Consider the following 46623-nt stretch of genomic DNA (forward strand, 5'->3'; position numbering starts at 1 on the left):
AACCGAGTTATTCAGGACCGACTAATTACTCTGAATGCAGTGTGAAAATGGTATTGTGGAAACCGTACCAAAGTACGGAGTCAACAGGCATGATGCAGAAACGTACATTGACCATCGGCGGGCTGGCCCAGTCTGCTGGCGTGAACGTTGAAACAATTCGCTACTACCAACGCGTTGGCATGCTGGCACAACCTGTCAAACCCCTGCAGGGTGCCCGCAAATATGGCGCCGGGGACATCAAGCAGATCCGTTTCATCAAACGCGCCCAGTTATTGGGTTTTACTTTGGCAGAGGTGTCTGAACTGCTGGTTTTGAGCAACGCTAGTTCCTGCCGCGAAACCCAAGATCTGGCCGAAAGCAAGCTGAAATCTGTTAGCGAGAGAATCCGCGACCTGACTATAATGCAAGATACATTGTTGCAGCTTGTGGCTCGGTGCAATGCAACAGACGACTCGACCAGTTGCCCCATTATTGATGCATTGGTGGGTGATGATTAATCCCATCATGCAGCCCTAAAGGGTTACCTATACTGCGTCGATTTGTGTAAAGTTTGCCGCAAATCTATAGTCCTGGTGGATCAGGTGACAGTGACGATGGCATTAACCAACACAAGCTGGATTGATGATAATGACAATCTTGATTGGTAAGACAAGGTTGATATTAAATTGTTTCCAGCTTTGTACGCAGAGGCCGACAGTGGTCGATTGTTGTTCTCACGTGGCGTTGAGCCTAGTAAAAAGCGACTACTGCGTTTACCTGCACTTCTTTAATTGAACGTTCGATACCTAAATTATTAACGATGTTTTTATGATTTCGCATTGCGCTATTGTGTTATGACCCAAGCATTTGGCACGTAATCGTTGTAATTCACTTTTCAGGGCTTGAAGTTGACTGAGCCTTTTATCGATTTCGGTCAATTTATTGTCGATGGCATCGTTGATTGGCTCGCATGACTCGCTGGGTGAATGTTTGAGTTTCAGTAAGGAGCGTATTTCATCTAGCGATATGTCAATGTTGCGACAAAACACAACGAACGCTAAATCTTCGAGATGATGCTCGCCGTATATCCGGTAGTTGGAGGCGGTTCGGTCTGGTGCACAAAGCAGGCCTTCCTTCTCGTAATAGCGTATTGCCTCTACCGTTATACCCAACTTCTCGCTTAACTCACCGATTTTCATCAATTTATCCTAGGGGTTGACTCTAAAGCTACTTTAGGGTTTTTAATGAATGTATTGCAATTTCACCAGGAGTTCAAGATGCCAGGTTGTTCAACATGTCACGACCATCAGCCGGCCCAATCAGTTTCACCAACCTACAAAAAAGTGTTGTGGGTTGCTCTGGTTGTCAATTTGGGTATGTTCATCGTTGAGGTGGCTTCAGGTTTGAAAGCGGGCTCTGTCTCCCTGTTGGCGGATTCACTTGATTTTTTTGGTGATGCAGCGAACTACGCTGTTTCCCTTTTTGTGTTGGGCATGGCACTGTCGATTCGTGCAAAGGCAGCCCTGGTTAAAGGTGCCACACTCGGAATTTTCGGGGTAGGCGTTTTGGCCTACACGGCGTATCGCCTTTGGACAGGGCAAGTTCCTGAACCTTTGACCATGGGCGTGGTAGCGGTGTTGGCACTCGTTGCCAATGTGGCTGTAGCTTTGATGCTTTACAAATGGCGTGAAGGCGACTCGAACATGCAATCAGTGTGGCTTTGCAGCCGCAACGACGCCATTGGAAATGTGGCCGTGGTTGCAGCCGCCAGCTTGGTTGCCTGGACCGGCAGTGCATGGCCTGATTTGGCAGTAGCGGTGTTGATGGCCACTTTGGGTATTACCGCAGCTAGAACCATCATCGCTCAAGCATGGCGCGAATTGAACCAACCTAGTGTGTGATACTCTTACGCCCATGAAAAAGTTTTTCCTTGTCCTTCTTATGTTGGTACTACCGCTTCAAGCAGCGCTTGCAGCGGTAGAAACCTATCATGGACACGGGGCAGAGCATGAATCTGCGATTGAGGCAGTGCTTCATACCCACGATGGGCATGATCACCACGCCGCACATCAGGCCCCTCAGGATCAACAGCAGGACAACAAACAGCAAGACCAAACCTGCGATGGTGATCACCACCATTGCCATGCCCACAGTGTGAGCGTGCTGCCCAGTTTGTTGACTTTTGCCACACTCCCCAAAGCCTTGGACCAAGCACTTGAAGAGTTCAACGGCTTTCAATCTTTCTCGTCAAACCGCATAGAACGCCCGAAGTGGGTCTGAACAAAACCTGAATTAGCCACCCTTGGATACCTGCTTGTGCAGACCGAAAAGGGCAGTTCATTGTTTTGTTTGGAGATATACCCCATGAATTCACCACACCGTGTGGTGTCCACCTGCCTGGCCCTGTTGTTTTTAAGCGCTGCTCAGCCTGCGTTTACTCAGCAAGCCATGCCTGTGGAAACCCCAGTGACAGTTCAAGATGCCTTTGAATCGGCCTTGAGCATTGATCCAGAAGTGCAATCGGCACTGAAGCGCATTGAAGCATTCAAAGCGAGAAGGAGTGCAGCCAGCGCCTTGACTGCCCAACCACTTTCACTGGAAGGGTCGTATCGATCGGACCGGAACTACAACAACCAAGGCTTGCGAGAAATCGAGCTCGGTGTGTCTGCACCCATCTGGAACTGGAATGAGCGGGCGCGTACCCAATCCTTGCGAGACACCGAAATTGAGTTGGTGCAGTTGCAACTTGAACAGAAAAAACTTGAGCTCGCTGGTCTTGTTCGTCAAACGCTGTGGAATACCCTGGCGGCGAACCTTGATGCAGAAATCGCACAGGCGCGACTTAAATCAGCGAAAGAATTGATGGTGGATGTTGAAAAGCGGGTAAAAGCCGGTGACTTGGCCCAAACCGATTTTTATCAGGCTTCTGCACTGTATGAACAGACCCGAGCAGAATTTGCGCGAACTCAAAGCGCTTTAAGTGATGTGAGTGCGGATTATGCGGCCACCATCGGTTTGCCTGTTTCAGTGCTTTCACAGATTCAAACCGAGAGCACCGACATTCCCAATGGGCTGAAACCGCTGGATCACCCCGCGATCAAACTGGCGCAGCTTCAGGTGTTGGCCCAGCAACAACAAAGCGATTTGGTGCAAACCCAGTCGCGCGCGAATCCTGAGGTGGGTTTGGCCATCATCAGCGATCGTGGTGCGTTCACCTCGGCCAGCGAGAAATCTTTGGTGGTGTCCACGCGAATTCCTTTGGGCAACTCGTCGGAATATCAAAGCCGGGTGTTGCAGGCAGAAAGTGAAAGCATTGCCGCCGAAGCGGCACTGACAAAAACCCAGCGGCAAATCGTTGTTCTTGGCCGTGCTGCCGAGAGCAACTTGGACCTGTTCGCGCAAATCAGGGTGTCAGCCCAAGAGCAGGCCAAGCTGGCCGCAAAAACCTTCGAGTTGTACAAAAAGTCATTCGATTTGGGTGAAACCGATTTGCCCACCTTGCTGATTGCCGAGCAAAAGGCCTTTGAGGCCAACAAACTGGCCAGGAAATCTGCCATTGAATATGCCGCAAAAGTTTCAGCCTACAAACAGGCCTTGGGACTTCTACCATGAATAATATTGAGATCAACGTCATGAAACAGAACAAATTTTTAACCAACGTATTGTCAGCCGCAGTGCTTGCCGGCTCGCTCCTCTTCTCCACGACAGCTTATGCGGGCCCGGGTCACGACCACGGTGATGAAGTACCGGTTGCAGTTGGTGAAGCGTCGCCTCGCGTCGTGATGGAATCGGAATTGTTCGAGGCAGTTGGCATTTTGAAAGGTCGCATGCTTGAAATTTACATTGACCATGCCCCCACCAATGCGCCCGTGCAAAACGCCAAGTTGGAACTTGAACTGAACGGCCAGCAAGTGCCCGTTGAATTGCACAGCGAAGGCGAATTTGATGCGCAGTTGCCCGAAGGAATCGAGGAAGGCACTGTGGCTGTCAGCATGACTGTATCCGCAGGCGAAGACATTGAACTTTTGGCGGGTGACCTGATTGTGGGTAACCACGATGAGCTCGATCCTGTTGAAGAAGTGCAGTCACGTCTCTCGGCAATAGTCTTGTACGGGATTGGTGGATTGTTGATTCTCGCGGTGTTCGTGGTCGGATATGTTCGTCTTAAATCAAAGGGAGACAAATAATCATGTTGAAAAAACAGTTTGTTCTCTCTGTATTGGCATTCAGCTTGTCAGCACCGCTTTCTGTGTACGCGGGCCCTGGGCACGATCATGGTGACGAAGCACCAGTTGCAAGCACTGGGGACGGCCCTAAGCGACTTGCCACAGGCGAGGTGTTCCTGCCAAAACCTGCACAGCGGCAGTTGGACTTGCGAACACAAGTTGTTCAAGTAAAACCGCAGGCCAAGGTAATTGAAATGAATGGTCAAGTGGCGCTGGATCCTCAATCGGGCGGTGTAGTGCAAACCAGCCTGGGAGGTTTTTTTGTGCCTTCCAGCAAAGGTGTTCCGAAACTTGGGGATCCAGTAACGAAAGGACAAATTTTGGGGTTTATCCAGACCCCCCAAGCCCCGCTTGAAAAGTCTGCCCAACTGGCGCAATTGTCACAATTGAAATCTGAATTGGCGTTGGCCAAACAACGCTTGGATCGGTTAACCCTACTGGCCGACACCGTACCCAAGAAAGAAATTCAAGCCACCCAAGCGCAGGTACAAAGCCTTGGTGAGCAAGTGTCTGCGTTATCTGGCGGTATTGGTTCGCGCGAAGAGCTTCGCTCTTTGTCAAACGGTGTTGTTGCTTCGGCAGCAGCTATTGCTGGCAAGGTTTTTTCCGAAGGCGATGTGCTGTTTGAAATCGTGAATCCCAAAGTGGTCCGAGTTGAAACCACTTGGTTTGAACCAAATACCGTACCAGAATTTTTGTCTGCCCAGGTTCGCGCAGGTGAGAAGACTTTGAAACTCAACTATGTGGGTGCAGCCAGTAGCGTTAAAAATCAGTCGCTGTCTTTGGTCTTTGAAGCCCGCAACGTTGACGGCCTACGCTTTCCAACAGGCCAGCTCTTGACAGTTTACGGTGAATTGGCCGAGAAGCTTGACGGTATCGCTATTCCCAGTGCGGCCGTGGTTAAAAATGCGGCCAATCAAACCATTGTCTGGGTCAAGAAAGAGCCTGAATTATTCGAGCCCAAAGTGGTATTGACTGAACCGCTGAACGGCGTCGAAGTGTTGGTACGAAGTGGCCTGACCGGTAATGAACGCGTGGTTGTTCAAGGCTCGACCTTGATCAACCAGGTTCGATAAGGGAGCGTCGCTATGTTTCAAATGCTATTGGATAGCAGCCTGAAAAACCGGCTGCTGGTACTGCTCGGTGCGCTCATTTTGACCGTGTATGGGGCTTATACGCTGACCCAAACACCGGTTGATGTATTTCCCGATCTGAACAAACCAACGGTCACCGTGATTACCGAAGCTGGTGGAATGGCATCGGAAGAAGTCGAACAGTTGATTACGTTTCCTTTGGAAACTGCCTTGAATGGCCTTCCGGGTGTCGAGGTCATTCGCTCGGTGTCCAGTGCCGGACTCTCCTTCATTTACGTGACTTTCAATTGGGATACTGAGATTTATCGGGCACGTCAAATGGTCTCTGAGCGGCTTTCCAGCCTGGAGGAATCGATTCCTGCTGGCGTGGCGCCAGTGATGGGGCCGGTTAGTTCGATCATGGGCGAAATCATGCAAATCGCCATACCCATTGACCCGAGCAAGACCACACCCATGCAAGTGCGCGAGTATGCCGATTGGGTGCTTCGTCCACGGCTGTTATCGATACAAGGCGTGGCACAGGTGATCCCAATTGGTGGTGAAGTACGCCAGTTTCAGGTTCAACCAGATTTGCAGCGGATGGTTAATTTGGGCATTACGATTGAGGACCTGCAGCAGGCCTTAAGCGGTTTCGCATCCAATACATCGGGTGGATTTTTGGCACTCAATGGGCGTGAGTACCTGATTCGTAATCTTGGAAGAACATCGTCTTTGGAAGACCTCAGCAAGGTGGCTGTGGGTTCAAAAGACGGTGTGCCAGTGTTGCTCAAGCAAGTCGCCAAGGTTGATTTTGCGGCTGCAGTTAAACGGGGCGACGCCGGGTTTGAAGGCAAACCCGCTGTAATTCTGGGCGTACAAAAGCAGCCAAGCGCCGACACCATTGCCTTGACCAAAAGGATTGAAGAAGCCCTGGTTTCCATGGGCAGCAGCTTGCCAGAAGGAATGGAAACACCGCGTGTGACTTTCAGGCAGGCCAGTTTCATTGAAGCCTCAATTTCCACTTTGCAAGGAAAGCTGATTGGCGCTTCGATATTTGTTGCTGCAGTGTTGTTTTTCTTTTTGGGTACGATTCGCCCGACCGTGATCGCACTGGTTGCCATCCCCGTGTCAATTTTCATCACAGCTTTGGTGTTTGAGTATTTTGGGCTGTCAATCAACACCATGACGCTTGGCGGTTTGGCCATTGCCATTGGTGGTTTGGTCGATGATGCCGTTGTAGACGTAGAAAACATTCTTCGCCGCCTGAAGGAACAAAGGGCCAAACACCCTGGTGTTGCTTTCGACCTGGTGGGCCTTGTGCGCAAAGCATCGCTGGAAGTACGAACCGGCATTGTGTACGCCACGGTCATTATTGTTCTGGTGTTCATTCCCTTGTTTGCATTGCCTGGCATCGAAGGCAAGTTGTTTGTGCCCTTAGGCATTGCGTTTATCGTGTCTACCCTCGCATCGCTGGTGGTTTCGGTCACAGTAACGCCTGTGCTGTCTTATTACCTGTTGCCAGGCATCAAGGATCTTGATCATGGCGATACTCGCGTGTTGGCTTGGTTAAAGTCCAAATACCAGGTTGGCTTGTCTGGAGTGCTGAATAACCCGAGAGCGGCGATTTGGGCGGGTGTGATTGCGGTAATTGTTGCAGGCGCATCTGTACCCTTTTTCGCAAAAACTTTTCTTCCACCCTTCAATGAGGGCACCTTGCTGATTGGTATGAGATTAAATCCTGGTGTCACCTTGGAAGAGTCCTCGAAATTGGCCTCTCAGGCTGAAGTGTTGCTCAAAGACATTCCCGAAATTACGCACATTGGACGGCGAAGTGGTCGTGCGGAGCTGGATGAGCATGCTGAAGGTGTGCATGTGTCTGAACTGGATTTGGGTTTGATTCCCGCCGGTGACATGACACGACCCATGGCGGAGTTACAAGCTGAAATACGCGAACGACTCCAGAACTTGCCGGCAGCCATTGCTGTGGGGCAGCCAATCTCCCATCGAATTGACCACATGCTCTCAGGTGTACGTTCGCAAATTGCGATCAAGGTGTTCGGGGAAGACTTGGATACCTTGCGGGGTACGGCGGAGACGCTGCGTGCGGAGCTATCAACAATTGATGGACTGGTTGACCTTGAAGTCGAGAAGCAGGTACTCGCACCAGAGATCAAGGTGCGGATCAACTACGATGCCGCATCCCGTTATGGAGTGTCTTCATCGGAAGTGTTGCATTCTCTGCAAGCTTTGATTGAGGGCGAGAAAATTACTCAGGTGGTTGAAGGCAATCGTCGTTTTGCCCTGGTTTTGAAACTGGCAGAGAAAGACCGTAGCTTGGAGCAACTCAAGACCCTGCTGATACCGACCCCCTTGGGAGCAGTTCCGCTGTCTGTTTTGGCGGACATTGAAGACAGTGATGGTCCCAACCAGATCAGCCGGGACGACGGGAAACGGCGAATTGTGATTTCTGCCAACGCCCAAGGTAGAGCGCTTTCTGAAGTGGTTGAAGACATTCGTACCACAGTTGCAAATACTGATTTGCCAGAAGGCTATTTCATTACTCTGGGCGGGCAGTTTGAGGCTCAGGAAGAAGCCACACGTTTGGTCGGTTTCTTGTCCATTATTTCCCTGGTCCTGATGTTTGCGGTGCTTTACAGCCGTTATCAGTCGGTGCGCCTGTCGGCCATCATCATGGGCAATATTCCTTTGGCCATGGTGGGGGCGGTTCTTGGTTTGTGGTTATCCGGACAGCCTTTATCGGTGGCGGCGTTGATTGGTTTCATCACGCTTGCGGGTATTTCAGTTCGCAACGGTATTTTGAAGGTGAGCCACTACATCAACCTGATGCGATTCGAACACGAGCAGTTTACGCAGTTCATGATTGTGCGCGGATCGATGGAACGGTTAAGCCCCGTGTTGATGACGGCACTGGTTACTGCATTTGCCCTTGCACCTTTGCTGTTTGAAGCAGAGCGCCCAGGGACCGAGATTTTGCACCCGGTTGCAGTTGTAATTTTTGCTGGCCTTATCAGTTCAACCTTGCTGGATACCTTTTTAACGCCAGCATTGTTTTGGGTTTTTGGGCGCAAGGATGCCGAGAGGTTAATGGAGCAATCCGATGCTCAAGCGCTGTAATTTTTTTTAACAGAAAGGAGATGAAAATGAAATCAATCAAATTGCTGACAACAACTTTCGGTCTTGTTTTGGCCTTGAGTTCAGGTTTTGCTGTGGCACAGGAAAAAGATGAACACAAACTTGAACCCAAACATGGCGGTGTAGTTGTTGAATCCAATCACATCGAGTATGAATTGGTGGTGAAGCCGGAAAATATTCAATTGCATGCAGTTGATCACGGCAAGGTGATGGACTTGAGCAAAGCCAAGGCCAAAGTGGTGTTTCTGGTGGCCGATCAAAAAATGGAAAGAACACTGGCTGGCCAGGGGGTGCTTTTGTCGGGTGAGGGTGTGGATTTGAAGGGATCTGGCTACACCGCAGTGGCCACAGTGGAATTCGCCAACAAGAAGAAAGCCACAGTTCGATTTAAAACAAACTGAGTTTGGGAAATGGAGCTGATCAAATTTTCTGCATTGTTTGCAGTGACGGCCGTTTCTGAAATTTTGGGCTGCTATTTGCCTTGGCTGATTCTGAAACAGGACAAGTCCCCATGGTTGTGGCTCCCGGCCATCGGGTTTCTTGTTTTGTTTGCCTGGTTGCTTACTTTGCACCCTTCGGCTGCGGGGCGTACCTACGCAGCCTATGGCGGAATGTATATCACGGTGGCGCTGCTGTGGCTTTATTGGATTGACGGCATCAGTTTGACCCGCTGGGACATTGCTGGCGCAGGCCTGGCTTTGGCGGGCATGGCGGTTATCATGTTGCAACCAAGCCCATAGAGCGAATCACTGTCGCAGTTAACTCGAGTGCATCCCTTACCTAATTTCTTGGTTATTTTTTGGAAAGAGCATGTGGCACACAATTATTACTACGCAAAACCGTTGGATCATCGGTGTTTCAGTTTTTCTTATGCTGGTAGCCAATGGCAGCTTTGCAAGCCGGTTGCTGTCGGCCTATCCGCTTAGCGACGGTAACTTGTTGTTCGTCAGTTCGGTACTTTTGTTGTTTACCCTGGTCACAACTTTCATGCTGCTTTGGTTTTGCCATGGACGAGCAGCCAAATGGGTTTTGGCCTTTTATTTGCTCGCCTCAAGCATGGCGGCATATTTCATGTCGGCTTATGGCACAGTGATTGATCAAACCATGCTTGAAAACACCTTGCAAACCAACGCGGCTGAAGCAGGCGACCTGTTCTCGATTTCCATGTTGCTATACCTGCTGGGTATGGGTGTGCTGCCTGCCTGGTATGTGTTGCGCCGCATGCCCAAGACTGCAGGCTTCGTAACAGAACTACGTGCGAAAACACTATTCAGTTTGTGTTTGCTCATTGGCATGGTACTGCTGATCGTGCCATTTACTTCTCAATACGCTTCGTTTTTTCGTGAACACAAAAGCCTGCGCTTTTACGCCAACCCAACTTACCTCACTTACTCGGCCATTCGCCTGGCAAGCAGCAAAATCAAAGGCAGTGCTGGCCCGATTGTGGTTCAAGCGGTTGCATCAGATGCTGTGTTGAACGAAGAGCACCCGCAGCACCCCAGAGAACTGATTATTATGGTCGTGGGGGAAACTGCTCGTGCTGACCGGTTTGCACTGAATGGCTACACCAAGCCCACCAACCCGGCGCTGGGCAAAGAAGACGTGGTTTCTCTGAGCAATGTTAATTCATGTGGCACGTCGACCGCCGTGTCGGTGCCCTGCATGTTTTCTCTGGCTGGGCGCGAGGGTTTTGACGGTGAAACGGTCCATGAGTTTGAGAATGTGCTGGATGTACTAAAACGCCAAGGTGTTGAAATTTTGTGGCGCGACAACAATTCAGATTCCAAGGGTGTTGCCGTTCGCCTGCCTTACGAGAATTTTCGAGACCCTGTTGTCAATCCGGTGTGCGATTCCGAATGTCGGGACACCGGTATGCTGGTTGGGCTGGAGGAACACATACGCAAACACCCCGGCAAAGATCTGCTGATTGTGCTGCACCAAATGGGCAATCATGGTCCTGCCTATTACAAGCGCTATCCGCCAGAGTTTGAACGGTTTAAGCCTGTGTGCAAAACCAATGAATTGTCAAAATGTACCGACGAGGAAATCAACAACGCCTATGACAACGCAATCTTGTACACCGATTATTTTTTGGCGCAAACCATTGCATTGCTGAAAAAGTTTGATGCAAGCCATGAGACCGCCATGCTGTATGTGAGCGACCACGGTGAGTCCTTGGGTGAAAAGGGCATGTATTTGCATGGTGCGCCTTATGTTTTTTCACCCAAGGAGCAAACCCATGTGGCGTCACTATTGTGGTTCGGAAAAAACTTTGACTACCGCACGGAAGACTTGAGTCTGGTCAAAGATTATCCTTTCACGCACGACGATTTGTTTTGTTCGCTCATGTTGACTTTCGAGGTGGAAAGTGCCGTGTGCGCGCAGCGCACCGATGCCTTGAAAGCGTATTTCGAACGTCAACGGCGAGCAAGCTAACCCCCCAGCAAAGCCACGCGGTGGCAAGCACATGACTTGTGAAGTGGGCTCCTTTGGCAATTTGCACGCCGCTGGCCAGCCCGCCCATGAACAGCACCACCATGGCTACTGTCGCTTGATGCCGCTTTAGCCACGGCATTGGGCTGTACAGCAATACAATCCACATGAATGCGGTGGATGCATGCCCGCTGGGAAAACATTTTCCAGGCCCCGGGTTTGCAACAGCATGGGTGTTTTGAAACAGCCGAAAATAATCGGCTGTTCCACCATACAGATTTAAATCCCAGGGGCAACTGTGTGAAGACTGGGATTTCAGCACGCTCACCACCAGCGCGGCCAGCAAGCTAACCAACAGGATAAAAAGAATTTCTTTCCAATAGACCTGCCTGACAGACTTTAAGCAAAGTAGCAAAACAAAAACCAGCCAGATGCCCGCGGCAAGCCAGCGCAACCCGTCGTGCAACAGCAAACTAAGCCACTGGTTTTGCTTCAGTGGAAAACTGGCTGCCTGCGGGTCAAAAAATACATTGGAAATGGCTTGATCCCAGCCGGTGTAGCAGTTCAAAAAAACGATGAACACACCGAGCAGCGTCCAAGCTGCCCAGTGGTGCGTGGGACGTGAGTTTTCAGAAAACAAATTGATCTCCAAGCCCTGTGAGGGTTGCCACACCCAGCAAGGCGAACAAGATAGCGGCGCTGATGTGTACCCATCGCACTGGAATTTTTTGGGTTAGCTTGTCGCCAAGCAACACAGCCGGTGCATTGGCGATCAGCATGCCCAGCGTGGTGCCAACCACTACCCAAAACACACTGGCATAGTGAGCCGCCATGGCCACAGTCGCAACCTGTGTTTTGTCGCCCATTTCAGCCAGAAAAAACGCAATGAATGTGGTGCCAAAAACGCCAAGCCGACGGGTGAAAGACAAACCAGAATCGTCAATCTTGTCAGGAATCAACACCCACACAGCCATCGCCAGGAACGACGCACCCAAAATCCATTTCAAAGTTTGCGCACCAACATTCGCCGTGACCCAGCCTCCCACTACTCCAGCCAAGCCGTGGTTCAGCAGGGTGGCCAACAAAATGCCAAGAATGATGGGAATGGGTTTTTTGAAACGCGCAGCCAGAAGCAAGGCCAGCAATTGGGTTTTGTCACCGATTTCAGCCAGTGCAACAACACCGGTGGACACGAGAAAAGCTTCCATTACAAAATTCCACGGCCTTGAGAACCAAATGACCACATTCCACCCAGGCCGAAGCGGTGGAAATGCAGTCAAAGGTCTTGCCAAGTGTGGAAACCGCTTGCACCATGGCTTTTGGGCCAAGTATGTTGATGCAAGCCCTTTTCGAGAAAAGGAGGCTACTCCCCAATGAGTGATGGGATGTTAACCGGAATCGTAAAAACTTCCAAATTCCGTGAATTTCAGGCGAATTGAAATAAGCGAACAGTCCACCATCATTTAATCGATTGGAGAACACCGGCATGCAAAACCACGACTTGAAGGAAACCGCCAGAGCGGCTTTGAGCAAAGTACCTGAAGTGACTTTGCTGTTCTGGGTAATCAAGATTGCAGCCACCACACTGGGTGAAACAGGGGGCGATGCTGTGTCGATGTCCATGAATTTGGGCTACTTGATGGGCACAGTAATTTTCGCGGTAGTTTTCTTCATCGCGGTCGCTGCACAAATCAAGGCGGATCGATTTCACCCATTTCTGTATTGGACCACCATTATTGCCACCACCACGGTGGGCACCACACTTGCGGATTTTGCGGACAGGTCCTTGGGGGTAGGTTATGCGGGTGGAACCGCAATTTTGTCCACCTTACTGATCGTGTCCCTGTTTGCCTGGTATCGAACCATGGGTACGGTGTCAGTTAGTTCGGTGAACACCCCAAAAGCAGAAATGTTTTACTGGATCACCATAATGTTCTCGCAAACACTGGGCACAGCGCTGGGCGATTGGACCGCCGATACTGCCGGCCTGGGGTATACCGGGGGTGCAATGGTGTTCAGTGGACTTTTGCTGCTTGTCGTCGGTGCGTATTTCTTCACTAGTGTTTCCAGAACCACCCTGTTCTGGCTTGCCTTCGTGCTAACCCGACCCCTTGGCGCTGTGGTGGGCGATTACCTTGACAAGCCGGTTGACATGGGTGGTCTTGCGCTAAGCCGGTACACCGCATCGGCCATGTTGCTGGGTTTTATTGTGGTGTGCCTGTTGGCTTTCAAGCAGAAAGCGAGCTCAAAAGCGCATTAACCTTAAACTGTGCCGGGCTGGCATTGAGGCTTAATCCAGCCAGCCCTGGCTGTACAAACCGTGCTTGATTTGTGCATACAGCACGGGTGCAGTAACTAGGCCAGCCAACCCGAACAGTGCTTCCATTACTAGCATGGCCAGCAACAGTTCCCAAGCTTTGGAACGGATACTTGAACCAATGATGTGCGCATTCAAAAAATACTCAACCTTGTGAATCGCCACCAGCCATATGAACGCCAAAATTGCCATGGTCAATGATTGGCTCAAGGCGATTGCAACAATGATTGTGTTTGACACCAGATTACCCACAATCGGAATCATGCCCGCCACAAATGTGATGCTGACCAAAGTACCTGCCAAGGGGATGGGTGTACCCAAAGCGGGCAGCACACCCAGCAGGAAAATGGCAGTGGCCAAAGTGTTGATTGCGGATATTTTGAATTGTGCAAACACAATGTGAGTGAAACTTTCAATCAGTTCGTCAAAGCGCAGGCGAAGCAAGCGTGGCAGGTGTTTGCTGCTCACCTTACCGGTTGATCGGTTCAGTTGAATGCTTAACAAGGCCCCAATCACGGTGCCTGCGAGTACATAGCCCACACCGCGAAGAGTGTGCCCTCCCCAGGTTTGAAGCTGACTCGCATGATTTTGAAGCCAGGCAGCCGCTGCGGCACGAACCCCGTCAATTGAAGCGGGCACATGAGCCGACAAGGCGGCAGGCAGGGCAAGGCGCAACTGATCAAGTACCTTAGACAAACGTTCAAGCACCGCAGGCACGCCCACGTTGGCTGAACCCGATTCCAGCAGATATTCCAGTGAGGCACCCAAACCCAGAGCAATGGCTGACAAAACCAGCAACAAAGCGATTGCCTCAACGTGACGAAGCGCTGGCAGCCAAGCTTTCAGGCGATGTGCCAAACGTGTAGTGGCCCCATAAGTGATCAAGATCGCGAAAACGGCCGGTGTAAGGTGCAACGCAAGCACCGAGAACCATGCGGCACAAATCCATACAACAACGATCAGTACCCTGCTTAATGAAAACTCGTGGGCGGATTGTGAAAAGTTCGAGGGTGTCATGTTTTGGATGAATGAACTAATGTTGCGCTAAGTTTGCATGGGCAAAGTGGGAACTGTCGCAAGCAAACCCGCTTGATTGACTTTCAACCACGGAGTGAAATCATGAAACAGAGAAAATTATTTACCGCCCTGATTGTAACCGCAAGCGCGATTGCCGGGGGAAGCCTTGCATACGCCAGCAAGGAACCACCACCGAACGATGCAGTGGCTTTGTTTTCAAAAGCAAAGGTTACATTGATTCAGGCCATTGCGGCAGCGGAACAGCATGCAGGGGGTAAAGCTGTTCAGGTGGAGCTTGAGCAACAGACCTCGGGCGGTCCGGTTTATGATGTCGAAGTGGTTACCGCAGACCACAAGGTGTACGACGTTAAAGTGGATGCTGCCAGCGCCAAGGTTTTGTCATCGAAACTGGATCAGGCCGATGGCGAGGATGACGACGATTGATGTGCAATAGTCGGGTATGGCAACAAAACCATGCCCGGCGCTTTGCAAGCCATGGCATATTGGCAACTTCCGGAACACAAACAAACGTGATCTATGCAATTCAATTTGGCCACCACTTCAGTCATTCCTCGCGGCGTTTGGGTATTGGGTTTTGTCAGCTTGTTGATGGATATTTCTTCGGAAATGATTCATAGCCTGTTACCGGTCTATTTGGTAACCGTGATGGGGGCCAGCGCCTTGTTGGTCGGCGTGATTGAAGGTGTGGCCGAATCGACCACCATGGTGGTCAAAGTGTTTTCAGGTGCATTGAGCGATTATTTGGGGAAACGCAAGGCTTTGGCTGTATTTGGATATGGCCTTGGTGCCATCAGCAAACCTTTTTTTGCAATGGCGGGCAGCACCGGAATGGTGTTTGGGGCTCGCTTTGTTGACCGGGTAGGCAAAGGCATTCGCGGTGCGCCTCGAGATGCACTGGTCGCTGACTTGGTCCGCCCCGAAGCACGCGGGGCCGCATATGGCTTAAGGCAATCACTGGATACTATGGGCGCATTTTCTGGCCCCTTGCTGGCCGTTGGGTTGATGCTGTTGTGGGCCAATGATTTCCGGGCCGTGTTCTGGGTGGCGGTTATTCCGGCTGTGCTTGCTGTGGCATTGCTGTACTTTGGTGTGGCAGAGCCCGAGAAAGCAAGTGAAAGAGGTGCGAGAGCCCCCATCAATTGGCGCATGTTTCGAAGTCTGGGGCGGGACTATTGGTGGGTTGTCGGCATTGGCGGCGCTTTTGCGCTGGCCAGGTTCAGCGAGGCATTTCTCGTGTTGCGTGTTCAACAAGCTGGCTTGTCTGTGGCATGGGCTCCGCTTGTGTTGATTGTCATGAATTTGGTTTTTGCTTTGTCAGCGTATCCATTTGGAACGCTTTCAGATCGAATCTCACATACCAGGTTGCTGTTTCTGGGCTTGGCAGCATTGGTTGTAGCCGACTTGTTTTTGGCCTTGGGTGAATCCTGGCAGGCCTTGTTGCCCGGTATTCTGTTGTGGGGCCTGCACATGGGCATTACCCAGGGGCTGCTTTCCACCATGGTTGCAGCAACCGCACCAGCGGGTTTAAGAGGCACGGCATTTGGAGTCTTTAGTCTTGTCGGCGGACTAACTACATTGGTCGCCAGTGTGTTGGCGGGCTGGCTTTGGGACAGCTGGGGTGCAGCGTTCCCGTTTTATGCAGGGGCTTTTTTTGCCGCTGCTGCCATGGTGTTGATTGTTATGAACAAGGAAAACTCCAATGCGCGTGCTACTGGTTGAAGACGATCCCATGATTGGAGAAGAAGTGCAGGATGCATTAAAAGATGCTTCCTACGCCGTGGATTGGGTCAAGAATGGTGAAACCGCACTCAGTGCCCTGAAAACCCAGCACTATGACTTGTTGTTGTTGGATCTTGGCTTGCCGCAGCGCGACGGCATGGATGTACTGAAAGCCGTGCGGGCCAGCAACAATACGGTTCCGGCACTGATTGTGTCTGCCCGCGACCAGCTGTCTGACCGCATTCAGGGTTTGGACCACGGCGCAGACGATTACCTTTTGAAGCCTTTTGAAATGGCCGAACTGTTTGCCCGAATTCGTGCTGTGGTGCGCCGCAAGTCGGGCGGTGCTGCGCCAGTGTTGGGCAATGGGATATTGAATCTAGATCCCTCAACCCGACAGGCCTGGCGGGTTGACCTCGAGCCGGTGCAACTGAGTAATCGGGAATATGCCTTGTTGCACGCATTGCTGATTCGCCCGGGTGCCATACTGTCCCGAGCTGATCTTGAAGACCGCGTGTATGGTTGGGGTGAAGAAGTGGAAAGCAATGCCATCGAGTTTTTGATTCATGCCTTGCGCAAAAAACTGGGTGCCGTTTCAATAAAGAATGTGAGGGGTGTGGGTTGGATGGTTCAAAAAAGCAATTAAACAGGTCAATTCAATTCTGGTTGTCGGTGTACCTGTCGGCGGCCATTCTGCTGGTGGCAGTGGTTACCGGGGCGTTGTCATTCTTGTTTGCATTTGATGAAGCCCATGAACTGCAAGACGAAAGTCTTAGGCAGACTGCTTCGCTGATTGATCACGTTCCCTCAGCAGATGAAATTATTCTGGTGAATGGCAACCGCGGAAGTGATACAGATTCTGACCTGCTCATCCTCAACCTGAATCCGTTTTCAGATCCGGTTTTGTTTGGTTTAGTGGATGGTTTGCACACGCTTGATCAATCGGGAACAAAATATCGCGCGTTCATTAGAACCTTGCCAGACACTGCGCGAATCGCCATTCTCCAGAAAACGGAGTTACGCGATGAAATTGCAAATGACAGCGCGATTCGCACGCTGTTGCCATTGCTGATTTTGGTACCCATTCTTCTTTTGGTGGTGACCTGGCTGGTGCGAAAAATATTCCTGCCAATTGGTGTGTTGGCCCAAGAGATCGATTCTCGTGGGGATCTGGAGTTGCACGCGGTGCCGGAAGAAAACTTGCCACGGGAAATTCAGCCTTTTGTTCATGCCATCAATCGGCTGTTTGTGCGGGTTGCACAGTCAGTACAAAACCAGCAGCGGTTCCTGGCCGATGCAGCGCATGAATTGCGTTCGCCCATCGCGGCGCTGTCATTGCAGGCCGAGCGTTTGAGTGCCTGCGATTTGAATCCCGAAGCGCGTGAGCGAACCGTCCGTTTGCAAAAGGGCATTGAGCGAAGCAGGCGCCTGTTGGGCCAGTTGCTCAGCATGGCCCGGGCACAGAGCGACCCGGTTGTGGAGCGTGGCCCTATTTCCTTGCTCGGCGTGTGCACCCATGTGCTAGAGGACGCTATGCCTTTGGCCCAGGCCAAGGGTGTCGATTTGGGCATGGACGAGGACACACAAGATGCCCTTGTGCATGCGGAAGAAACGGAAGTGCTGCTGATTGTTCGTAACCTTGTGGACAACGCCATTCGGTATGGCAGAACAGGCGGCATGGTTGATCTGGGAATTCATCACGAACCGGACTGGGTGGTTTTCACCGTAGAAGACAATGGGTCCGGCATTGCGCAGGTGGATCGCCAGCGGGTGTTCGACCCATTCTTCCGAGTATCCGGTCTTGAGCAAACCGGTTCGGGCTTGGGTCTTGCGATTGTGAAAGGCTTAGTGGACGGGTTGGGGGGAAAAATTGAATTGCTGGACTCAAGCAGATTTTCAACAGGACTTGTGGTGAAGGTGTATTTCAGCAAACACCCCAAGTCCTGATCCTGTTTTAATCAACCAATAATCCTCACGGGCAGGAAAATTTTTCGTCCATTGCGCTGAACCAGCAGAGCCACTGATTTTTTGGCCTGTTTCATCGTGTCTTGAACCTGCTCAATGTTGTTTACACGAACCCCGTTGATCCCGATCAGCACGTCGCCCCGCTGTACGCCTGCCATGGCTGCTGCACCGCGCACCTGCTCAATCAGCATGCCGTTTTGCACCTGAGCCTGCTGCTGTTCATCGGGCTGCAGGGGCCGCAGTGCGAGGCCAAGGCGGCCTTCGCCAACAGCATCTGTTTTCTGGGCACTGACCACCACATCTTTCTCGATATTACCAAGTTGAGCGGTTCGTTTCAGGACTTCACCTTGCCGCCAAATTTCAAGCGTCATTTTCTGACCGGGCTTGGCAGCACCAATTAAGGCGGGCAAATCACCGGAGGCCACAATAGGTTTACCATCGGCCCGCAAAATAATGTCGCCAGACTGCAAGCCGGCTTGTTCCGCCGGACTTGTTGGGTCGACGCTGGAGATCAGCGCGCCCTCAGGCTTGTCCAGTTTGAAAGAATCTGCAAGGGTCTGGTTCACCTCTTGAACTGCAACGCCCAAGCGGGCATGGCTTGCCTGTCCCGTGGCCACAATCTCGGCCTTGATTTTGTTGGCAAGGTCGATTGGGATGGCAAAAGACAAACCTTGGTAGCCACCGGTTTGGCTGAAGATCTGCGCGTTGATGCCAACCACTTCACCTTTGGAATTGAAAAGCGGGCCGCCTGAGTTCCCCGGATTCACTGCTACATCGGTCTGGATGAATGGTACAAAGCTGTCTTCGGGAAGTGAACGGCGTTTGGCACTGACCACGCCGGCTGTTACGCTGTTCTCGAAGCCGAAAGGGGATCCAATGGCCAGAACCCATTCGCCGACCTGAAGCGCATCCGGGTTGCCCAATGGGGCACTAGGCAGGTTCTTGGCGTCGATTTTCAATACCGCAATGTCGGTTCTTGAGTCGCTGCCCAACACCTTGGCTTCATACTCCTTGCGGTTGTTCAGCTTGACCACCACTTCGGAAGCATCCCGAACCACATGCGCGTTGGTCAGGATCAGACCCTCTGGGGACACAATGAATCCGGAGCCTTGCCCGTAGGTGGGTACTGGGCCGCTATCCGGACCGTTGGGATTGGGAAACTGCTTGAAGAAGTCGAACATGGGATCGTTTGGCGATACACCGGCTTGCGCTACATTTTGCTTGATTCCCCGAACACTAATGTTCACCACCGTGTCGCCGTAACGCTGTGCAATCTGGGCAAAGTCGGGCAGTGTGGTATTTTGAGTTTGCGCTTGTCCCTGTTTATCTAGCAGGGGTGTAGCTGCCGTTGCCGGGGTGCCATTGAAGTAGCTGGCACTTGCCCCGCCCAACATGCCTGCGGTAATCAAGGCCAATATCAGGCGTGAGGGGCGTTTGCTGTTTGAGTATGAAGAAGTCATGGTCTCGTTCCTTTCAAGAGTGACAACAATGAACCAGTTGAATACCAACCGGAATGGCTTCATCATGCGCAGGAAAACTTAGCTCTGAATTAGGCGACGCAGCTTACTTTGAACGGATGAGTTTTTTATTTTGATACGCTAAACAGGTCACACTGCACACGATCAAGGTTAAAAATACAAGGCTTGTTTGTGTGGTGCCCAAGCCCAACCCGCCATTGTCGGCTGGTTGCGATAACCAATCGCCAAAGGATGCGCCCAATGGCCTCGTAAGAATGTAGCTAAGCCAGAAGGCCCACACCGCATTCATCTTGAATCGAAAACGGGCAATTGTAATCATTGCAATCAAGGCACCAAACACCAATGTGGAATTGGCGTAACCCAAGTTCAAACCCTCTGCGAACCAGTCGCCCGAAGCCGTGCCCAAAGCAAAGGTAAGCAGAATCGCGAGCCAGTAAAACCATTCTCTGGCAGGTGTATCAATGTGGTGAATGGACAGCGTACCTTCACGGCGATGCCACAAGGCAAACACGAGGGCAAGAGTCAGCGAGAAAGCGGCAGTTGAAGCCATCAATGGCATACCCAGGTTGTCGGTTAGGTGATCGGTGATCAAGGTGCCCAGTACGCTGATCAGCACAATGCTTAACCAGTATACCGAGGGGGTGTAACGTTTGGTCCGAAGTTGAACGCCCAAAGCAATCGCAGTGAGAACGGCCACCACCACTGAGGTAGCCGTTAATCCAAAGCTCAAATTGAAGTTTAAAAAGTCTGCCGCAGTTTCACCCACGGTCGTCGACATCATCTTGACGAGCCAAAATAACAAGGTGACTTCAGGCACCTTGTTCAGTAAAAATTTCCCGATACCGGGTTGATTGCCGTTGTTCATGTTGTTTCCCCTTCGGTGTGTCACGGTGCATGAATAATATTCAGCAACACTTAGGGGAACATTAGTAGGGTTAAGGTCGCGCAGGTTCTCCGGTGTAGCTGTGTTCTCCACTTTCATCGCTACACGGTGTAGCTTCAAGCTGAATCGTGGTGTGATGCAAATCGAACCGAACCGCCAGCATGGTGCGAATTTGTTGAAGCAAATCAGTCCAATCCACTTCCCGGTGCTGGCATACAACATGAACTGACAAGCTAGATTTACCACTGGAAATGGACCACACATGCAAATCATGAATGCTGTCCACGCCCCAGTGGCTTGATAGTGCCTGCTTGATCTCGTCGATGTTCAAATGCTCTGGTGTGCCCTCCAGCAAAATATGTGTGCTTTGTTTTAACAGGGCCCAGGCACGTGGCAGCACCCATAGGCCAATGCCTACCGCAATCACAGAATCAATCCAGCCCCAGCCTGTCCATCGAATCAACAAAGCACCAACGATCACGCCCACTGAACCCAGCATGTCGCTCCACACTTCAAGGTAGGCACCTTTGACGTTCAAGCTGTCATCTTTTGACTGGCTTAGAAGTTTCATGGCAATCAGATTCACAAGCAGGCCCAGGGAAGCGATCATCAGCATCAAGTTGGATTGAATATCTGGTGGATTCGAAATTCGCAGGAATGCTTCAACAAGAATATAGATGGCCACTCCAAAAAGCAGAACGGCATTGAAAGCCGCCGCCAGGATCTCAAAGCGGTGGTATCCAAATGTACGTTTTTTATCCACTGCTTTTTTACCAATCTGGATTGCCAGCAGGGAAATAGCCAATGCCGCCGAGTCGGTGAACATGTGCGCTGCATCAGAGATTAAAGCCAGGCTGTTGGTCAATATGCCCCCAACAACTTCGGCCACCATGAAGCTGGCGGTCAATATTAAAGCAATCCACAATGGCTTTTCATATCCCTCAACTTTCATGTCATGTGAATGTCCTGCACCCATACAACTTACTCCCTATTTAAACCAAAGTTGAACACCAAAACCCGCAGCAATTTTCACTGTCATTGCAAAGCAAAGTAGCGTTAGCAAGGCGCTGCCCGCCAGCGACACCACAAACCCCACCCTGGGTAACAGCCAGGGGAAGGCCAAAAACATGGGCAGGGTAGGTAGTACATACCAAAATGTCAGGTAGGCGTGGTTCGCAATTTTTTCCTGTGGTGCTTTTTCAATGGCAAGCCAAATCAGCGTCAGCACAGTGACCATGGGCAACGCTGCGATCAACGCGCCCAGCTTGTCGCTGCGCTTGGCTACCTCGGAAATCAGAACTACCAGGCCTGCGGTGGTGAGGTACTTCAAAATAATCCAGCCCATGTTGGTAACCTATGTGGTGTAAGCAGGTTTTGCTTGTTGATCCGTAATGTCCATTTCCTCTTCCTTGCGGTGGGTCAACCGGTAAAGAATTGGAAGGACCAGCAAGGTAAGGGCGGTTGATGACAGAATTCCCCCGATCACCACTGTGGCAAGGGGTCGTTGGACCTCCGCACCTGTGCCAGTGGCAATCGCCATCGGAATAAAGCCAAGCGAAGCCACCAGCGCGGTCATCAATACAGGGCGCAGCCGTGTCATGGCACCGTCATGAATGGCCCTGTCCAGGGGCATGCCTTCCTCGCGCAGGCTGCGGATAAATGAAATCATCACCAGCCCGTTCAGCACCGCCACACCAGAAAGTGCAATGAAGCCCACCCCTGCTGAAATTGACAGTGGGATGTCACGCAGCCACAAGGCCACAATACCGCCGGTCAACGCAAACGGTACACCCGTGAACACAATCAAGCCATCGCGTATGTTGTTGAACATCACAAACAACAACAAGAATACTAAAAACAGCGACAACGGCACCACAATTTGTAGTCGTTTGGAGGCTGATTGCAACTGTTCAAACGTTCCACCCCAACTGATCCAGTTGCCTGGCGGTACTTTCACCTTCTGCTGAATCTGGTTTTGCGCGTCAGCCACAAATGAACCAATATCACGGCCACGTACGTTGGCAGTCACCACTACACGGCGCTTGCCGTTTTCGCGGCTAATTTGATTGGGGCCAGGTGCAATGTCCAAGCTGGCCACATCGCCCAATTGTACGAAAAGAGGCATGTCACTTCCAGAAACATTGCCGGGCAACTGAATAGGTAGTCGGGCAATGGCTTGCAGGTCATTTCGAAGCTCCTCGGGTAATCGCACCGTGATGTCAAATCTTCGATCACCCTGAAACAGCACGCCTGCTTCCTGCCCGCCAACGGCCATGGCAACGGTGTTTTGAACATCGGTCACGTTGATACCAAACCGTGCGGTTTTTTCACGGTCAATCTGAACGGTCAGCATGGGTAGGCCCGTGGTTTGTTCTACTTTCACGTCTGCTGCGCCATCGACTTTCTCCAGCACTTCGGAAATTTCTCCAGCAACGGTATTCAGCGTATCCAAGTCATCGCCGAACACCTTGACTGCAACGTCGCTTCGCACACCCGACAACAATTCATTGAACCGCATTTGAATGGGCTGGGTGAATTCATAGTTGTTGCCTGGTATTTTCACGACAGCGGTTTGCATGGCATTAACCAAGTCAGTTTTGCTGCGGCTGGGGTCTGGCCACTCCGAAGTAGGTTTCAGCATCACGAAATTGTCCGCCACGTTTGGTGGCATCGGGTCGGTTGCAATTTCAGCCGTACCAATTTTGGCAAACACACGATCCACTTCCGGAAACTGCTTGATGGTTTTTTCCAGTTCAGTTTGCATGCCAATGGCCTGGCTTAAGCTGGTACCGGGTATGCGCAGGGCGTGCAGGGCAATATCGCCTTCATTCAAACTTGGCACAAATTCGCTGCCCATGCGTGTTGCCAGCAAACCCGACAAAACCACCAACACTGCGGCAATTGAAAGCACCACTGGTTTGTTGGCCATTGACTTGACCAGTGCAGGCTCGTATCCACGCTTGGCCCACGTCATGATGCGGTTTTCTTTCTCGCTGACATTGTTGGTGATCAACAAGGCCACCGCGGCTGGAATGAAAGTGATCGACAGAATCATGGCACCCAGCAAGGCGGCCACTACTGTGAAAGCCATGGGGTGGAACATTTTTCCTTCCACGCCGGTGAGCGCGAAAATGGGCAGGTAAACCACCATGATGATGAGTTGGCCGAACAGCAGGGATCGTCGCGCTTCCTTGGAGGCCAGAAACACTTCATGAAAGCGTTCCTTGCGCGTGAGTGTTCGCCCCGCTTTGGTTTGTGCATGGGCCAGCCTGCGTACACAGTTTTCTACAATCACCACAGCGCCATCGATGATGATGCCGAAGTCCAGTGCGCCAAGACTCATCAAGTTGGCACTTACCCCGTTGTTGACCATGCCGAAAAACGTGAACAACATGGACAGAGGAATGACCATGGCCGTGATAATGGCTGCACGAATATTGCCTAGAAAAAGAAACAAGATCGCAATGACTAGAATGGCGCCTTCAATCAGATTCTTTTTTACTGTGTTGATGGCTTTGTCCACCAGCACTGTGCGGTCGTAAACGGTTTGTGCTACTACGCCATCAGGCAGGTTTCGGTTGATTTCCTCCAGCTTTTTCGACACCGCCTGAGACACCACACGGCTGTTTTCGCCGATCAGCATAAACACTGTGCCCAACACCACTTCTTTGCCGTTCTCTGTGGCGGCACCGGTTCGGAGTTCTTTGCCAATATAGACCTGCGCCACATCTTTAATTCGAATCGGTACCCCCGAACGATTCGACACAATGACGTTTTCGATGTCGGCAATATCGGTCAGTTGACCAGGTGCCCGTATCAAGTATTGTTCGCCACGCTTCTCGATGTAACCAGCACCCACGTTGCTGTTATTTTGTTCAACAGCCCGCAGCAGATCGTCTAGGGAAATACCTTGGGCAACCAGTTTGTCGGGCGAGGGTGCAATCTGGAATTGCTTGGCGTAGCCACCGATGGTGTTTATTTCAGTCACACCAGGTACATTTCGCAGTTGGGGTTTGATGATCCAGTCCTGAATTTCCCGAAGATCCGTTGGAGTGTAGGGTGTGCCGTCTTTTTTCACAGCCCCTTCTTTGGTTTCCACGGTCCACATGAAAATTTCACCCAAACCCGTGGAAATTGGCCCCATCGCGGGGTCGATTCCAGCGGGCAGTTGCCCTTTGGTTTGCTGAATGCGTTCATTGACCAGTTGGCGCGCGAAATAAATGTCGGTTCCTTCCTTGAAAATCACGGTGACCTGTGACAAGCCGTAGCGTGAAATGGAACGGGTTTCCTGCAAGCCAGGCAAACCCGCCATGACAGTTTCTATGGGATAAGTGATGCGCTGTTCAGACTCCAATGGCGAGTAGCCAGGAGCGGAGGTGTTGATTTGAACCTGAACGTTGGTGATATCGGGTACAGCGTCGATTGGCAATTTTTGATAACTGTAAATACCCAGGGCAATCAGGCCCACGGTCCCAAGCATCACAAACCATCGTTGTTCGATGGCAAAACGGATTATTTTTTCAAACATGATTCGGTACTTCCTCTGTTCGCATGCAGTGGCAAAGGTTTGAGCAGGTTTTGGCAAACATTGAATCAATGGTCATGGCTTGCCCCTGATTTGCCGATATCCGCCTTGATTAGGAAGCTGTTGGTAGCGGCGTATTGCTCACCCGCGTCCAGGCCGCTCAACACTTCAACGGTTTTGCCATCGCTGCGGCCCAGTTCAACCGGGCGTGCCTCGAACTGTTGGCCATAGCGGCCAAACACGGCGGGTCCATCCAGAATGGTTTGAAGGGCTTCGGTTGAAATGGCCACAGGTACTTCACTTTCCTCGGCCACCAGTTCAACTTTCACTGGCAGGCCGGGGCGCCACACAGAATTGGGGTTTGGCAACACAATGCGTGCAGTGGCGGTGCGGGTTTGTTCACCCACTAGGGAACCCACATAAGCCACTTTGCCGACGCTTTCCGATTCAAATGCCGTGGCCTTTATGGTGGCTTGCTGGCCCACTTTCACTGTATTCAGGTCTTTGGGGTAAATCGTCATTTCAGCCCACACGGTAGACAAATCGGCCACCGTGAAAATATTGGCGTCTTCCTTCAACGCCTGCCCCAAAGCAATGTTTTTTTCCACAACAGTGCCCGATATCGGAGATCGAATTTCATAGCGGGTCAGTTGGCTTCCAATGGTGGCGCCGCCATTGATCGAGGCGAGCTTTTGCCGTGCGTTCAGCACTGCAATTTCAGCCTCTTGCTTGGTATTGCGCGCTTGCAGATAATCTTGCTCGGCTGAAATTTTGTCTTCCCACAGTTTCTTTTCCCGCTCGAATGTGGTGTTGGCCAATGCCAGGCGTTTTTGCGCTGCCAGCAACTCGGTTCGCTGGTCTGCCAGGGTTTGGCTGGAAATTACGGCCAGCACTTGTCCCTTTTTAACCTGATCACCCGCGTTCACGGGGGCAGATTCCACAATGCCACTCAAGCGTGGCACCACGCGTACCGTGTTGTCGCTGTTGAACTGGATTTCGCCGATCAATTCAATGCTGCTTTTGATTTTGGCCGGGCCGGCTGTGGCCAGTTCAATGCCGCTTTGTTTCATTTGCTCGGCGCTCATGTCGATTCGGAACTCGATCTGGTCATAAGCGAAGCGGTATTGCTTGCCTTGGTGTTGCGCATTCACGGCAACACGGAATGAATGGGGCTCAAACACTACGGCATCGCCGCGCAAAAAATTGTTTGCAGGTGCAAAGTTGATGGTTTGCGGCTTTCGACCCAAGCGCTCAAGTTCAATACTTGCCTTGGTGGCCTCGGGGGGCAGCAAGGCGTTGTCTTTGTAGGTGTAAATTCTGAACTCGGGGTCTACACCGTCCTCAAAAATGGTCACCTCGACCCCGTAGCCGTCTTGCGCGAAATACTTGCCCCCTTTGGGTCCTTTGACAGGTTCATTGGGGTTGGCTTGTTCAAGTTGTGTGCCATTGGTTTGCCCAGGCTGGGAATTGCCTGTGGTTAAAATAAGGGCTGGCAGCAGGGCACCCACTGCAACAAGCAGGGCGATGGAAATGATTTGTTTCTTGCTGAAATTGCGTTTCATGATTAAGTGGTCCTACTGAATATTGGCTGGTGTTTGCCCAAGAATCCCTTGCAGTTCGGCGGCATACCGGTGGGATTGGGCGAGCGATTGCTGGCTTTGCGCCATGGCATCAAACAGGGTGCGTTGTGCGTCCAGCACTTCCAGAAAACTGAACTTGCCCATCTCGAAACCCTTGCTTGCAGCGTTGTAGGCGCTTTCTGCACTGGGCAAAATGCTGTCACGCAAGGCCAGGAATTCCTCGCGGGACGCGCTCAGGTTTTCGTATGCGGCTTGTAAATCGCGAGACAAGCGGTATTGCGTTGCTGTCAGTTCATCTTTGGCCTGGTCAGCGCGTCGCAGTGATTCAAGCAAGTTGCCCTGGTTGCGGTCAAAAACAGGGATGGGAATGGATACCCCAAAAATGGCCTGGTTCAAGCCAAGTTCCTGATTTTTTCGCCCACCAAGGCTCACCGTCACATCGGGTACGCCTTTGCTGCGTTCAACCTCGCTAATGGCCTTGCGGCGGTCCACTTCAATTTGGGCTTTCCGGTATGCAGGCGATTGCTGCAACCTGTCTTCCAGTGTCTCGATGGCGGGCAGCTCGGGCAGGTTTTCAAGATTGCCTTCAGCGGTTTCAAAACCGACCTGGGATTCTCCCATGGCGGTGGCCAAACGCTTTTTAGACGATTTCAGCGCACTTTCAGCGCGTACATAATCCACGCGTGCGCCAGCCAATGCAATGCCCGCTTTGGTGGCCTCGACAGGCGATACCTTGCCTGCTTCAACCCTTTTTTGTGCAGCGCGCTGGGCGTTTTGTGCCAGGTCGATGGAAGATTGGGCAAGCCGCACACGTTCCTGTGCAACCAGCGTGTCGTAAAACGCAGAGGTGACTTCGGTTTGCAGGGTGGCCCGCACCATGGCAAGGTCAGCTTCAGCAAGGTTCTTGCCGCGCTCGGCTGCATCAATTCGTGCAGAACGCTTTCCGCCCAGTTCAATGCGCTGGTTCAGTTGCAGGGTGCTGGTGCGGGTTGCACTTCGCGTGTCTTCAACCAGGGCCTGTAATTCGGGGTTGGGGCGGGTTTCAGCTTGGCGTATGGTGCCGTCTTGTGCCAGCAGCGCATTTCGGGCCGCTGCCAGTTCAGGGTTTGCCGCATAGGCCCTTTCAAGTGCGGTGTTCAAAGTAAGGTTTGTTGTTCGCGGCAAGCTGGCTTGCCCGGATGGGGAATTAAGCCCATTGCTGGTGTATTCGGGGGTGTTGCCCTGAGCCATGGCGGCACTGGGCAGCAACGCGGTCGCAGCCAGCGTTAGCAATATTTTTCGCATCGATTTCTCCGGTGTACAAAGGAAAGAATCGGCGAGACGAATTAACGCAGTCGTTTAATAAGGTGTAAAGACAGGTGTCGTGTCGCCGTAATCAGGCAGACACAGGCCACTTGGGGCGTTCAGGGCGGGTTTGACAGAAGAAGGAATACTTTGAAGTGCTCAGCACCTGTTGGGGTGAACTGAAATCAATGATCACGCTATCAGCGTTGTCAGCCGAAAAGCCGATAAAGCTGGATGAATGCGAATGGTCGTGGTGTTGCGGATATTGGCTATCTTGATCGTCACCGGCATCAGCTTGGCTATCGTGGGCATGATGTTCATCTTGATGGTGACCGAAATGTGATGATTGTTGAACAAGCTCACCATGCGCGCAGTAATCCGCCACTGCACCCCAAGAGGCCTGGAGCGGCAGCAGAACCATGAGGAACATGAAGATAAGTGAGCGATACATACTCAGACTACACCACAGCAATTTAGTCGCTGTCAAGTTGTGCCGCGTATCTGTAACCTCTTCGAGACTCAAAATGAATGCATGCAGAAATTTTCTTGGCTTTCAAAAAAACTTGCCTGTGTTTTCAATTTTCGACAATATTTATACAAAGTAAAAAATACACTTGTCGATCTTGCGGAGAAATTGCGTGGGTACAAATACAGAGAGTTATTCAAGTCAATCTTCCCTGAATCGTTACAGCAAGCCTGCTGTTTTTCTTCACTGGACATTGACGTTCCTGATTGTGATTTTGGTCGGACTGGGCTGGTACATGATGGATATTGAAGGCCAGCCGGGCAGTGAGTGGTATTTCAATTTGCACAAATCCCTGGGGTTGATTGCATTTGTGCTTATTGCTTTGCGCACTGCGTGGCGTTTAACCCACAAGCCGCCAACATTCGCAACGCGTCAGCCAACGTGGCAATTGGTTGTATCGCAGTTTACGCATGGTCTGTTGTACGCTGCCATGATTTTAATGCCGCTCACGGGATTTGCTGCCGCTTCATTGAGCGAGGAGGGCGCCGCTTTTTTCGGCATCGAAATCCCGCGCTTGGTGGCTCAGAACCCTGCGCTATCCGATCAACTTTTTTACATTCACGAATTGACGGCTTGGGTTTTGGTGGTGTTCGTGGCCATCCATGTATTGGCCGCACTCAAGCATTTGGTGGTGAATAAAGATGAGGTATTTGGACGGATGTGGTTTTAACGAGACTTGAGTTAAGTGACTTTTTGTCAATCACATGGCATGTTAAAGAAAAGACAACTGGAGATTTCGGGTATGAAGCAAATAAAAACAATTCAACATGAACGGCTCAATGCTTTCAGGCGAAAGTTCCTGCTACAAAGCAGTGCTTTGGGGGCGGCGGCCTTGCTGCCTTGGGATCCTGCTTTTGGGGCAATTACCGCAGTCGAGATTCCCAAGGGGCGCCCTGCCAAGCAGTTTGACTTGACCATCGCAAACACGAAGATCAATATCACCGGCCGCGAGACCAGTGCGATTACCTTGAACGGCACCATGCCGGGGCCTTTGTTACGGTTTCTGGAAGGTGATGAGGTTACTGTCAATGTAACCAACAAGCTTGATGAGGCCACAGCCATTCATTGGCATGGCCTGCTGGTGCCGAATTCCGAGGATGGTGTGCCGGGTGTTACCTTTCCTGGAATTCTTCCGGGAGAAACCTTCACGTATCGCTACACACTGCGCCAAAGCGGTACTTACTGGTACCACAGCCATGCAGGCCTGCAAGAAGCAGCAGGCATGTTTGCGCCACTGATTGTAGAACCCCGTGAGCCCGAGCCCTTTCAGTATGACCGGGATTATGTGGTTGTATTGTCCGACTGGAATGATGACTCTCCTGCACAAGTGCTTGCGAATCTGAAGAAGGTGGACGGCTATTACAACTATCGGCGCATTACAACGCCCCAATTCCTGAAGCAGCTTGCAGACGCGCCTGATGAGGCGACACGCAAAGCAATTTGGGCAGATCGGATGGAGTGGGGGAAAATGCGAATGGACCCCACCGATTACAGTGATGGCGGTGAGGAATGGTCATTTCTCATGGGCGGTTTGCGCCCAGATCAAAACTGGACGGCATTGTTCAAACCCGGTGAGCGTGTGCGGCTTCGCGTGATCAATGCGTCACCGATGAACCTATATGATTTCCAGATTCCCGGGCTGCCCATGATGATCGTGCAGGCCGATGGTCAGAATGTTCAACCTGTTCAGGTGGATGAGTTCCGCATTGGCAACGGTGAAACCTATGATGTGATTGTCGAACCCAAAGAGGACAAGCCTTACACTATTTTCGCACCGACCATTGCCCGCATCGGATACGCTCGAGGCACGCTTGCGCCGAGGGCCGGCATGAGTGCGGAAGTTCCCTCTCTGGGGCCTTATCCCGTTAGAACCATGGCTGACATGGGCATGGGGGCCATGGACGGAATGGCCAGTATGGGAGATGGCACAATGCCTGAACCTTCATCAATACAAACCAACGACAGCATGAAAGGCATGTCGATGCCACCGCCCAACGACGGCCCCGCTATGGACTCAATGGCGGGCATGGACATGAACAACATGTCTGAACCTACTGCCCCTGTTCCAGAACAAAACACGATGCCGGGAATGGACATGGCTCCAGCCAAAGTCGCGGAGGTGCCCTCAACGCGCATTGTTGTTGCCCCAGATAAAGACGGTCTGCGTCGACTTGCTTATCAACATTTGCGATCGCTGGGACCCAACAAAGACCCCCGTCCTCCACAGAGGGAAATATTGGTCCGCCTGACAGGGGACATGAACCGCTACTTCTGGAGTATTAACGATAAAAAGTTTTCGGACTCAACACCATTCAAAGTGAAGTTGGGCGAACGCTTCAGGATCAAGTTTGTAAACACCACCATGATGGAACACCCCATGCATTTGCATGGAGTATTCATGGAACTGGTTAACGGAAATGGTGAATTTGCGCCCCGAAAACATACGGTGATTGTGGCCCCCGCACAGACTGTCGAAGTAGACGCAACTTACGAGGATGAGGGCGTGTGGGCTTTTCATTGCCATTTGTTTTATCACGCTGCCGCGGGCATGTTTCAACTGATGGAGGTGGCGTAATGAACCGCAATGTTCGTTCATACAAATCAACCTGGTCGTTCCAGTGGATTCGTTCTCTGGGAGTGTTGGGTGTGATTGCTGTTGGGGCAATTTCAACGCCTGCGATGGCCATGGAAGATGAATCAATTTACGCTTACACGTTAATTGAAGTGGATAGCGGAAAAGTCAGAAATCAACCGGGTTCAATTCAACTTCTCGGTGCAGAAGGCTGGATTGGTGGGGACTACAATCGATTCGCGTGGCGTTTTGATGGTGAACGACGCCAAGGCAAAACTGAAGTAGTGGAAACCCAGGCGCTGTACAGTCGCTACATTGCACCATTTTGGGATTTGCAGGGCGGTATCCGCCACGATTCAAAGCCTGTGGGTGAAGACTATGCCGTAATTGGCTTGCGAGGCCTTGCGCCCTATGCGTTTGATGTGGATTTGCAGATGTTTGTCAGAAGCGACGGTAAAGTGCTTGCGCGTACCCGCTTCGAGAATGATTTTCTGATGACAAACCGGTTTATCCTGCGGCCATTCATCAATGGCGAATGGTCTGCCTCAAATCTTAGTGACGAAGTGGCAAGTGGCTTGTATCAGGCGGATTTTGGTGTGCAGGCACGCTACGAGTTCAGCCGAAAATTTGCTCCCTACATTGAAGTGAGTCGAACACTTTATCCAGAAACCCAAAGTGGCTCGAATCTTTCTCCGATTACAGAATACCGAGTTGGTTTGCGGTTGATTTTTTGAAGCCAAAACTTCTGGACCGATTCAGGTGAGTGAATCTGTCAAACATGTAATGAAAGAGTCAGACAATTGAATGGCTTCAGGCAGTATTCTGAGTCCGTGAACTTGCACTGTAAGTTTCAATGAAACAACACCTAAACACACCACCTGAGAGGTTTAGCAATGAAATATGCGAAACAAATGAATAAATTGGGAATTGCTTTAATCTTGACTGCCGCATCGACCTTTTCTGCCTTTGCAGCTGATCCCGGCATGGCTGATATGAAAGGCATGGGTAATCAAAGCATGCAGGGAATGGATGGAATGAAAAACATGAATGACACCAAGGGTGCAGACATGGCCATGACCGATGGCGAAGTCAAGAAGATTGATACTGCTCAAGATACGGTCACGCTGAAGCATGGGCCGCTTGATAATCTCGGAATGCCTGGGATGACCATGGTATTCAAGGTTGCGGATCCAGCAATGCTTTCCGCCGTAAAGGTGGGTGACCAGGTCAAATTTCAGGCCGAAAAAGTAAACGGTAGAATCGTGGTCACGAAAATTCAGAAATAGTTTTCTTGAACAAACACCATCATCGTTCAGCCGCTGTTTCTGCGGCTGAACAGTGGTGAACAGAATCAATTCACGGATGTTTCATTGACTACCTTTTGCCGGTATTTCTTAGCCTAAGCGCATTGGCAATTACTGAAACTGAACTCAGACTCATTGCGAGAGCAGCAATCATGGGAGACAGGAGCTGCCCTGTAAACGGGTATAACAAACCGGCTGCCAAAGGAATGCCGAGCGAATTATAGAGAAAAGCAAATACGAGGTTTTGGCGCATGTTGCGAACTGTAGCCTCAGAAATTCTTCTTGCTTGCGCGATTGACCGCAGATCGCCTTTAACCAGGGTTATATGCGCACTGTTGATGGCCACATCCGTGCCCGTTCCCATTGCAATGCCGACATTCGCTAAGGCAAGCGCGGGCGCATCATTGATTCCATCTCCTGCCATGGCAACAACCTTGCCTTGAGCCTGTAATTTTTCGACCAGTTTTTGTTTTTCATGTGGTGTAACTTCACCGTAAAAATCGGTAATACCTAATTTGCTTGCGACTGATTTTGCGGTCGTCGTGCCATCGCCAGTAGCCATTACGACTGACAAGCCGGCAGCACCCAAGGTGTGTATTGCTTCCATCGTTGTCTCCTTCAGTGGATCGGAGACTGCAATTAACCCCAGTAATTTTTTATCTGATGCTGTGAACATCACACTAGCGCCCTCACGTCGCAGGTTTTCAGCGCTTTCTGCCATAAAACGCCAGTCAATATTTTCTGCATCCATGAGTGCGGTATTTCCAAGCACGATGTTTTTTCCGGAAACGATGCCACGAACGCCAATGCCGCTTGACGACTCGAATTCATCGGGTTTTACCAGTTCTAAGCCGCGCCTTCGTGCCTCACTTACTATGGCATGCGCCAAAGGGTGTTCGCTGCCTTGATCGATACTTGCAGCAAGGCGAAGTACCTCTTCCTCAGAAAATCCGGGGGCAGCAACGACTCGATCGAATGCGGGCTTACCCTCCGTAAGGGTGCCTGTCTTGTCGACGATCAATGTATCAATTGTTCGCATGGCTTCGATTGCCGCTGCGTCTCGAAATAAAATACCTTGGGTGGCTGCATGTCCCGTAGCGGCCATAATAGACATCGGGGTAGCCAACCCCAGTGCACACGGGCAGGCAATGATCAACACAGCCACTGCATTGACAAAGCCATAAATCCAGCTTGGCTCTGGTCCAAATACACCCCATCCAACAAGTGTCAACGTCGCTATCACAATAACAACAATGACAAAGTAACCCGCCACTGAGTCAGCAAGACGCTGCAACGGCGCACGCGATCGCTGCGCTTGCGCCACCAGTTGAACAATCTGTGACAGCATTGTTTGGGCACCAACTTTCTCGGATTGCATGATGAGGCTTCCACTGGTATTCAATGTCGCGCCAATCAACTTGTCGCCTGGCCCTTTGATCACAGGCACAGGCTCTCCGGTCAGCATGGACTCATCGACGGCACTTTCTCCATCCTTTACCACACCGTCGACCGGCACTTTCTCGCCAGGTCGCACACGCAAAACATCACCAATATGCACATGGGTAAGTGGTACATCCTCCTCGGTACCATCATCCAGAATGCGTCGGGCAGTTTTGGGGGCAAGTCCCATCAAGGATTTTATGGCGGCTGAAGTTTTCGAGCGTGCACTCAACTCCAAAATCTGCCCCAGCAAGGTTAAACTAACAATCACTGCCGCAGCCTCATAGTAAACACCAATTCTTCCCCGTACAGCAAAGGCAGCGGGAAACACACCAGGGGCCAATGTGGCTACCACGCTGTATCCGTATGCCGCAGCGACACCTAATCCGATCAATGTCCACATATTCGGGCTCCCACGGACAACCGACTGAACTGCACGTTGAAAAAATGACCAACCTGCCCACAAAACCACGGGGGTACTAAGTGCGAGTTCTATGAAATTTTGTTCTGGAAGTTCGATGGGGACAATTCGATGCCAAAACATTGCGATGAATGTCACCACTATGGTCAGTGGCAATGTCCACCAAAACCGTCGGCGAAAATCTCTCAACTCAGGGTTATCTTCGTCCTCAGCCATGGGGATCAGAGGTTCCAGGGCCATTCCACAAACAGGGCAACTCCCCTGATTGGTCTGTCGAATTTCCGGATGCATGGGGCAGGTGTAGATCGTTGTCTCAGTTGCAGCAAGAGTTGACTGAGGGTCAGCGGAAACTGGATGAGAATGTGAGTTGACGTGTGGTTTATCCATGCGTGGCTCCTGAACGGTCAATTATGGGGGGCTAGGCTTTCCTGCTACCGTGATGCTGTGAAATGAAAAGCCAATCACCGTAACTTGATTTTCGCTGCTTGCAAACACATCACCACCATGCAGTTTCGCAATAGCAGCCACTATGGCCAGGCCAAGTCCGTGATTGCTCCCAGTGTCACTTCGCCCCTCTTCAGCGCGAAAGAAAGGTTCAAACAAACGATTCAATTTGACTGGATCAATTGTCGGGCCTTCATTCGAAACCTTGATCCACACCCTTTCTGCCTCTTGCGTAATGTGCACGGTAATTTCTGTGTTGGCCTGTGCATATCGAATTGCATTGGACAGCAAGTTACTCACCGCTCTTTTAATCAATTCAGTTTCAACCTCCACATTGGCATCGCCTTGAACTGTGATGCGAAGATCTCTGTCTTCGGCCAACTGTTCAAGGTATTCCGCGACTGATACCACCAACTGACGAAGACTTGGCACAGGTTGAAGTTGCAGTTCTCTGCCCTGGTCTGCATTGGCCAGGAACAGCATGCTGCGAATAATTCGTGCCATGCGGTCGAGTTCGTCGAGGTGATCACCGACAATTTTTTGAAGGTCCTCACCTTCGATCAGTTTGCGGCGTTGAAGCAGCTCATGGCTAATGGTCAAGCTCGACAGTGGTGTATTCAATTCATGTGCAACATTGCTGTTGAACAGTTTCAATTGCTCCCGGTTCTCGCGCAGTTGCCCCAATAAGCGGTTGAATCCGTCGATGAAGGGTCGCAATTCAAGCGGGGCCTTGTGGTCGTCCAGCACAACATCAAGCGAGCGTGGCCCCAAATTGTGAATGCGTTCTGTCAGTCGATTGATAGGGCGCAAAACCAGGCGAATCAGTCGCATACTGATCAACACCGACACCAGAATCCACAACACGATGGACGATGCAAAAATTCCTGAAATGAAGTTCAGAAAACGTTCGTCATCTACGGTGCTTACTGCCAGTTCAACCCGTTTGGCTTGCAGTTGGGGAAGTTCGGTTTCAAACACTTGAGAGAATTCCCGAATAGATCCCTCTCCATTGAAGAACACCTCCGGCCCGAACATGCGATTGCCCCGGCTGTCAACAACTCGGGCTTGGGTTCGACCTTGCCCTCCCAACACTTCTTCCAGGCCATGTTTCACATCTTCTGGTGAATATTCGGAAGTGGGTTTTAGTAAAAGGTGTTCAACAGCATGGAGCGCACGGCTCGCAGTTTCCTCCTGTTGCCTGGCCTGCCAATAGTGGATGCAGCAATACACGAGTACAGCGAGTAAAACCACGCCCAATACACTGACTGAGCTGGTCAACCCGATGGTGGCCCTGGAAATTGATTTCACGCTCACTCCTTGCCCTGCGTCCTGATTTCGAGAACGTACCCCATACCGCGAATGGTATGAAGCAAAGGGATTTCATAAGGATCGTCCAGCTTGATCCTCAACCTGCGAATGGCTACATCGATCACATTGGTTTCGCTGTCAAAATGCATGTCCCAAATCAGCTCAGCGATTTCTGTGCGGCTAATGACTTCGCCCTTTCTTCGCAGCAGTAGCCAAAGTAGAGAAAATTCTTTCGCAGTTAACCGTAAATCCTTGCCCCCGCGCTTGGCGGTGCGGCGTACTGCGTCTAATTCCAGATCCAGCAATGTCAACAAGGTTGTCTGGCTCTCGATCGCTACGGTCGATGTTCTACGCCCCAAGGCGTGAAGCCTGGCCACCAGCTCGGCAAACGCAAAGGGTTTCACCAGGTAGTCATCTGCACCGGCCTTCAGGCCGCTCACCCTGTCTTCAACCATGGCGCGGGCGGTAAGCATCAGTACCGGAATACTTTTGGATTGGCGTAACGCACTTAATACGGCCAAACCATCAATGTCAGGCAACATGCCATCAAGAATAATCACTTCATATAGCCCCTGCGTGGCCAAATGCAAGCCATCTATTCCGTTGCGCGCCAAATCGACCACAAAACCTTCTTCGGTCAGACCTTTTTTTAGGTAATCGGCCAGTCGCAGGTCATCTTCGATCAAAAGCAGTTTCATCGACTTTTCGTGGTTGTTATGCAGGTGCCCAGTATAACCACACCGAATTTGGTGAAGATTACATATTTGTAATGTACCGGGAAGGTGGCTGACAGTTGTCCCTAACTAAACTGTGGTCATGAGTTTGGAAGAACAACTCACCAATTTGAACCGATCGGGAGATCATCATGAAAAATATTAAAATTGCCGCTGTTCTGATTACCACCTTCGCCATTGCTGCACCTGCAGTGGCACTTGCCGATGCTGCCTTCCACCCCGGCAAAGGCGATGCGGTCTATGAACCTCATCAGGGATACAAAGATCCAACGAAATCTGCGTCACACGGCAACAAGGGATTCCGCGGCTACAGCGCGAACATTATCGGTTCTGAAGTCAGCGGTGATGGGACCACACACGAAGATTGGGGCAACTCTAGGTCTGGAAAAACCCGCCAAGAGGTGTTGCGTGAATTACAAAGCCAAACCCCAGAAGAGCGTCGTCTGGCCAATTCGAACTAATTCCAAGGTTTGACATCCATGAAAGTGATGGTATCCTTTTGATTAATTACTGAACAGCATAACCATGACCAAAGTGATCAAATCACTGTTGATGTTTGCAATCGCCGCCTCTGTAGTTTTTCAGGGAACGGCGTTTGCGGTCATGGTCGGATGTCATACCGGTTCCTTGGAGCAAACCTCGGATCAATCTGGGGCTTCAACGTTTTCGTCAGAGCATTGCATTGAGCACATGTCAGATCAAGCTGCTCACCATGCACTTTCGGACGATCAAGAGTCCAATGAAAGGCCTTGTTGCAGCTGTGATGCCATTTACAAGGCCAAGCTCGACCTTCCAGTTGTTCAAGTTGGTTTGATCCAATCCAACCTTCTCATCTCCGTTCCTTTCTCTTCAATCCTGCCCAGTACCGACCTGGCGCTGCCTTACCGACCGCCCATCCTGGCCTAAGCCAATCCTGAATTTCGTTTAATGATTTCAATTCATTTGGTGGAGGTACGTGTATGCGTACGGTTATGCAGTTGTTGTTAGCGGGTTCAATTCTCGCAGCAAGCACAGGATTTGCAAACGCCCAGTCGGAAGGTTTGCAGATTGAATATCAATCAGCTTTTGAGAACTACTCAGCATGGAAGCCCAAAGAAGGCGACCGTGATTGGGTGGGGGCCAATCAGAATGTAGAGAAAATTGGTGGCTGGCAATATTACGCCCGTGAGCCTTACCTGAAAAATGGTGAAGACCAGCAACCCATGCAGGATGGCGGCATGGGGCATGACATGGGCAAAATGAAAAAGCCCATGAGCCCCGGCGAAGCTCACCAAGGGGGGCACCGATGAGAACTTTGAAATACACAGCAATTGCTTTAGCGATTGCAGGCTTGACCGGCTGCGCCACAGTGAACATGGATCAGTCCATGGCCAACCTGAATGAAACCACTGCGTCGATGACCGAAAAGAAAGTGGTTCTTGCTCTGAACGATGAGCAGCGCAATCAGTTGCGCGCGCAAGCAGATGAGTTGTTGAAAACCCCGCTCGGATTAAATTCCACAGTGGAGCTAATGTTGGTGAACAGCCCTGAATTTCAGGCGCTGTTGGCTCGGGGTTACAGCGAGTCTGCATTGGCCGCCCAATCGGGTCGAATCCCCAATCCAATTTTCAATTTTGAACGAATTACCGTTGGAGATGAACTTGAAATTGGGCGATTGTTCAGTTTTGGCCTGTTGGATTTAATCACTCTTCCTTGGCGTCAACAGGCTGCAACTTTTCGAATTGAGCGAGCTCAACTGCAGTTGGCTGGTGATGTGATTGGGCAAGTGGCTCAAGCGCGCTCAGCTTGGGTTGATGCGGTGGTCGCCCTGCAAAAACAGCAATATGCGGAGCAAGTATTCGAGAATGCTCAAGCCAGTGCCGAATTGGCCAAACGCATGGAAGAAGTGGGTAACTTCACGATTATTCAACGTATTCGTCAGCAAATGTTTTATTCCGATGCCGCGCTTGGCTTGGCCATGGCACGTCAAGAGGCTACATCTACCCGGGAAAAGCTGGTTCGCGTACTCGGGTTGGATGCACAGCAATTTGAGGAGCTAAAACTTCCAGATCGCTTGCCAGACCTACCCGCCATGGTGAAAAAGCCTGAAGAAGTTTCAAAACAGGCCACCTCGCGGCTGGATGTTCAAATGGCCAAACAAGCTTACGACGCGGCGCTGAAAGTGTCTGGTGCTGAAACCGTGAGCTCCTTTGTGGACATTGAGGCTGGGATTCGCCGCGATTCTGTATTTGACAGAGACTCTGGCTCCAAAACCAACCCAAAGGGATATGAACTGGACATTCGATTGCCGCTGTTCGATTGGGGTGGCTTGCGGCGTGACGCGTTTTCTGCTGAGTTACTGGCCAAGGCCAACACGCTTGAGGCTGTCATGAGGAATGTTGATTCAAACCTGCGGGAAAGTTACACCAATTACCGCACAGCTTATGACATTGCCAAGCACTATCAAACTGAGGTGGTTCCAATGCTCGATACCTTGGCCGAGCAAAACACACTGCGTTACAACGGCATGTTGATTGGTACTTTCGAGCTACTTGCCGACAGTCGCAATCAGGTGCGTTCCATCGAGTCATCCATTGACGCATCAGCGAACTTTCTGCGAGCTCAACTGGCCTTGGATGCTGCATTGATGGGCAGTCCAAGCAATGTAAAGCTTTCCATGGGCACCCAAAGTCCAGCGGCTGAAGCCGCTGCTGGTCATTAAAAGATTTGGAGTAAGAGCAATGAATTCCAGAAGAGATTTTTTCAAGTTTGCCGGCATGGCCGGTGGCGCAGTGGCGGCAGCCAGTGTCAGCAAAGTGGCCATGGCCGCGCTGCCCGAGCCCGTCATTCAAACCTCGCCGGACACCATGGACCCTTTGACCCCAAACACAGGGCGGCCTTACAACCCGGTTGTTACCCTGAATGGCTGGACCTTGCCTTGGCGCATGAACAATGGCGTGAAGGAGTTCCACCTTGTGGCGGAACCCGTGGTGCGTGAGATGGCACCAGGTATGGTCGCTCACCTTTGGGGCTACAACGGACAAAGCCCAGGCCCCACCATTGAAGTGGTGGAAGGTGATCGCGTGCGTATTTTTGTGACGAACAAACTACCCGAGCACACCAGCGTGCACTGGCATGGCCAGCGCCTGCCCAATGGCATGGACGGTGTTGCAGGCCTGAACCAGCCGGCCATTCCTTCCGGCAAAACCTTTGTGTATGAGTTCGAGGCCAAGCGTCCCGGTACCTTCATGTACCACCCGCATGCCGATGAGATGGTGCAAATGGCCATGGGCATGATGGGTTTTTGGGTGACTCACCCCAAAAACAAACATCCCTTGATTGATAACGTGGACCGAGATTTCTGTTTTCTGCTGAATGCCTACGACATTGATCCTGGTGCGTACACACCAAAGATCATGACGATGCTCGATTTTAATTTGTGGACGTGGAACAGCCGCTTGTTTCCCGGAATTTCGCCCTTGTGTGTTCGAAAAAACGACAAGGTTCGGATACGAATTGGTAACTTGACCATGACCAATCACCCCATTCATCTGCACGGCCATGAATTCGAGGTGAGCGGCACCGACGGCGGCCCAACACCCAAAGGAAGTCGTTGGCCCGAAGTGACTACCGACATCGCCGTTGGGCAAATGCGGCAGATTGATTTTCTGGCCAATGAGGAAGGCGACTGGGCCTTTCATTGCCACAAAAGCCACCACACGATGAACGCGATGGGACACGACCTTCCCACCATGATCGGCGTGGATCACCGGGGAATAACGAAAAAAGCCCGAGGGCTCGTTCCCGAATACATGGTGATGGGTGAACGGGGTATGGCCGATATGACTGAGATGACGATGCCGATTCCAGATAACACCATCCCCATGATGACAGGCGATGGCCCGTTTGGCTCAGTGGAAATGGGCGGCATGTTCAGTATGTTGAAAGTGCGCAAAGACCAAAAGCCTGGGGATTATTCAGACCCCGGTTGGTACAAACATCCTAGCAAAACCGTGGCTTTTGAATACGAAGGCCCAGACATGCCCAAGCCCGTAACATCCGACAAGGCGGGAAAGCCCGCCATGAAATCCAGTAATCGACCTCAGGAAACAATCGAGTTGAAGGTCAGAAAACCTCAAGGCCATTCCGGCCACTAAGGAGTCAACCATGAAAAAATCATTCGCAAATCATTCCCTATCGCTGCTGCTTGGCGCTGGGCTTTTATTGCCCGTGGCCGTATTGGCGCACGGTACTCAAGAGCACAAAAAGTCAGCTTCCAATGCACAACCAGTTTTTGAGCAAACCGACTGGGGCATTGCCGGCACTCCGACCAAGATAGACCGCACTGTCAAAGTCGTAATGTCCGACAGCATGCGCTTTGAGCCATCCTCGTTGCAGTTCAAGGAAGGTGAAACTGTGAAGTTTGTTGTCAAGAATGAGGGAAAACTGATGCATGAGTTTGTTCTGGGGACAAAAGACAAGAACCTGGAGCATGCAGACTTAATGAAGAAGTTTCCAAACATGGAGCATGAAGAGCCCTATATGGCACATGTGGCTCCGGGCAAAACCACTGAGATGGTGTGGACTTTCAACCGAAGTGGCGAGTTTGAGTTTGCCTGCTTGATTGCAGGCCACTTTGATGCAGGTATGCGCGGACCACTGCGCGTAGCCAAATCCTCTGGAGCTGAAAAGTGAAGCGAATTGCTTTTGTTGGTATTGCAACTGCAATTTTGGCATTGGGTGTTTTTGCTGCCATCAAACCTGAGACTTTCTCAACTGTTGAGAAAGTCTCAGTGGCTGCAACAGAATCTGATGCCAATCAAGTTTTACCCATTCATGTACACAAAACAGCGACCTGCGGTTGCTGCGGCGAATGGATTAAACACTTGGAAAAATCGGGGTTTTCCGTGAAGTATTCGAATCACGAAGACCTAGACAGCATTAAGGCGCAGTTCGGTATCGAAAACAATTACCAATCCTGTCACACAGGAGTATCGGCGAATGGCTTTGTGTTTGAAGGCCATGTTCCAGCCAAGTACATAAGGGAATTTCTGAACGAAACACCCGAGGATTCACTTGGCCTGTCCGTTCCAGCGATGCCAGTTGGCTCTCCTGGCATGGAATATGGCAACAAATTCATGCCGTATCAGGTATTACTCCTGAAGAAGGATGGGAGCGCTTCTGTTTATGCGGAAGTGAAAACCTATCAAGATCAATTTTGAAAAAACACCCGACTTAACAAAAACTGAAAGGAAAAAAATCATGAAAACCCATTTAATCAAACTTGCTTCAATCGTTGCGCTGTCAATTTCGACTTCGGTCTTTGCCGGAGGAGATCACGGTTCCCATTCAAGTAAACCCACGGATCCAAAGTCCATGGAAGGCATGCAGATGAAGCAGTCCGAAACCATGGAAATGACGCAGGGCGAGGTGAAAAAAATTGATCCGAAGACTGGTAAGGTCACCTTAAAGCATGGCGAAATCAAGAACCTTCAAATGCCGCCTATGACTATGGTTTTCTCGGCCAAAGAGGCGGCGCAACTGGAAGGCCTGAATAAGGGCGACAATGTTCTATTTGCTGTGGATCAAAACATGAACATCACCCACATCGAGAAGAAACAGTAATCAGGAGAAGCACCATTGCAAAGTAAACCTGGATTTCCCAATGGATCGGTCATTGTGGGTAAATTGGGATTGATGTTGAGTTTGCTGGGTTCCGCAATGGTGCTTTGCGCCTGTCAAACAGTCGGAAATTTTGTTCATCCGGAAAGTCACAAACCAACGGTTACAGTAAAGAAGGAACCTTGGTTTAGCGCCGAGCGAGCCACCCGCACACAGAAAATGGAGGAGGGCTTTATTTTGGTTCTCTCCGGTGGAGGGGTTCGTGGCTTTGCCCACATCGGAGTTCTTAAAGCCCTGGAGGAATTGGGGCTTGAGCCCCGAATGGTGATTGGCACCAGTGCGGGTGCTGTCGTGGCTGCGTACTGGGGCTTGGGCTATACAGCCGATCAAATGATGCAACGTGCAGAATCACTAAATAACAGTGATCTGTTTGTACCCGTGTTACCGAATCTGGGACAGCCAGTTTTAAAGGGCGAGGCTGGAGTTTTTTCGGGTCAGTTTCTTGAACGGCAATTGCGCAGGGATTTCGGCATTCAAACATTTGAAGATCTCCCGAAACCAATTGCCATAGTGGCCACAGACCTTGAAACAGGTCGTCCCGTGGTCTTTAATGCAGGCGATATCGCCCGGGCAGTGCGGGCATCTTCAACAATTCCAGGCATCTTCACGCCACCTTCCATTAATGGACGTCTTTACATCGATGGTCAGGCCAGTTCACCACTGCCGATAGTTCCGGCAAAACGCTTGAGTGATCTTCCAATTCTTGCCGTAGACGTGGTGTATCCCCCCGAGCTTGCTGAGGTCTCTACGCTTACCGATTTGATGTTTCAAACCTTTTTGATATCGAGTTTTAGAATCAAAGAACTGGAGATGTTACAGGCGACAATGATCATCGCCCCTCAGTTAACCAATGTTGGTCAACTGGGTTTGAATGATCGTCATTGGGTATTTAAAACAGGTTATTTGGAAGCCAAAGAAAAACTTCGGAAAGCTGAAAAACTGCTGAAGTGATTTGTTAATTATGCACGGGTTGGCGGCGAATTAACACCAACCCTTAACCCCTTCATTAGCTTGCATCGCCTTCTGTGAGATCAACGCTTTTGATCTCACTCAGTACCTCAGCCCGTGACTTCGACGATTCGAATTCGTGTACCAACACTGTCGAATCTCCGGCCAGAGGGTTGAACTGATCTGCTTTTACCGCTTGTTGATACTCTTTTAGCACCGTTGCTTGGGTGGCCAGTTTGCCTTGGCTGATCAGTGCCACATGGTCGGTGCCATCACCGTGATCTGTAGGGCCGCTGGCCAAGGCAAAAGCTGGAAGCGTTGCGGAAATGGCAAACACTGTGGATGCGATCAATTGACGTGTTTTCATGGTAATTCTCCTTGAGTGAATCAGTTTGGGTTTTGCCTTTGCTTTCAATCAAGCGTTGGCATGACTCACACTTTACGCAGGGGCGAATGACCAGATCCTCTCAATTGAATTACAAATTTGTAATGAAAATAGGCCGTGAGTTTGCTTGTTGATGTAATTGGCAATGTGCTACATTTAATGCAGTCTATACCTGTTCGGGTTTCATTCGACCCGCATAGTCGGCAATGGCTTTTGCTGCCGTCGGTTCTCCCGACGCTGCTGCCAGACTCATCCACTTGTAGGCCTGAACTTGGTCGCGCGCGACCTCACCGCCCCCCTTTACAAACAGCTGAGCCAGCCTGACTTGCGCCTGAGTATGCCCTTGCTCGGCAGAGAGGCGATACCACTTGAACGCTTGTGCATCGTTGGCAGGAGCCGCACGCCCATTCTTATACATACCGTCGACTTCGCTTCCGTAGAGGCGCCCCAGGTTGAACTGCGCATCAGCTTCACCCTGCTCGGCCGCCCTGTGGAACCACTTGATGGACGCCGCGTGGTCTTGCTTCACGCCCATGCCGCATTTGTAGGCGAGACCCATGATGTTCTGCGCCATGGCATCGCCAGCCTTGGCTTTCTTTTCCCAGTCATCGACGGTCTCCGGCGACAATGTCTCGATCGCTGTTCCCAGCTTTGAAAAGTCATAAGCCGCCAGCGCATTGTTTGACAAGCCAAATGCTGCAGTACTCGCCAGCAGGATTGTTAAGGAAGCACGTGCGCAACGTGCTGTCAGTCTGATGTCGCAAAACATAAAAGCTCCTCTGTCGCTGTTTTCGTGTCTCTGGTTTAGCCAGCACAGCACGATAGCTGTGTCACATCTTTCGAGAAAGTCTGCGCCACCAGTTTGAGACCCTCAACCATGGTGAGGTAGGGGAAAAGTTGGTTGGCGAGATCTTGGACGGTCATGCGGGCACGGATCGCAATTGCGGCAGTCTGGATGATCTCGCCTGCTTCCGGTGTCACAGCCTGAACCCCAAGAATGCGTCCAGATCCAACTTCAGCGACAAGCTTGATAAACCCGCGCGTGTCGAAGTTGGCGAGTGCGCGCGGCACGTTGTCGAGCGTGAGGGTACGACTGTCGGTTTGCAGGCCGATGCGCTGCGCCTCTGCTTCACTGTAGCCAACCGTGGCAACTTGCGGATCGGTGAACACGACTGCCGGCATAGCGTCGAGATCGAGCGTTGCGTCGCCGCCTGTCATGTTGATACCGGCTCGGGTGCCAGCGGCGGCTGCAACGTAGACGTACTGCGGTTGGTCGGTGCAATCGCCAGCTGCATAGATGTTCGGTGCACTCGTTCGCATTCCCTGGTCGATCACGATGCGATGTTGCGAGTCGCGCGCCACACCAGCTCGTTCAAGATCCAGGCTCGTGGTATTCGGTGAGCGGCCTGTAGCGACGAGCAATTGATCCGCGCGCAACTCTCCCTGCGGTGTCGTAAGGATGAATTGGCGGTCGGAATAGGCCACGGCACTTGCTTGCGTCTGCGTCAGCACCGTGATGCCTTCCGCGCGGAAGGCAGCGGTCACGGCCTCGCCAATGACAGGGTCTTCGCTCGCAAACAAGGTGCGCCGCGCCAGGATCGTGACTTCGCTGCCCAGCCGTGCAAACGCCTGTGCCAGTTCCAGTGCAACTACTGAGGCACCGATCACTGCGAGCCGTTTCGGAATGGTCTCGCTAACCAGAGCTTCTGTAGAAGTCCAATAAGGGGTTTCTGCAAGACCGGGCAGCGGCGGAATGGCTGCGCTCGCGCCAGTTGCAATGAGACAGCGATCGAACGCCACTTCGCGTGTGCCGCCTTCTGCCGCTTCCACGATAAGCGTTTGGCCATCCTTGAAGCGGGCGCTGCCTCGTACCAGATTGATTGACGGATTGCTTTCGAGGATGCTTTCATACTTGGCATGACGCAGCTCGTCCACGCGAGCCTGTTGCTGCGCAAGCAGATGGTCACGCAAGACGACTGGCGCCGCCGCCGACAGCCCCACGTCAAAGGGACTTTCACGGCGCAGATGAGCGATATGCGCTGCCCGAATCATGATCTTGGAAGGAACGCAGCCCACGTTGACGCAGGTGCCGCCGATGGCTCCCCGCTCGATCAGCGTGACCCGGGCACCGTTTTCAGCCGCTTTCAGCGCAGCTGCCACAGCGGCGCCACCGGTACCGATAATCGCCACATGGAGCTGACCGGCTGGCTTTTCCACCGGTCGGTCGCCGCTCAGCCACTGGGCGGCTCTGCCAAGAAGTCCCGGCCGTTCGGTACTGCTCCCTTTGCTTTCGACTTCGTCTGCAGGCATAGCACGATAACCAAGTGCCCCCACTGCCGTCACGAGTGCCGACATGTCAAGCCTATTGCCCGTGATCTGCGCCCTGTTCGTAGGATAGTCGACGGACGCTGCTGTCACGCCAGGAACTGCCAGCAGGGCGTCCTCAACGTGCTTTGTGCAACTTGGGCAGGTCATTCCCGCCACGCTCAGACCAACTTTGTTTAACTCTTGCATTTTGCTCTCTCTTTTATCCATTCTGCCCACGGCGACTGGTACGACGCCTCGGTAAGTGGAACAGTCTTTCGCATCAGCGAACAGGCTCGGTGGGTCATTTACAGGCTGTGCACGCAATGACGGCCAGTAGAATCGCCAGACCGGCATCTCTACCTAGGTTCTGGCGACGCTTCCGTCATTTGCTGCCTTATTTCTTCAGTTCAGACGGGTAGCCTACGTCCGTCGTCGCCTTGCTCAGCGCCTGGACGCTGGTTTTCGCATCGTCGAACGTCACAACAGCCAGCTTGGTTGCGTAGTCGACCTCGATCTTGCTAACGCCCTCTACCTTGCTCAGTGCCTTCTTCACGGTGATCGGGCAAGTTGCGCAGGTCATGCCGGGAACGGTCAAGGTGACCGTCTGTGTGGCGGCCCAAGCAGGGGCAGCGAAGGTGGCGGCAAGGGCAAGGGAGGCAAACAGTTTCTTCATGATGAACTCCTGGTTAATAGAAAAATGGAACGACATAGGGAAATCCAAGCGCGACCAGGACCAGCACGGCCACGATCCAGAAAATCAGCTTGTAGGTGGCGCGCACCTGCGGAATCGCGCAGACCTCACCTGGCTTGCATGCCTGCACGGGCCGGTAAATCCGCTTCCAGGCGAAGAACAGCGCCACTAGCGCCGCGCCGATGAACAACGGTCGATAGGGTTCCAGCACCGTCAGGTTGCCGATCCA

Annotated in this window: 48 protein-coding genes and 1 riboswitch; of the genes, 28 read left to right on the forward strand and 20 right to left on the reverse strand. The window is 51.5% G+C overall.

The window, feature by feature from the left end:
• The first annotated feature begins 89 nt into the window (after nt 1–89).
• On the forward strand, nt 90–497 hold the full coding sequence (gene merR / locus B4N58_RS03600) for an Hg(II)-responsive transcriptional regulator (protein ID WP_291745861.1): 408 nt from the start codon (nt 90–92) through the stop codon (nt 495–497).
• 288 nt (nt 498–785) lie between these two features.
• Here the strand turns inward: merR and B4N58_RS03605 are convergent, their stop codons facing one another.
• Complete coding sequence (locus B4N58_RS03605) at nt 786–1178, reverse strand: MerR family transcriptional regulator (RefSeq protein ID WP_291745864.1); 393 nt, start codon at nt 1176–1178, stop codon at nt 786–788.
• Nucleotides 1179–1223: 45 nt separating this feature from the next.
• Between B4N58_RS03605 and B4N58_RS03610 the strand changes: the two genes are divergently transcribed.
• The 9 genes from B4N58_RS03610 to B4N58_RS03650 all read left to right on the forward strand — a co-directional run bounded on the left by B4N58_RS03610 (nt 1224) and on the right by B4N58_RS03650 (nt 10867).
• Nucleotides 1224–1880: a cation diffusion facilitator family transporter gene (locus B4N58_RS03610; protein ID WP_348680808.1), complete on the forward strand. Its 657-nt coding sequence runs from the start codon at nt 1224–1226 to the stop codon at nt 1878–1880.
• A 40-nt stretch (nt 1881–1920) separates the two neighbouring features.
• Nucleotides 1921–2259, forward strand: a complete 339-nt coding sequence (locus B4N58_RS03615) for a hypothetical protein (RefSeq protein ID WP_291745867.1) — start codon at nt 1921–1923, stop codon at nt 2257–2259.
• Between the two features lie 84 nt (nt 2260–2343).
• Nucleotides 2344–3591: a TolC family protein gene (locus B4N58_RS03620; RefSeq protein ID WP_291745870.1), complete on the forward strand. Its 1248-nt coding sequence runs from the start codon at nt 2344–2346 to the stop codon at nt 3589–3591.
• Nucleotides 3588–4166, forward strand: a complete 579-nt coding sequence (locus B4N58_RS03625) for a hypothetical protein (RefSeq protein ID WP_291745872.1) — start codon at nt 3588–3590, stop codon at nt 4164–4166. Before B4N58_RS03620 ends, B4N58_RS03625 begins: the two co-directional genes overlap by 4 nt.
• A gap of 2 nt (nt 4167–4168) precedes the next feature.
• A complete protein-coding gene (locus B4N58_RS03630; protein WP_291745875.1) occupies nt 4169–5281 on the forward strand; it encodes an efflux RND transporter periplasmic adaptor subunit in 1113 nt (370 codons plus the stop codon).
• A gap of 12 nt (nt 5282–5293) precedes the next feature.
• The gene (locus tag B4N58_RS03635; RefSeq protein ID WP_291745878.1) at nt 5294–8413 is read left to right on the forward strand and encodes an efflux RND transporter permease subunit; all 3120 of its coding nucleotides are present in this window, start codon (nt 5294–5296) and stop codon (nt 8411–8413) included.
• Nucleotides 8414–8439: 26 nt separating this feature from the next.
• Nucleotides 8440–8832 carry a hypothetical protein gene (locus tag B4N58_RS03640; protein WP_291745880.1) on the forward strand — a complete coding sequence of 131 codons (393 nt, stop codon included), beginning with the start codon at nt 8440–8442 and terminating at the stop codon, nt 8830–8832.
• 9 nt (nt 8833–8841) lie between these two features.
• Complete coding sequence (locus B4N58_RS03645) at nt 8842–9171, forward strand: YnfA family protein (RefSeq protein WP_291745882.1); 330 nt, start codon at nt 8842–8844, stop codon at nt 9169–9171.
• Between the two features lie 70 nt (nt 9172–9241).
• Nucleotides 9242–10867 carry a phosphoethanolamine transferase gene (locus B4N58_RS03650; protein ID WP_291745885.1) on the forward strand — a complete coding sequence of 542 codons (1626 nt, stop codon included), beginning with the start codon at nt 9242–9244 and terminating at the stop codon, nt 10865–10867.
• Here the strand turns inward: B4N58_RS03650 and B4N58_RS03655 are convergent.
• Nucleotides 10776–11504, reverse strand: coding sequence for a phosphatase PAP2 family protein (locus B4N58_RS03655; protein WP_291745888.1), 729 nt, complete (start codon nt 11502–11504; stop codon nt 10776–10778). The genes B4N58_RS03650 and B4N58_RS03655 overlap by 92 nt on opposite strands.
• Nucleotides 11494–12072, reverse strand: coding sequence for a TMEM165/GDT1 family protein (locus B4N58_RS03660; protein ID WP_291745891.1), 579 nt, complete (start codon nt 12070–12072; stop codon nt 11494–11496). Before B4N58_RS03660 ends, B4N58_RS03655 begins: the two co-directional genes overlap by 11 nt.
• Before the next feature lie 3 nt (nt 12073–12075).
• Nucleotides 12076–12248: riboswitch (yybP-ykoY riboswitch) on the reverse strand.
• A gap of 117 nt (nt 12249–12365) precedes the next feature.
• Here B4N58_RS03660 and B4N58_RS03665 point away from each other — a divergent pair.
• Entirely contained in the window at nt 12366–13124 is a 759-nt protein-coding gene (locus B4N58_RS03665; RefSeq protein ID WP_414673803.1) for a hypothetical protein, read from the forward strand.
• A gap of 30 nt (nt 13125–13154) precedes the next feature.
• On the opposite strand, the gene B4N58_RS03670 is transcribed toward B4N58_RS03665, so the two are convergent.
• Entirely contained in the window at nt 13155–14198 is a 1044-nt protein-coding gene (locus B4N58_RS03670; protein WP_291745896.1) for an AI-2E family transporter, read from the reverse strand.
• 102 nt (nt 14199–14300) lie between these two features.
• Between B4N58_RS03670 and B4N58_RS03675 the strand changes: the two genes are divergently transcribed.
• The 4 genes from B4N58_RS03675 (at nt 14301) to B4N58_RS03690 (ending at nt 17885) form a co-directional block, all read left to right on the forward strand.
• Nucleotides 14301–14642 carry a PepSY domain-containing protein gene (locus B4N58_RS03675; protein ID WP_040512442.1) on the forward strand — a complete coding sequence of 114 codons (342 nt, stop codon included), beginning with the start codon at nt 14301–14303 and terminating at the stop codon, nt 14640–14642.
• A 93-nt stretch (nt 14643–14735) separates the two neighbouring features.
• Nucleotides 14736–15938 carry an MFS transporter gene (locus tag B4N58_RS03680; RefSeq protein WP_291745901.1) on the forward strand — a complete coding sequence of 401 codons (1203 nt, stop codon included), beginning with the start codon at nt 14736–14738 and terminating at the stop codon, nt 15936–15938.
• A complete protein-coding gene (locus B4N58_RS03685) occupies nt 15919–16584 on the forward strand; it encodes a response regulator (RefSeq protein ID WP_291745904.1) in 666 nt (221 codons plus the stop codon). The genes B4N58_RS03680 and B4N58_RS03685 overlap by 20 nt, the downstream gene beginning before the upstream one ends.
• Nucleotides 16560–17885 carry a sensor histidine kinase gene (locus B4N58_RS03690; RefSeq protein ID WP_291745907.1) on the forward strand — a complete coding sequence of 442 codons (1326 nt, stop codon included), beginning with the start codon at nt 16560–16562 and terminating at the stop codon, nt 17883–17885. The genes B4N58_RS03685 and B4N58_RS03690 overlap by 25 nt, the downstream gene beginning before the upstream one ends.
• An 11-nt stretch (nt 17886–17896) precedes the next feature.
• Here B4N58_RS03690 and B4N58_RS03695 read toward each other — a convergent pair whose 3' ends face one another.
• From B4N58_RS03695 to B4N58_RS03730, 8 genes are all read right to left on the reverse strand, one after another.
• Nucleotides 17897–19363 carry a Do family serine endopeptidase gene (locus tag B4N58_RS03695; RefSeq protein WP_291745910.1) on the reverse strand — a complete coding sequence of 489 codons (1467 nt, stop codon included), beginning with the start codon at nt 19361–19363 and terminating at the stop codon, nt 17897–17899.
• Nucleotides 19364–19466: 103 nt separating this feature from the next.
• Complete coding sequence (locus B4N58_RS03700) at nt 19467–20246, reverse strand: hypothetical protein (RefSeq protein WP_291745914.1); 780 nt, start codon at nt 20244–20246, stop codon at nt 19467–19469.
• Between the two features lie 70 nt (nt 20247–20316).
• The gene (locus B4N58_RS03705; protein ID WP_291745917.1) at nt 20317–21240 is read right to left on the reverse strand and encodes a cation diffusion facilitator family transporter; all 924 of its coding nucleotides are present in this window, start codon (nt 21238–21240) and stop codon (nt 20317–20319) included.
• 12 nt (nt 21241–21252) lie between these two features.
• Nucleotides 21253–21609, reverse strand: coding sequence for a DUF3147 family protein (locus B4N58_RS03710; RefSeq protein ID WP_291745920.1), 357 nt, complete (start codon nt 21607–21609; stop codon nt 21253–21255).
• Nucleotides 21610–21618: 9 nt separating this feature from the next.
• Nucleotides 21619–24792, reverse strand: a complete 3174-nt coding sequence (locus B4N58_RS03715) for an efflux RND transporter permease subunit (RefSeq protein WP_291745923.1) — start codon at nt 24790–24792, stop codon at nt 21619–21621.
• A gap of 65 nt (nt 24793–24857) precedes the next feature.
• Complete coding sequence (locus B4N58_RS03720) at nt 24858–26351, reverse strand: efflux RND transporter periplasmic adaptor subunit (RefSeq protein WP_291745927.1); 1494 nt, start codon at nt 26349–26351, stop codon at nt 24858–24860.
• A gap of 12 nt (nt 26352–26363) precedes the next feature.
• Nucleotides 26364–27653 carry a TolC family protein gene (locus tag B4N58_RS03725; protein ID WP_291745930.1) on the reverse strand — a complete coding sequence of 430 codons (1290 nt, stop codon included), beginning with the start codon at nt 27651–27653 and terminating at the stop codon, nt 26364–26366.
• Nucleotides 27654–27744: 91 nt separating this feature from the next.
• Complete coding sequence (locus B4N58_RS03730; protein ID WP_040512441.1) at nt 27745–28104, reverse strand: hypothetical protein; 360 nt, start codon at nt 28102–28104, stop codon at nt 27745–27747.
• Nucleotides 28105–28291: 187 nt separating this feature from the next.
• Between B4N58_RS03730 and B4N58_RS03735 the strand changes: the two genes are divergently transcribed.
• The 4 genes from B4N58_RS03735 (at nt 28292) to B4N58_RS03750 (ending at nt 32037) form a co-directional block, all read left to right on the forward strand.
• On the forward strand, nt 28292–28849 hold the full coding sequence (locus B4N58_RS03735; protein ID WP_156799562.1) for a cytochrome b: 558 nt from the start codon (nt 28292–28294) through the stop codon (nt 28847–28849).
• Nucleotides 28850–28921: 72 nt separating this feature from the next.
• Entirely contained in the window at nt 28922–30754 is a 1833-nt protein-coding gene (locus B4N58_RS03740; RefSeq protein ID WP_291745938.1) for a copper resistance system multicopper oxidase, read from the forward strand.
• On the forward strand, nt 30754–31485 hold the full coding sequence (locus B4N58_RS03745) for a copper resistance protein B (protein WP_008249234.1): 732 nt from the start codon (nt 30754–30756) through the stop codon (nt 31483–31485). The genes B4N58_RS03740 and B4N58_RS03745 overlap by 1 nt, the downstream gene beginning before the upstream one ends.
• A gap of 159 nt (nt 31486–31644) precedes the next feature.
• A complete protein-coding gene (locus tag B4N58_RS03750; RefSeq protein ID WP_371133785.1) occupies nt 31645–32037 on the forward strand; it encodes a copper-binding protein in 393 nt (130 codons plus the stop codon).
• Between the two features lie 88 nt (nt 32038–32125).
• Here the strand turns inward: B4N58_RS03750 and B4N58_RS03755 are convergent, their stop codons facing one another.
• Genes B4N58_RS03755 through B4N58_RS03765 form a run of 3 tightly spaced genes read right to left on the reverse strand, consistent with a single transcriptional unit; the run spans nt 32126 to nt 36366 of the window.
• On the reverse strand, nt 32126–34303 hold the full coding sequence (locus tag B4N58_RS03755; protein WP_291745944.1) for a copper-transporting P-type ATPase: 2178 nt from the start codon (nt 34301–34303) through the stop codon (nt 32126–32128).
• 21 nt (nt 34304–34324) lie between these two features.
• Nucleotides 34325–35668 carry an ATP-binding protein gene (locus B4N58_RS03760; RefSeq protein WP_291745946.1) on the reverse strand — a complete coding sequence of 448 codons (1344 nt, stop codon included), beginning with the start codon at nt 35666–35668 and terminating at the stop codon, nt 34325–34327.
• A 2-nt stretch (nt 35669–35670) separates the two neighbouring features.
• Entirely contained in the window at nt 35671–36366 is a 696-nt protein-coding gene (locus tag B4N58_RS03765) for a heavy metal response regulator transcription factor (RefSeq protein ID WP_291745949.1), read from the reverse strand.
• Nucleotides 36367–36533: 167 nt separating this feature from the next.
• On the opposite strand from B4N58_RS03765, the gene B4N58_RS03770 reads away from it, so the two are divergent.
• From B4N58_RS03770 to B4N58_RS03810, 9 genes are all read left to right on the forward strand, one after another.
• Nucleotides 36534–36863 (forward strand): hypothetical protein, encoded by a 330-nt coding sequence (locus B4N58_RS03770; RefSeq protein ID WP_291745951.1) that lies wholly within the window; start codon nt 36534–36536, stop codon nt 36861–36863.
• A 64-nt stretch (nt 36864–36927) separates the two neighbouring features.
• Nucleotides 36928–37308: a hypothetical protein gene (locus tag B4N58_RS03775; RefSeq protein WP_291745954.1), complete on the forward strand. Its 381-nt coding sequence runs from the start codon at nt 36928–36930 to the stop codon at nt 37306–37308.
• 53 nt (nt 37309–37361) lie between these two features.
• A complete protein-coding gene (locus B4N58_RS03780) occupies nt 37362–37691 on the forward strand; it encodes a hypothetical protein (RefSeq protein ID WP_291745957.1) in 330 nt (109 codons plus the stop codon).
• The gene (locus B4N58_RS03785) at nt 37688–39103 is read left to right on the forward strand and encodes a TolC family protein (protein ID WP_159572544.1); all 1416 of its coding nucleotides are present in this window, start codon (nt 37688–37690) and stop codon (nt 39101–39103) included. Before B4N58_RS03780 ends, B4N58_RS03785 begins: the two co-directional genes overlap by 4 nt.
• A gap of 19 nt (nt 39104–39122) precedes the next feature.
• Nucleotides 39123–40538, forward strand: a complete 1416-nt coding sequence (locus B4N58_RS03790) for a multicopper oxidase family protein (RefSeq protein ID WP_291745965.1) — start codon at nt 39123–39125, stop codon at nt 40536–40538.
• A 10-nt stretch (nt 40539–40548) separates the two neighbouring features.
• Nucleotides 40549–41076 (forward strand): cupredoxin domain-containing protein, encoded by a 528-nt coding sequence (locus tag B4N58_RS03795; RefSeq protein ID WP_171099028.1) that lies wholly within the window; start codon nt 40549–40551, stop codon nt 41074–41076.
• Entirely contained in the window at nt 41073–41603 is a 531-nt protein-coding gene (locus B4N58_RS03800) for a DUF411 domain-containing protein (protein ID WP_008249212.1), read from the forward strand. The genes B4N58_RS03795 and B4N58_RS03800 overlap by 4 nt, the downstream gene beginning before the upstream one ends.
• A gap of 40 nt (nt 41604–41643) precedes the next feature.
• On the forward strand, nt 41644–42006 hold the full coding sequence (locus tag B4N58_RS03805) for a copper-binding protein (protein ID WP_236550913.1): 363 nt from the start codon (nt 41644–41646) through the stop codon (nt 42004–42006).
• A 15-nt stretch (nt 42007–42021) separates the two neighbouring features.
• The gene (locus B4N58_RS03810; RefSeq protein WP_291745967.1) at nt 42022–43014 is read left to right on the forward strand and encodes a patatin-like phospholipase family protein; all 993 of its coding nucleotides are present in this window, start codon (nt 42022–42024) and stop codon (nt 43012–43014) included.
• 55 nt (nt 43015–43069) lie between these two features.
• Here B4N58_RS03810 and B4N58_RS03815 read toward each other — a convergent pair whose 3' ends face one another.
• The 5 genes from B4N58_RS03815 to B4N58_RS03835 all read right to left on the reverse strand — a co-directional run.
• Entirely contained in the window at nt 43070–43378 is a 309-nt protein-coding gene (locus B4N58_RS03815) for a hypothetical protein (RefSeq protein WP_008249208.1), read from the reverse strand.
• A 184-nt stretch (nt 43379–43562) separates the two neighbouring features.
• Complete coding sequence (gene merG / locus B4N58_RS03820; protein WP_291745969.1) at nt 43563–44165, reverse strand: phenylmercury resistance protein MerG; 603 nt, start codon at nt 44163–44165, stop codon at nt 43563–43565.
• A 35-nt stretch (nt 44166–44200) separates the two neighbouring features.
• The gene (gene merA / locus B4N58_RS03825; protein ID WP_291745971.1) at nt 44201–45910 is read right to left on the reverse strand and encodes a mercury(II) reductase; all 1710 of its coding nucleotides are present in this window, start codon (nt 45908–45910) and stop codon (nt 44201–44203) included.
• A gap of 187 nt (nt 45911–46097) precedes the next feature.
• The gene (gene merP, locus B4N58_RS03830; RefSeq protein WP_171099019.1) at nt 46098–46376 is read right to left on the reverse strand and encodes a mercury resistance system periplasmic binding protein MerP; all 279 of its coding nucleotides are present in this window, start codon (nt 46374–46376) and stop codon (nt 46098–46100) included.
• Between the two features lie 13 nt (nt 46377–46389).
• A partial coding sequence (locus tag B4N58_RS03835) for a mercuric ion transporter MerT (RefSeq protein ID WP_231831584.1) occupies nt 46390–46623 on the reverse strand: 234 nt, incomplete at its 5' end.

Origin of the sequence: Limnobacter sp. UBA3528 (genome assembly GCF_002377005.1) — a bacterium.
In the GTDB taxonomy this organism is placed as follows: domain Bacteria; phylum Pseudomonadota; class Gammaproteobacteria; order Burkholderiales; family Burkholderiaceae_B; genus Limnobacter.

Excerpts from the sequence above, each read along its gene's own strand:
- merR (WP_291745861.1), top strand. The coding sequence starts at position 90 with ATGATGCAGAAACGTACATTGACCATCGGCGGGCTGGCCCAGTCTGCT.
- B4N58_RS03605 (WP_291745864.1), bottom strand. The coding sequence starts at position 1,178 with ATGAAAATCGGTGAGTTAAGCGAGAAGTTGGGTATAACGGTAGAGGCA.
- B4N58_RS03610 (WP_348680808.1), top strand. The coding sequence starts at position 1,224 with ATGAATGTATTGCAATTTCACCAGGAGTTCAAGATGCCAGGTTGTTCA.
- B4N58_RS03615 (WP_291745867.1), top strand. The coding sequence starts at position 1,921 with ATGTTGGTACTACCGCTTCAAGCAGCGCTTGCAGCGGTAGAAACCTAT.
- B4N58_RS03620 (WP_291745870.1), top strand. The coding sequence starts at position 2,344 with ATGAATTCACCACACCGTGTGGTGTCCACCTGCCTGGCCCTGTTGTTT.
- B4N58_RS03625 (WP_291745872.1), top strand. The coding sequence starts at position 3,588 with ATGAATAATATTGAGATCAACGTCATGAAACAGAACAAATTTTTAACC.
- B4N58_RS03630 (WP_291745875.1), top strand. The coding sequence starts at position 4,169 with ATGTTGAAAAAACAGTTTGTTCTCTCTGTATTGGCATTCAGCTTGTCA.
- B4N58_RS03635 (WP_291745878.1), top strand. The coding sequence starts at position 5,294 with ATGTTTCAAATGCTATTGGATAGCAGCCTGAAAAACCGGCTGCTGGTA.
- B4N58_RS03640 (WP_291745880.1), top strand. The coding sequence starts at position 8,440 with ATGAAATCAATCAAATTGCTGACAACAACTTTCGGTCTTGTTTTGGCC.
- B4N58_RS03645 (WP_291745882.1), top strand. The coding sequence starts at position 8,842 with ATGGAGCTGATCAAATTTTCTGCATTGTTTGCAGTGACGGCCGTTTCT.
- B4N58_RS03650 (WP_291745885.1), top strand. The coding sequence starts at position 9,242 with ATGTGGCACACAATTATTACTACGCAAAACCGTTGGATCATCGGTGTT.
- B4N58_RS03660 (WP_291745891.1), bottom strand. The coding sequence starts at position 12,072 with ATGGAAGCTTTTCTCGTGTCCACCGGTGTTGTTGCACTGGCTGAAATC.
- B4N58_RS03670 (WP_291745896.1), bottom strand. The coding sequence starts at position 14,198 with ATGACACCCTCGAACTTTTCACAATCCGCCCACGAGTTTTCATTAAGC.
- B4N58_RS03675 (WP_040512442.1), top strand. The coding sequence starts at position 14,301 with ATGAAACAGAGAAAATTATTTACCGCCCTGATTGTAACCGCAAGCGCG.
- B4N58_RS03680 (WP_291745901.1), top strand. The coding sequence starts at position 14,736 with ATGCAATTCAATTTGGCCACCACTTCAGTCATTCCTCGCGGCGTTTGG.
- B4N58_RS03685 (WP_291745904.1), top strand. The coding sequence starts at position 15,919 with ATGCGCGTGCTACTGGTTGAAGACGATCCCATGATTGGAGAAGAAGTG.
- B4N58_RS03695 (WP_291745910.1), bottom strand. The coding sequence starts at position 19,363 with ATGACTTCTTCATACTCAAACAGCAAACGCCCCTCACGCCTGATATTG.
- B4N58_RS03700 (WP_291745914.1), bottom strand. The coding sequence starts at position 20,246 with ATGAACAACGGCAATCAACCCGGTATCGGGAAATTTTTACTGAACAAG.
- B4N58_RS03705 (WP_291745917.1), bottom strand. The coding sequence starts at position 21,240 with ATGGGTGCAGGACATTCACATGACATGAAAGTTGAGGGATATGAAAAG.
- B4N58_RS03710 (WP_291745920.1), bottom strand. The coding sequence starts at position 21,609 with ATGGGCTGGATTATTTTGAAGTACCTCACCACCGCAGGCCTGGTAGTT.
- B4N58_RS03715 (WP_291745923.1), bottom strand. The coding sequence starts at position 24,792 with ATGTTTGAAAAAATAATCCGTTTTGCCATCGAACAACGATGGTTTGTG.
- B4N58_RS03720 (WP_291745927.1), bottom strand. The coding sequence starts at position 26,351 with ATGAAACGCAATTTCAGCAAGAAACAAATCATTTCCATCGCCCTGCTT.
- B4N58_RS03725 (WP_291745930.1), bottom strand. The coding sequence starts at position 27,653 with ATGCGAAAAATATTGCTAACGCTGGCTGCGACCGCGTTGCTGCCCAGT.
- B4N58_RS03730 (WP_040512441.1), bottom strand. The coding sequence starts at position 28,104 with ATGTATCGCTCACTTATCTTCATGTTCCTCATGGTTCTGCTGCCGCTC.
- B4N58_RS03740 (WP_291745938.1), top strand. The coding sequence starts at position 28,922 with ATGAAGCAAATAAAAACAATTCAACATGAACGGCTCAATGCTTTCAGG.
- B4N58_RS03745 (WP_008249234.1), top strand. The coding sequence starts at position 30,754 with ATGAACCGCAATGTTCGTTCATACAAATCAACCTGGTCGTTCCAGTGG.
- B4N58_RS03750 (WP_371133785.1), top strand. The coding sequence starts at position 31,645 with ATGAAATATGCGAAACAAATGAATAAATTGGGAATTGCTTTAATCTTG.
- B4N58_RS03755 (WP_291745944.1), bottom strand. The coding sequence starts at position 34,303 with ATGGATAAACCACACGTCAACTCACATTCTCATCCAGTTTCCGCTGAC.
- B4N58_RS03765 (WP_291745949.1), bottom strand. The coding sequence starts at position 36,366 with ATGAAACTGCTTTTGATCGAAGATGACCTGCGACTGGCCGATTACCTA.
- B4N58_RS03770 (WP_291745951.1), top strand. The coding sequence starts at position 36,534 with ATGAAAAATATTAAAATTGCCGCTGTTCTGATTACCACCTTCGCCATT.
- B4N58_RS03775 (WP_291745954.1), top strand. The coding sequence starts at position 36,928 with ATGACCAAAGTGATCAAATCACTGTTGATGTTTGCAATCGCCGCCTCT.
- B4N58_RS03780 (WP_291745957.1), top strand. The coding sequence starts at position 37,362 with ATGCGTACGGTTATGCAGTTGTTGTTAGCGGGTTCAATTCTCGCAGCA.
- B4N58_RS03785 (WP_159572544.1), top strand. The coding sequence starts at position 37,688 with ATGAGAACTTTGAAATACACAGCAATTGCTTTAGCGATTGCAGGCTTG.
- B4N58_RS03790 (WP_291745965.1), top strand. The coding sequence starts at position 39,123 with ATGAATTCCAGAAGAGATTTTTTCAAGTTTGCCGGCATGGCCGGTGGC.
- B4N58_RS03795 (WP_171099028.1), top strand. The coding sequence starts at position 40,549 with ATGAAAAAATCATTCGCAAATCATTCCCTATCGCTGCTGCTTGGCGCT.
- B4N58_RS03805 (WP_236550913.1), top strand. The coding sequence starts at position 41,644 with ATGAAAACCCATTTAATCAAACTTGCTTCAATCGTTGCGCTGTCAATT.
- B4N58_RS03815 (WP_008249208.1), bottom strand. The coding sequence starts at position 43,378 with ATGAAAACACGTCAATTGATCGCATCCACAGTGTTTGCCATTTCCGCA.
- merG (WP_291745969.1), bottom strand. The coding sequence starts at position 44,165 with ATGTTTTGCGACATCAGACTGACAGCACGTTGCGCACGTGCTTCCTTA.
- merA (WP_291745971.1), bottom strand. The coding sequence starts at position 45,910 with ATGCAAGAGTTAAACAAAGTTGGTCTGAGCGTGGCGGGAATGACCTGC.
- merP (WP_171099019.1), bottom strand. The coding sequence starts at position 46,376 with ATGAAGAAACTGTTTGCCTCCCTTGCCCTTGCCGCCACCTTCGCTGCC.